Annotated in this window: 54 protein-coding genes (1 of these 54 only partly in view); 32 read left to right on the top strand and 22 right to left on the bottom strand. The window is 60.8% G+C overall.

From position 1 onward, the window contains the following. Window positions 1-115 precede the first annotated feature (115 nt). From ACJ8HN_RS23735 to ACJ8HN_RS23725, 3 genes are all read left to right on the top strand, one after another. On the top strand, window positions 116-847 hold the full coding sequence (locus ACJ8HN_RS23735; protein WP_019452251.1) for a glutathione peroxidase: 732 nt from the start codon (window positions 116-118) through the stop codon (window positions 845-847). A 72-nt stretch (window positions 848-919) separates the two neighbouring features. Further along, window positions 920-2368 carry a dihydrolipoyl dehydrogenase gene (locus ACJ8HN_RS23730; protein ID WP_442524034.1) on the top strand — a complete coding sequence of 483 codons (1449 nt, stop codon included), beginning with the start codon at window positions 920-922 and terminating at the stop codon, window positions 2366-2368. A 182-nt stretch (window positions 2369-2550) separates the two neighbouring features. After that, the gene (locus ACJ8HN_RS23725; RefSeq protein ID WP_033654540.1) at window positions 2551-2877 is read left to right on the top strand and encodes a type II toxin-antitoxin system HicB family antitoxin; all 327 of its coding nucleotides are present in this window, start codon (window positions 2551-2553) and stop codon (window positions 2875-2877) included. Window positions 2878-2913: 36 nt separating this feature from the next. Here the strand turns inward: ACJ8HN_RS23725 and argH are convergent, their stop codons facing one another. From argH to argC, 4 genes are all read right to left on the bottom strand, one after another. Further along, window positions 2914-4287 carry an argininosuccinate lyase gene (argH, locus tag ACJ8HN_RS23720; RefSeq protein WP_033636426.1) on the bottom strand — a complete coding sequence of 458 codons (1374 nt, stop codon included), beginning with the start codon at window positions 4285-4287 and terminating at the stop codon, window positions 2914-2916. Between the two features lie 68 nt (window positions 4288-4355). Beyond that, window positions 4356-5576 carry an argininosuccinate synthase gene (locus ACJ8HN_RS23715; RefSeq protein ID WP_019452247.1) on the bottom strand — a complete coding sequence of 407 codons (1221 nt, stop codon included), beginning with the start codon at window positions 5574-5576 and terminating at the stop codon, window positions 4356-4358. Between the two features lie 25 nt (window positions 5577-5601). Next, window positions 5602-6375, bottom strand: a complete 774-nt coding sequence (argB, locus tag ACJ8HN_RS23710) for an acetylglutamate kinase (protein ID WP_033636427.1) — start codon at window positions 6373-6375, stop codon at window positions 5602-5604. Between the two features lie 20 nt (window positions 6376-6395). After that, complete coding sequence (argC, locus tag ACJ8HN_RS23705; RefSeq protein ID WP_033636428.1) at window positions 6396-7400, bottom strand: N-acetyl-gamma-glutamyl-phosphate reductase; 1005 nt, start codon at window positions 7398-7400, stop codon at window positions 6396-6398. 216 nt (window positions 7401-7616) lie between these two features. On the opposite strand from argC, the gene argE reads away from it, so the two are divergent. Both argE and ppc read left to right on the top strand, forming a co-directional pair. Further along, the gene (gene argE, locus ACJ8HN_RS23700) at window positions 7617-8762 is read left to right on the top strand and encodes an acetylornithine deacetylase (protein ID WP_033649896.1); all 1146 of its coding nucleotides are present in this window, start codon (window positions 7617-7619) and stop codon (window positions 8760-8762) included. Window positions 8763-9019: 257 nt separating this feature from the next. Next, window positions 9020-11656, top strand: a complete 2637-nt coding sequence (ppc, locus tag ACJ8HN_RS23695) for a phosphoenolpyruvate carboxylase (protein WP_033638623.1) — start codon at window positions 9020-9022, stop codon at window positions 11654-11656. A 109-nt stretch (window positions 11657-11765) separates the two neighbouring features. On the opposite strand, the gene metF is transcribed toward ppc, so the two are convergent. The 3 genes from metF to metB form a co-directional block, all read right to left on the bottom strand. Next, window positions 11766-12662, bottom strand: coding sequence for a methylenetetrahydrofolate reductase (gene metF / locus ACJ8HN_RS23690; protein ID WP_033636430.1), 897 nt, complete (start codon window positions 12660-12662; stop codon window positions 11766-11768). A gap of 226 nt (window positions 12663-12888) precedes the next feature. Next, window positions 12889-15324, bottom strand: coding sequence for a bifunctional aspartate kinase/homoserine dehydrogenase II (locus ACJ8HN_RS23685; RefSeq protein WP_033649894.1), 2436 nt, complete (start codon window positions 15322-15324; stop codon window positions 12889-12891). Between the two features lie 2 nt (window positions 15325-15326). After that, complete coding sequence (metB, locus tag ACJ8HN_RS23680) at window positions 15327-16487, bottom strand: cystathionine gamma-synthase (protein ID WP_060448501.1); 1161 nt, start codon at window positions 16485-16487, stop codon at window positions 15327-15329. Between the two features lie 304 nt (window positions 16488-16791). On the opposite strand from metB, the gene metJ reads away from it, so the two are divergent. Beyond that, complete coding sequence (gene metJ / locus ACJ8HN_RS23675) at window positions 16792-17109, top strand: met regulon transcriptional regulator MetJ (RefSeq protein WP_006317756.1); 318 nt, start codon at window positions 16792-16794, stop codon at window positions 17107-17109. A gap of 77 nt (window positions 17110-17186) precedes the next feature. Here the strand turns inward: metJ and rpmE are convergent, their stop codons facing one another. Then, window positions 17187-17402: a 50S ribosomal protein L31 gene (rpmE, locus tag ACJ8HN_RS23670; RefSeq protein WP_004931078.1), complete on the bottom strand. Its 216-nt coding sequence runs from the start codon at window positions 17400-17402 to the stop codon at window positions 17187-17189. A gap of 199 nt (window positions 17403-17601) precedes the next feature. Here rpmE and priA point away from each other — a divergent pair, with 199 nt between their 5' ends. The 7 genes from priA (at window position 17602) to rraA (ending at window position 25661) form a co-directional block, all read left to right on the top strand. After that, a complete protein-coding gene (priA, locus tag ACJ8HN_RS23665) occupies window positions 17602-19797 on the top strand; it encodes a primosomal protein N' (protein ID WP_033649904.1) in 2196 nt (731 codons plus the stop codon). Window positions 19798-20088: 291 nt separating this feature from the next. Next, window positions 20089-21117, top strand: a complete 1029-nt coding sequence (gene cytR / locus ACJ8HN_RS23660; protein WP_004931082.1) for a DNA-binding transcriptional regulator CytR — start codon at window positions 20089-20091, stop codon at window positions 21115-21117. Window positions 21118-21182: 65 nt separating this feature from the next. Then, window positions 21183-22106 (top strand): cell division protein FtsN, encoded by a 924-nt coding sequence (gene ftsN, locus ACJ8HN_RS23655; protein ID WP_442518075.1) that lies wholly within the window; start codon window positions 21183-21185, stop codon window positions 22104-22106. 102 nt (window positions 22107-22208) lie between these two features. Next, window positions 22209-22739 carry an ATP-dependent protease subunit HslV gene (hslV, locus tag ACJ8HN_RS23650; RefSeq protein ID WP_033649891.1) on the top strand — a complete coding sequence of 177 codons (531 nt, stop codon included), beginning with the start codon at window positions 22209-22211 and terminating at the stop codon, window positions 22737-22739. A gap of 12 nt (window positions 22740-22751) precedes the next feature. Beyond that, window positions 22752-24086: an HslU--HslV peptidase ATPase subunit gene (gene hslU / locus ACJ8HN_RS23645; RefSeq protein WP_060423742.1), complete on the top strand. Its 1335-nt coding sequence runs from the start codon at window positions 22752-22754 to the stop codon at window positions 24084-24086. Window positions 24087-24182: 96 nt separating this feature from the next. Further along, window positions 24183-25100, top strand: a complete 918-nt coding sequence (locus ACJ8HN_RS23640; protein WP_033636436.1) for a 1,4-dihydroxy-2-naphthoate polyprenyltransferase — start codon at window positions 24183-24185, stop codon at window positions 25098-25100. Between the two features lie 75 nt (window positions 25101-25175). Next, window positions 25176-25661 (top strand): ribonuclease E activity regulator RraA, encoded by a 486-nt coding sequence (gene rraA, locus ACJ8HN_RS23635; protein ID WP_004931090.1) that lies wholly within the window; start codon window positions 25176-25178, stop codon window positions 25659-25661. Between the two features lie 60 nt (window positions 25662-25721). Here the strand turns inward: rraA and zapB are convergent, their stop codons facing one another. Next, entirely contained in the window at window positions 25722-25961 is a 240-nt protein-coding gene (gene zapB / locus ACJ8HN_RS23630) for a septal ring assembly protein ZapB (RefSeq protein ID WP_004931092.1), read from the bottom strand. A gap of 524 nt (window positions 25962-26485) precedes the next feature. Here zapB and ACJ8HN_RS23625 point away from each other — a divergent pair. The 3 genes from ACJ8HN_RS23625 (at window position 26486) to glpX (ending at window position 30023) form a co-directional block, all read left to right on the top strand. Further along, on the top strand, window positions 26486-27331 hold the full coding sequence (locus tag ACJ8HN_RS23625; RefSeq protein WP_049195738.1) for an MIP/aquaporin family protein: 846 nt from the start codon (window positions 26486-26488) through the stop codon (window positions 27329-27331). 42 nt (window positions 27332-27373) lie between these two features. Continuing rightward, window positions 27374-28882 carry a glycerol kinase GlpK gene (glpK, locus tag ACJ8HN_RS23620; RefSeq protein ID WP_033654537.1) on the top strand — a complete coding sequence of 503 codons (1509 nt, stop codon included), beginning with the start codon at window positions 27374-27376 and terminating at the stop codon, window positions 28880-28882. Window positions 28883-29012: 130 nt separating this feature from the next. Then, window positions 29013-30023, top strand: a complete 1011-nt coding sequence (gene glpX, locus ACJ8HN_RS23615; RefSeq protein WP_033654536.1) for a class II fructose-bisphosphatase — start codon at window positions 29013-29015, stop codon at window positions 30021-30023. A gap of 192 nt (window positions 30024-30215) precedes the next feature. On the opposite strand, the gene emrD is transcribed toward glpX, so the two are convergent. After that, window positions 30216-31400 carry a multidrug efflux MFS transporter EmrD gene (gene emrD / locus ACJ8HN_RS23610; protein ID WP_033649888.1) on the bottom strand — a complete coding sequence of 395 codons (1185 nt, stop codon included), beginning with the start codon at window positions 31398-31400 and terminating at the stop codon, window positions 30216-30218. A 297-nt stretch (window positions 31401-31697) separates the two neighbouring features. Here emrD and ACJ8HN_RS23605 point away from each other — a divergent pair, with 297 nt between their 5' ends. Both ACJ8HN_RS23605 and fpr read left to right on the top strand, forming a co-directional pair. Continuing rightward, a complete protein-coding gene (locus tag ACJ8HN_RS23605; RefSeq protein ID WP_049195683.1) occupies window positions 31698-32309 on the top strand; it encodes a helix-turn-helix transcriptional regulator in 612 nt (203 codons plus the stop codon). Window positions 32310-32312: 3 nt separating this feature from the next. Further along, window positions 32313-33059, top strand: a complete 747-nt coding sequence (fpr, locus tag ACJ8HN_RS23600; protein ID WP_442524032.1) for a ferredoxin--NADP(+) reductase — start codon at window positions 32313-32315, stop codon at window positions 33057-33059. Between the two features lie 11 nt (window positions 33060-33070). On the opposite strand, the gene ACJ8HN_RS23595 is transcribed toward fpr, so the two are convergent. Next, window positions 33071-33490: a DUF805 domain-containing protein gene (locus ACJ8HN_RS23595; protein WP_033639143.1), complete on the bottom strand. Its 420-nt coding sequence runs from the start codon at window positions 33488-33490 to the stop codon at window positions 33071-33073. 199 nt (window positions 33491-33689) lie between these two features. On the opposite strand from ACJ8HN_RS23595, the gene ACJ8HN_RS23590 reads away from it, so the two are divergent. After that, the gene (locus ACJ8HN_RS23590; RefSeq protein WP_033636444.1) at window positions 33690-34274 is read left to right on the top strand and encodes a DUF1454 family protein; all 585 of its coding nucleotides are present in this window, start codon (window positions 33690-33692) and stop codon (window positions 34272-34274) included. A gap of 127 nt (window positions 34275-34401) precedes the next feature. Next, window positions 34402-35169 carry a triose-phosphate isomerase gene (gene tpiA / locus ACJ8HN_RS23585; RefSeq protein WP_004931113.1) on the top strand — a complete coding sequence of 256 codons (768 nt, stop codon included), beginning with the start codon at window positions 34402-34404 and terminating at the stop codon, window positions 35167-35169. Window positions 35170-35234: 65 nt separating this feature from the next. Here tpiA and ACJ8HN_RS23580 read toward each other — a convergent pair whose 3' ends face one another. The 4 genes from ACJ8HN_RS23580 to cpxP form a co-directional block, all read right to left on the bottom strand. Further along, on the bottom strand, window positions 35235-36224 hold the full coding sequence (locus ACJ8HN_RS23580) for a sulfate ABC transporter substrate-binding protein (protein WP_033636447.1): 990 nt from the start codon (window positions 36222-36224) through the stop codon (window positions 35235-35237). Between the two features lie 186 nt (window positions 36225-36410). Further along, window positions 36411-37373 (bottom strand): 6-phosphofructokinase, encoded by a 963-nt coding sequence (pfkA, locus tag ACJ8HN_RS23575; RefSeq protein WP_004931116.1) that lies wholly within the window; start codon window positions 37371-37373, stop codon window positions 36411-36413. Between the two features lie 231 nt (window positions 37374-37604). After that, window positions 37605-38507, bottom strand: coding sequence for a CDF family cation-efflux transporter FieF (gene fieF, locus ACJ8HN_RS23570; RefSeq protein ID WP_033654534.1), 903 nt, complete (start codon window positions 38505-38507; stop codon window positions 37605-37607). A 132-nt stretch (window positions 38508-38639) separates the two neighbouring features. Next, a complete protein-coding gene (gene cpxP, locus ACJ8HN_RS23565; RefSeq protein WP_004931122.1) occupies window positions 38640-39119 on the bottom strand; it encodes a cell-envelope stress modulator CpxP in 480 nt (159 codons plus the stop codon). Window positions 39120-39267: 148 nt separating this feature from the next. Here cpxP and cpxR point away from each other — a divergent pair, with 148 nt between their 5' ends. From cpxR to ACJ8HN_RS23540, 5 genes are all read left to right on the top strand, one after another. Beyond that, window positions 39268-39966, top strand: a complete 699-nt coding sequence (cpxR, locus tag ACJ8HN_RS23560; protein WP_004931124.1) for an envelope stress response regulator transcription factor CpxR — start codon at window positions 39268-39270, stop codon at window positions 39964-39966. Then, window positions 39963-41357 carry an envelope stress sensor histidine kinase CpxA gene (cpxA, locus tag ACJ8HN_RS23555; protein WP_033636450.1) on the top strand — a complete coding sequence of 465 codons (1395 nt, stop codon included), beginning with the start codon at window positions 39963-39965 and terminating at the stop codon, window positions 41355-41357. Before cpxR ends, cpxA begins: the two co-directional genes overlap by 4 nt. Window positions 41358-41400: 43 nt before the next feature. Continuing rightward, window positions 41401-41874, top strand: coding sequence for a tRNA (uridine(34)/cytosine(34)/5-carboxymethylaminomethyluridine(34)-2'-O)-methyltransferase TrmL (gene trmL / locus ACJ8HN_RS23550; RefSeq protein ID WP_033636451.1), 474 nt, complete (start codon window positions 41401-41403; stop codon window positions 41872-41874). 51 nt (window positions 41875-41925) lie between these two features. Next, window positions 41926-42699, top strand: coding sequence for a CHAD domain-containing protein (locus tag ACJ8HN_RS23545; protein ID WP_060423736.1), 774 nt, complete (start codon window positions 41926-41928; stop codon window positions 42697-42699). A gap of 104 nt (window positions 42700-42803) precedes the next feature. Next, the gene (locus ACJ8HN_RS23540) at window positions 42804-43475 is read left to right on the top strand and encodes a DUF3313 domain-containing protein (RefSeq protein ID WP_033654532.1); all 672 of its coding nucleotides are present in this window, start codon (window positions 42804-42806) and stop codon (window positions 43473-43475) included. A gap of 61 nt (window positions 43476-43536) precedes the next feature. On the opposite strand, the gene cysE is transcribed toward ACJ8HN_RS23540, so the two are convergent. From cysE to ACJ8HN_RS23515, 5 genes are all read right to left on the bottom strand, one after another. Beyond that, window positions 43537-44358, bottom strand: a complete 822-nt coding sequence (gene cysE / locus ACJ8HN_RS23535) for a serine O-acetyltransferase (protein WP_004931135.1) — start codon at window positions 44356-44358, stop codon at window positions 43537-43539. A gap of 103 nt (window positions 44359-44461) precedes the next feature. Beyond that, window positions 44462-45481 (bottom strand): NAD(P)H-dependent glycerol-3-phosphate dehydrogenase, encoded by a 1020-nt coding sequence (gpsA, locus tag ACJ8HN_RS23530; protein WP_033636456.1) that lies wholly within the window; start codon window positions 45479-45481, stop codon window positions 44462-44464. Then, window positions 45481-45951, bottom strand: coding sequence for a protein-export chaperone SecB (gene secB, locus ACJ8HN_RS23525; RefSeq protein ID WP_004931139.1), 471 nt, complete (start codon window positions 45949-45951; stop codon window positions 45481-45483). The genes gpsA and secB overlap by 1 nt, the downstream gene beginning before the upstream one ends. A gap of 57 nt (window positions 45952-46008) precedes the next feature. After that, entirely contained in the window at window positions 46009-46257 is a 249-nt protein-coding gene (gene grxC, locus ACJ8HN_RS23520; RefSeq protein WP_004931142.1) for a glutaredoxin 3, read from the bottom strand. 28 nt (window positions 46258-46285) lie between these two features. Next, window positions 46286-46720, bottom strand: a complete 435-nt coding sequence (locus ACJ8HN_RS23515; protein WP_033649725.1) for a rhodanese-like domain-containing protein — start codon at window positions 46718-46720, stop codon at window positions 46286-46288. A gap of 297 nt (window positions 46721-47017) precedes the next feature. On the opposite strand from ACJ8HN_RS23515, the gene gpmM reads away from it, so the two are divergent. The 3 genes from gpmM to ACJ8HN_RS23500 are packed head-to-tail and all read left to right on the top strand — an operon-like array spanning window position 47018 to window position 50859. Continuing rightward, window positions 47018-48562: a 2,3-bisphosphoglycerate-independent phosphoglycerate mutase gene (gpmM, locus tag ACJ8HN_RS23510; protein WP_047570034.1), complete on the top strand. Its 1545-nt coding sequence runs from the start codon at window positions 47018-47020 to the stop codon at window positions 48560-48562. A 9-nt stretch (window positions 48563-48571) separates the two neighbouring features. Beyond that, window positions 48572-49906: a murein hydrolase activator EnvC gene (gene envC / locus ACJ8HN_RS23505; RefSeq protein ID WP_033649727.1), complete on the top strand. Its 1335-nt coding sequence runs from the start codon at window positions 48572-48574 to the stop codon at window positions 49904-49906. Between the two features lie 2 nt (window positions 49907-49908). After that, window positions 49909-50859 carry a divergent polysaccharide deacetylase family protein gene (locus ACJ8HN_RS23500; protein ID WP_442524030.1) on the top strand — a complete coding sequence of 317 codons (951 nt, stop codon included), beginning with the start codon at window positions 49909-49911 and terminating at the stop codon, window positions 50857-50859. Between the two features lie 41 nt (window positions 50860-50900). Here ACJ8HN_RS23500 and tdh read toward each other — a convergent pair whose 3' ends face one another. Together tdh and kbl are read right to left on the bottom strand one after the other, a co-directional pair. Then, window positions 50901-51926 (bottom strand): L-threonine 3-dehydrogenase, encoded by a 1026-nt coding sequence (tdh, locus tag ACJ8HN_RS23495; RefSeq protein WP_033649729.1) that lies wholly within the window; start codon window positions 51924-51926, stop codon window positions 50901-50903. Window positions 51927-51935: 9 nt separating this feature from the next. Next, complete coding sequence (kbl, locus tag ACJ8HN_RS23490; protein WP_004931154.1) at window positions 51936-53132, bottom strand: glycine C-acetyltransferase; 1197 nt, start codon at window positions 53130-53132, stop codon at window positions 51936-51938. A 240-nt stretch (window positions 53133-53372) separates the two neighbouring features. Between kbl and rfaD the strand changes: the two genes are divergently transcribed. The 4 genes in view from rfaD to ACJ8HN_RS23470 are tightly spaced (at most 22 nt apart) and all read left to right on the top strand, a layout consistent with a single transcriptional unit that may run on beyond the window. Then, on the top strand, window positions 53373-54302 hold the full coding sequence (gene rfaD / locus ACJ8HN_RS23485) for an ADP-glyceromanno-heptose 6-epimerase (RefSeq protein WP_016929696.1): 930 nt from the start codon (window positions 53373-53375) through the stop codon (window positions 54300-54302). A gap of 22 nt (window positions 54303-54324) precedes the next feature. Beyond that, window positions 54325-55371 (top strand): ADP-heptose--LPS heptosyltransferase RfaF, encoded by a 1047-nt coding sequence (rfaF, locus tag ACJ8HN_RS23480; protein WP_033649730.1) that lies wholly within the window; start codon window positions 54325-54327, stop codon window positions 55369-55371. Window positions 55372-55373: 2 nt separating this feature from the next. After that, on the top strand, window positions 55374-56339 hold the full coding sequence (rfaC, locus tag ACJ8HN_RS23475) for a lipopolysaccharide heptosyltransferase RfaC (RefSeq protein WP_089185129.1): 966 nt from the start codon (window positions 55374-55376) through the stop codon (window positions 56337-56339). Beyond that, window positions 56336-56417 carry the start of a glycosyltransferase gene (locus ACJ8HN_RS23470; RefSeq protein ID WP_442524029.1) on the top strand. Its footprint extends 1091 nt past the window's final position, so the window shows 82 of its 1173 coding nt (coding positions 1-82); the start codon lies at window positions 56336-56338; the stop codon falls past the right edge of the window. Before rfaC ends, ACJ8HN_RS23470 begins: the two co-directional genes overlap by 4 nt.

Raw genomic sequence — 56417 nt, 5'->3', positions numbered from 1 at the left:
ATAAGATAGCAATGAGCGATTAGATCTATCAACCCCCAGCGACAATAATGTGTCCCAACGAAGCGATATCGCGCTAAATGCTAAAAATTAATTTTGCTAATTAAGGGGTTAATCAATGTTTACCAGTCAAGAAGGCAAGAAAGTTCCTCAGGTTACTTTCCACACCCGTCAGGGCGACCAATGGATTGATGTGACCACTGATGACCTGTTCAAAAACAAAACCGTTATCGTGTTCTCGCTGCCGGGCGCATTTACGCCAACCTGTTCTTCGAGCCATCTGCCGCGCTACAACGAACTGTCCAGCGTATTCAAGCAGCACGGCGTCGACGGCATTCTGTGCGTCTCGGTGAACGATACCTTCGTGATGAACGCCTGGAAAGCCGATCAGCATGCGGAAAACATCACCTTCGTGCCGGACGGCAACGGTGAATTCACCAAAGGCATGAACATGCTGGTCGAGAAAGCGGATCTGGGCTTTGGCCCGCGTTCATGGCGCTACTCGATGCTGGTGCGCGACGGCGTGGTCGAGAAAATGTTCGTCGAACCGAACAAGCCGGGCGACCCGTTTGAAGTGTCCGACGCCGACACCATGCTGAAATACCTGGCGCCGGAATTCAAAGTGCAGGAGTCGGTCTCCCTGTTCACCAAGCCGGGCTGCCCATTCTGCGCCAAAGCCAAGCAAATGTTGCAAGAGCGCGGCATTCAGTATGAAGAGATCGTGCTGGGCAAAGACGCCACCACCGTTAGCCTGCGCGCCGTCAGCGGCCGCGCCACGGTGCCGCAAGTGTTCATCGGCGGCCGTCACATCGGCGGCAGCGACGATCTGGAAACTTTCCTGTCAGCTTAATAAGTAATAACAAAGCCAACGTGAACTTTGGCGGGCTACGGCCCGCCCTTTTTTTACCTTTCAGGAGCGGATATGAAACTGTTGAACGTTGATGTTGCGGTCATCGGCGGCGGCACCGCAGGGCTCGGCGCCTATCGCGCGGCCAAACGGTCTACCCCCAGCGTGGTGATGATCGAAGGCGGGCCTTACGGCACCACCTGCGCGCGCGTTGGCTGCATGCCATCCAAGTTGCTGATCGCCGCCGCCGAAGCGGTGCATCAAATCGAACGCGCGCCGGGCTTTGGCGTGCACCCAACCGGTACAACCCGCATCGACGGGCGCGAAGTGATGGCGCGCGTCAAACGCGAACGCGATCGTTTCGTCGGTTTCGTGCTGGAAGGCGTGGACGAGATCCCGGCCGGCGATAAAATTCAGGGCTATGCCCGCTTTATCGACGACAACACGCTGCAGGTCGACGAGCATACGCGCATCGTGGCGCAGCGCATCGTGATCGCCACCGGTTCCCGCCCCAGCTGGCCGGCGCCGTGGAACGAACTGGGCGATCGTCTGATCGTCAACGACGATCTGTTCAACTGGGATGATTTGCCGCAGTCCGTAGCGGTATTCGGCCCTGGCGTCATCGGGCTCGAGCTGGGGCAAGCGCTGCACCGCCTCGGTGTCGACACCAAGGTCTTCGGCATCGGCGGCGCCGTCGGGCCGCTGACCGACAGCGCCGTGCGCGACTACGCCGCCAACGCGCTGGGGGAAGAGTTCTATCTCGACGCCGACGTGAAGGTAGAGATGATGCAGCGCGAAGGCGACCGCGTATTTATCCGCTATCGGGATCTGCAGGGCCAACCGCAGGAGATCCTGGTGGACTACGTGCTGGCCGCCACCGGCCGCCGCCCCAACGTCGATCGGCTGGGCCTCGAAAACACCGGCTTACAGCTCGACGCCCGAGGCGTGCCGTTGGCCGACCGCCTGACGATGCAAACCAGCGTGCCGCATATTTTCATCGCCGGCGACGCCAGCAACCAGCTGCCGCTGCTGCATGAGGCCAGCGATCAGGCGCGCATCGCCGGCGCCAACGCCGGCAGCTTCCCGGAGATCAATCCGGGCCTGCGCCGCAGCGCGATTTCAGTGGTGTTCTCCGATCCACAGATCGCCATGGTCGGCTCAACCTTCCGCGAGCTGAGCGAGAAGTTCAGCGCCTGCGGCTGCTTTGAAGTGGGCAAGGTCTCGTTTGAGAATCAGGGCCGCTCGCGGGTGATGCTGCGCAACAAAGGCATTCTGCACGTCTACGGCGAGCAAGGCACCGGCCGTTTCCTCGGCGCGGAAATGATCGGCCCGGACGCCGAACACATCGCGCACCTGTTGGCCTGGGCGCATCAGCAACAGATGACCGTCGATCAGATGCTGGACATGCCGTTCTATCACCCGGTGATCGAGGAAGGCTTGCGCACCGCACTGCGTGACCTGCAGGCGAAGCTCAAACTCGGCACGGCCGAAATCGAGCGCTGCCAGCGCTGCCCGGGCGAATAACCTCTCATTCTCCGCTCATCCCCACCGGGCCTTCAGGCCCGGTTTTTTTGCGCAGCACTTTCCACATTTTCCTCCCTCCTCTTGCCTCACGGCCCTTCTGCGCTCATTTTTTATGCTTCGACATTGAAGTGATACCAATAACGATACTAGAATAAAGAAGGGAGCCAGAATGGAGGAAGAACATGGAAAAGCATGAACACTATACCTATCGCATCACCTGGTCAGCGGATGATCGTGAATATGTCGGGCTGTGCGCCGAATTCCCCTCGCTGTCCTGGCTGGCGGCCACGCGTAGCGGCGCGCTGGAGGGTATCGAAAAAGTGGTGAGCGAAACGATCGCCGATATGTTGGCGCAAGGCGAAACGCCGCCGCAGGCGCTGGCGGAAAAGAACTTCAGCGGAAAACTGGTGTTGCGCATGACGCCGGAACAGCATCGGCGGCTGGCGATCGGCGCGATGGAGGAAGGCGTGAGCCTGAACCGTTATCTGTGCGCACGCCTGGCGGGGTAGAGGTTCAAGGGCGGCACCGGGCCGCCCTTGTCGTCGTCAAGCCAAACGCTGTTTCGCGGCGGCGATTGCCGCGGCCACCTGCTGCGGCGCGACGCCGCCTTTGGCCGCACGCTTGTCCAGGCAGGATTGCAAGGCCAGGATCGGGTAAACGTCATCGCCGATCGTCGCGCTGAACTGCTGCAAGTCCGCCAGCGGCAACGCTTCCAGCGGTTTGCCCTGGCGAATCGCTTCTACCACCGCCTCGCCGACGATATGGTGCGCTTCGCGGAACGGCACGCCCTTGGCGACCAGGTAATCCGCCAGTTCGGTGGCATTGGCATAGCCCTGCTCCGCCGCTTCCTGGCAGCGCGGGCGTTTCACCTGGATGCCGTCCAGCACCAGCGCCGCCATCTGCAGGCAGTCCATCCAGGTGTCGAGCGCGTCGAACAGCCCTTCTTTGTCTTCCTGCATGTCTTTGTTGTACGCCAGCGGCAGGCCTTTCAGCGTCATCATCATGCCGGTCAGCGCGCCCTGTACGCGGCCGCACTTACCGCGGATCAGCTCCAGCGCGTCCGGGTTTTTCTTCTGCGGCATCAGCGAAGAGCCGGAGGTCACGCGGTCGGACAGCTCGACAAACGCCGCTTCACCGCTGTTGAAGAAGATCAGATCTTCGGCGAAGCGCGACAAATGCACCATGCTGATGGCGGCGTTGGACAGCAGCTCCAGCACGTGATCGCGATCGGATACGCTGTCCAGGCTGTTGCGGGTCGCCGAGGCGAAGCCCAGCCAGCCGGCCAGCTGCTCGCGATCGATAGGATAAGCGGTGCCGGCCAGCGCGCCGCTGCCCAGCGGGCTGACGTCCAGCCGTTTCAGGGTATCCTGCAGGCGGCTCTCATCGCGCGCCAGCATCTCGACATAGGCCAGGCACCAGTGCGCGAAAGTCACCGGCTGCGCGCGTTGCAGATGGGTATACCCCGGCATCACCGCATCCTGGTTGGCTTCGGCGGTTTCCACCAGCGCCTGCTGCAGCTGGACGATCGCCTGATGCAGGTCGCCGACTTGCTGTTTGCACCACAGCTTCAGATCGGTCGCGACCTGATCGTTGCGGCTGCGGCCGGTGTGCAGCTTCTTGCCCAAATCGCCGACCTTCTCGATCAGCTTCTGCTCCACCCAGCTGTGGATGTCTTCGGCATCGCTTTGGACGATCGCCAAAGGATCGGCCTGGACCTCCGTCAGTAGCGCATTCAGCGCCTGCTCCAGCTGCTGTTGCTCCGTTGCCGTCAACACGTTAACGGTCACCAGCGCCTTCGACCAGGCCACCGAGCCCACGATATCCTGCTCCGCCAGGCGATAATCGAACCGCAGCGAATCGTTGAGTTGCTTGAACCGCTGATCCGCCGCCTGAGTGAACCGTCCGCCCCAAAGTGCCATATCTTACTCCTGAATTTTTATGCGAAAGGGCGCAGCATGCTGCGCCCTTGCAGAGTCACGCCAATCGATTATTTATTCTTTTTCTCGTTCAACGCGCGGATGCGTGAAGACAGAGAGAACAGGCGGATAAAGCCGCCCGCGTGGCTGTGATCATAAACTTCGTCTTCACCGAAGGTGGCGAACTCTTCGGAGTACAGGCTGTTGGCGGATTTTTTCTGGGTCGCCGTCACCTGACCTTTGTACAGCTGCAGCACCACTTCACCGTTCACCTCTTCAGCCAATGCTTCGGCAGAGGCCTGCAGCGAGCGGCGCAGCGGCGCAAACCAGCGGCCGTCGTACACCACATAAGACATCTCCAGGCCCAGCTGCTCGCGCCATTTGAAGCTGTCGCGGTCCAGCACCAGCTGCTCGACGGCGCGCAGCGCCGCCACCATGATGGTGCCCCCCGGGGTTTCATAGCAACCGCGGGATTTGATGCCCACCAGGCGGTTTTCCACGATGTCGATACGGCCGACGCCGTGCTTGGCACCCAGCGCGTTCAGGGTTTCCAGGCACTGGTACGGCGACAGCGCTTTACCGTTAACCGCCACAACGCGGCCTTTCTCAACGGTCACGGTCACCTGCTCAGGCTGGTCCGGCGCTTCCTGCGGATCGACGGTCCACACCCAGCAATCTTTGTTCGGCGCATTCCACGGGCTTTCCAGCACGCCGCCTTCGGTGGAGATGTGCCAGGCGTTTTCATCGCGGCTGTAGATCTTCTCCAGCGACGCGGTAGTCGGGATATTGCGCTCTTTCAGGTAATCCAGCAGCGCTTCACGGGAACGCAGGTTCCACTCACGCCACGGCGCCACCACTTTCAGCTGCGGCGCCAGCGCGGTGTAGGTGGTCTCGAAACGCACCTGATCGTTGCCTTTGCCGGTCGCACCGTGGCACAGCGCGTCGGCGCCCACTTTCAGCGCCAGCTCGACCTGCGCCTTGGCGATGATCGGCCGCGCCATCGAGGTGCCCAGCAGGTAGCTGCCTTCGTACAGGGCGCCGGTCTGCAGCACCGGATAAACGTAATCGCGGATAAATTCTTCACGCAGATCGACCACGTGACATTCAGAGGCACCGGACTGCAGGGCTTTTTGCTCCACGCCTTCCAGATCGCTGCGCTCCTGACCGATGTCCGCCACGAACGCCACCACTTCACAGCCGCCGTAGTTCTCTTTCAGCCATGGAATGATGGCCGAGGTATCCAGGCCGCCGGAGTACGCCAGAACGATTTTTTTGATGCCTTGGTTTTGCATGATCTATTCCTTTCTAATTCTAAAATTAAGCGAGGATCCGGGTGCCAATCGACACGCCGTTAAACAAAGCGGGAAGCTGATCGGCATGGCGCCAGCTGGCGATATCCACCGGGCGGCCGAGGGTGCGGGCAGCGTCAAGCGCCGCATTCACCTTCACCACCATACCATCGGTGATAATGCCTTGCGCGATCAGTTGTTCCGCTTTTTGCGCCGTCATTTCCGCAATGCGTTGCCCCTTGCCGTCGAGGATGCCGCTGACGTCCGACAGCAGGATCAGATCCGCCCCCAGCGTCGCCGCCAGCGCCGTCGCCGCCTGATCGGCGTTCACGTTCATTAACTGCCCATCGGCGGTGATGCCGATGGAGCTGACAACCGGCAGGTAGCCGGCGCTCAGCAGGGTATTGAGCAGCGCGGGCGAACCGGGCTGCGCGTTGCCGACGTGGCCCAATGCCGGATCGAGTGGGGTCACGACTGCGCTGCCGCCGTCCGCCAGGCTCAGGCCGACGGCGTTGATTTGGTGTTTAATCGCCCACGCCAGCAGCGTTTTGTTGGCGGTGCCGGCCAGCGCGCCAGTGATGATGTCGATCTGATCGGCCGGCGTGACCCGCAGGCCGTTCTTTTTCACCACCGGCAAAGAGAGCTGCTTCATCAGTTCGTCCACCACGCAGCCGCCGCCGTGCACGATCACCAGCGGGCGCTGATGCTGCTGCCGGTAGCTGTCCAGCGCGGTAAACAGACGCTCCAGCGCTTCTTCACTGTCTAATAACACGCCACCTAACTTGATAATTAACGGGTTCATTGCTGTTTACTCACGCTGGTTTAAAGGAGTGACTGGGTTTCCGGGAAGCCGAAACGGATATTCAGGCATTGCACCGCCTGTGCCGCCGCGCCTTTCAGCAGGTTGTCTTCCACCGCCACGGCGATCAGATGCTCGCCCTGCACCGCAAAGCCGATGTCGCAGAACGGCAGCCCTACCACCGCTTTCAGCGCCGGCACGCCCTGGTCGTACAGCCGCACCAGCGGCTTGTCGTCATAGGCGGCGTGATAGGCGGCGGCCACGTCCTGCGCGGTCACGCCGGCCTTCAGGCGGCAGGTGATGGTTTCAAGGATGCCGCGCGGGAAGTTGCCCAGGTGCGGCGTAAAGATGACCGGCACGCCCAGGTGCGCGGCGATCTCCGGCTGGTGCCGGTGGGTGAAAATACCGTACGGCTGCAGGCTCACTTCGCAGAAGCTGGTGGTCATGCTGGCCTTGCGCCCGGCGCCGCTGACGCCGCTGGTGGCGTTGATCACCGGCCACTGGTCGAGGTTCAGCAGCTGTTTTTCGATCAACGGTTTCAGCGCCAGCTGCGCCGCCGTCGGGTAACAGCCCGGCACGGCAATCAGCTGCGCCTGTTTAATCTTGTCGCTCTGCCATTCCGCCAGGCCGTACACCGCCTGCTCCAGCAGGGCGCCATGCTGATGCTCGAAACCGTAGTACTGGCTATAAAAATCGGCGTCCTGCACGCGGAAGGCGCCCGACAGATCGAACACCACGCAACCCGCCGCCAGGAAGGCCGGTGCGATATCGTGGCTGACTTCATGAGCGGTGGCGAGGAACACCACGTCGATGCCCTGCGCCGCCTTGGCGACGTCGGTCAACGGCTGCAGCGGCAGATCGACGATGCCTTTCAACTGGGGATGGAGATCGGAAAGCAACTTTCCTGCATCTGCACTTTGCGCTGAAACCGCTAAAGCGGTTATGTTCATGTGTGGGTGGCGATTCAGGTAAGCCGTGAGCTCCGCTCCGGCGTAACCGCTGGCACCAACGATCAGCGTATTCAACATGTGGCCTTTCACCTTCTAAACTGACGTGCGGTCGCTTGCGACCCAGGTAACAGGGCTAGCCAGCGTTGTTGCGCCGTTCACCCACGGAGCCTGGCGTTGATGCTTTTATAAACATCCGGGTATCGGGTTCCCTTACGCGTCGGCTTACTGTATTTTTATTCAAAATAAATGCATGAATATTGATACTATCCTAACCAAAGGCTGTCAACAGTGAAGATGAAATTACCTCCATTTATTGAGCTGTACCGGGCGTTGATCGCAACGAAGTCGATCAGCGCCACCGATGCCGGCCTCGATCAGAGCAATGAGGCGTTAATCAACTTGCTGGCCGGCTGGTTTGCCGACCTGGGCTTTCGCGTCGACGTGCAGCCGGTGCCGGAATCGCGCCACAAATTCAACCTGCTGGCCAGCATCGGCGAAGGCAGCGGCGGCCTGCTGCTGGCCGGCCATACCGATACGGTGCCTTACGACGAAGGCCGCTGGACGCGCGATCCCTTCACCCTGACCGAGCACGACAACAAGCTCTACGGCCTGGGCACCGCCGACATGAAAGGCTTCTTCGCCTTTATTCTGGATGCGGTGCGCGACATCGACGCGAGCAAATTGACCAAGCCGCTGTACATTCTGGCGACCGCAGATGAAGAAACGACGATGGCCGGCGCACGTTATTTCGCCGCCTCCACCGCCATTCGTCCGGATTTCGCCATCATCGGCGAACCGACCTCGCTGCAGCCGGTGCGCGCACACAAGGGCCACATGGCCAACGCCATTCGCATCGTCGGCCAGTCCGGCCACTCCAGCGATCCGGCGCGCGGCGTCAACGCCATCGATCTGATGCACGAATCCATCGGCCGCCTGATGGAGCTGCGCAAAACCCTGCAGGAGCGCTACAACAATCCGGCGTTCGCCGTGCCTTATCCCACCATGAACTTCGGCCATATCAGCGGCGGCGACGCGGCCAACCGCATCTGCGCCTGCTGCGAGCTGCACCTGGATATCCGCCCGCTGCCTGGCATGACGCTCGACAACATCAACGAGCTGATGCATCAGGCATTGGAACCGGTGAGCCAACGCTGGCCGGGCCGCCTGACCATCGAAGAGCTGCACGCGTCGGTGCCGGGTTACGAATGCCCGACCGACCACCGCATGGTGGCGGTGATCGAGGAGCTGCTGGGCACCCGCACGCAGGTGGTCAACTACTGCACCGAAGCGCCGTTCGTGCAGCAGGTCTGCCCGACGTTGGTGCTCGGGCCCGGTTCCATCGATCAGGCCCACCAGCCGGACGAATACATCGACACCGCGTTTATCGAACCGACGCGCAAACTGCTGGGCCAGCTGGTCAATCACTTTTGCCGGCAGTAAACCCGACATTTAACAGGGGAAACGCGCTATGCTTCCCCTAACTCAAAATAAGTAGAAAACGGCGAAATAAGCCACGCTGATAACCGATACGGCGTAATTAAATTTCAGAAAATGCGCCGATTTTGATGTTTTTTTGCTAAAAATAGTGTCAATTGACGATTGGACAGGAACGCGATGTGATCAGGCAGGCGGTCTGCGCCTGACGCGTGAAATTTATTTACAAGATAAAAATCATACAGAACTGGGTCAGGGGTTATATGAACGAACAATATTCGGCAATGCGCAGTAATGTCAGTATGCTCGGCAAATTGCTCGGCGATACCATCAAAGAAGCGCTGGGCGAGCATATTCTCGATCGCGTTGAGACCATCCGTAAGCTTTCCAAATCCTCACGCGCCGGCAACGAAGCGCATCGCCAGGAGCTGCTCTCCACCCTGCAGAACCTGTCCAACGACGAGCTGCTGCCGGTGGCGCGCGCCTTCAGCCAGTTCCTCAACCTGACCAACGTCGCCGAGCAGTACCACAGCATTTCGCCCAACGGCGAGGCCGCCAGCAACCCGGAAGCGCTGGCACAGCTGTTCAGCCGCCTCAAAGACAAAAAGCTCAGCGACAAAGAGCTGCAGCACGCGGTGTCGCAACTTTCCATCGAGCTGGTACTGACGGCGCACCCGACGGAGATCACCCGCCGCACCCTGATCCACAAGCTGGTGGAGGTCAACACCTGTCTCAGCCAGCTCGATCACAACGATCTGGCCGACTACGAGCGCAACAAGATCATGCGCCGCCTGCGCCAGCTGGTGGCCCAGTCGTGGCACACCGATGAAATTCGCAAACATCGCCCTTCCCCGATCGACGAAGCCAAATGGGGCTTCGCGGTAGTGGAAAACAGCCTGTGGGAAGGCGTGCCGGCGTTCCTGCGCGAGTTCAACGAGCAGTTGGAAAACTCCATCGATTACAGCCTGCCGGCGGAAGCTGTGCCGGTGCGCTTCACCTCCTGGATGGGCGGCGACCGCGACGGCAACCCGAACGTGACAGCCGAAATCACCCGCCATGTGCTGTTGCTCAGCCGCTGGAAAGCCTGCGACCTGTTCACCCGCGATATTCAGGTGCTGGTCTCCGAGTTGTCGATGACCGAATGCACCCCGGAGCTGCGCGCCCGCGCCGGCGGTGACGAGGTGCAGGAACCGTACCGCGAAATCATGAAGCAGCTGCGCAGCCAGCTGATGAGCTCCCAGGCCTATCTGGAAGGCCGCCTGAAAGGCGAACGCGTGCTGAAGCCGCACGACCTGCTGGTGAACAACGAGCAGCTGTGGGAGCCGCTGTATGCCTGCTACCAATCGCTGCAGGCCTGCGGCATGGGCATCATCGCCAACGGTCAGCTGCTGGATACCCTGCGCCGCGTGCGCTGCTTCGGCGTGCCGCTGGTGCGCATCGACGTGCGCCAGGAAAGCACCCGCCATACCGAGGCCATCGCCGAGCTGACCCGCTACCTGGGGCTGGGCGACTATGAAAGCTGGTCGGAAGCCGATAAACAGGCGTTCCTGATCCGCGAACTGAACTCCAAACGCCCGCTGGTGCCGCTGAAATGGCAACCGAGCGCCGACACGCAGGAAGTGCTGGAAACCTGCCGGGTGATCGCCGAAGCGCCGCAGGGCTCGATCGCCGCCTACGTGATTTCGATGGCGCGCACGCCTTCCGACGTGCTGGCGGTGCACCTGCTGCTGAAAGAGGCCGGCTGCCCGTTCGCGCTGCCGGTCGCCCCGCTGTTCGAAACTCTCGACGATCTGAACAACGCCGACGACGTGATGACTCAGCTGCTGAATATCGACTGGTATCGCGGCTTTATTCAGGGCAAACAGATGGTAATGATCGGCTACTCCGACTCGGCGAAAGACGCCGGCGTGATGGCCGCTTCCTGGGCGCAGTACCGCGCGCAGGACGCGCTGATCAAAACCTGTGAAAAAGCCGGCGTGGCGCTGACGTTGTTCCATGGGCGCGGCGGTTCCATCGGCCGCGGCGGCGCACCGGCGCATGCGGCGCTGCTGTCGCAGCCGCCGGGCAGCCTCAAGGGCGGCCTGCGCGTCACCGAACAGGGAGAGATGATCCGCTTCAAGTTCGGCCTGCCGGAAGTCACCATCAGCAGCCTGGCGCTGTATGCTGGCGCGATCCTCGAGGCCAACCTGCTGCCGCCGCCGGAACCGAAGAAAGAATGGCGGGCGCTGATGGACGATCTGTCAGACACCTCATGCCGGATGTATCGCGGCTACGTGCGTGAAAACCCGGACTTCGTGCCTTACTTCCGCGCGGCCACGCCGGAGCTGGAGCTGGGTAAACTGCCGCTGGGCTCACGCCCGGCCAAACGCAAGCCGAACGGCGGCGTAGAGAGCCTGCGCGCCATTCCGTGGATCTTCGCCTGGACGCAGAACCGCCTGATGCTGCCGGCCTGGCTCGGCGCCGGCGCCGGATTGCAGGAGGCGGTGAAAGCCGGCAAACAGGCGGAACTGGAGGCGATGTGTCGCGACTGGCCGTTCTTCTCCACCCGCATCGCCATGCTGGAAATGGTGTTCGCCAAGGCCGACCTTTGGCTGGCGGAATACTACGATCAGCGCCTGGTGGATAAATCGCTGTGGCCGCTGGGCCAACAGCTGCGCGATCAGCTGGAAAGCGACATCAAGGTGGTGCTGACCATCGCCAACGATGCGCACCTGATGGAAGACCTGCCGTGGATTGCCGAATCCATCGCGCTGCGCAACGTTTATACCGACCCGCTGAACGTCTTGCAGGCCGAACTGCTGCACCGTTCGCGCCAGCAGGAGCAGCCGGACGCCCGCGTCGAGCAGGCGCTGATGGTCACCATCGCCGGCGTCGCCGCCGGGATGCGCAACACCGGCTAGCGAGCCTCATCGCGGCCCCGTTTATCGGGGCCTTTTTTTTATGTCTTGTCTTCCCCACAAAAAAAGGGCGCCGCGGTAAGCGACGCCCTTTTTCAATGGAACAGGCCTGTCAGGCGGCGGCCACCGGGCGCACGCCCAGCGTGTGGCAGATGGCGTAGCTCATCTCGGCGCGGTTCAGCGTATAGAAGTGGAAATCTTTCACGCCTTCGCGGCTGAGGATCTTCACCATGTCCATGGCGATGTTGGCGCCGACCATTTTGCGGGTCTCCGCATCGTCGTCCAGCCCTTCGAACATGCTGGTCATCCAGCTTGGCACCCGCACGTTGGTCATGGTGGCGAAGCGCTGCAGCTGCTTGAAGTTGGATACCGGCAGAATGCCCGGCACGATTTCCACGTCGATACCGGCGGCGACGCAGCGGTCGCGGAAGCGCAGGTAGCTCTCAACGTCGAAGAAGAACTGGGTGATGGCGCGGCTGGCGCCGGCGTCGATCTTGCGCTTCAGGTTGATTAAATCGGCCTGGGCGCTCTTCGCCTCCGGGTGCACTTCCGGGTAGGCGGCGACGGAAATGTCGAAGTCGCCCACGTCTTTCAGCAGCGCCACCAGATCGGTCGCGTACATGTCCGGCTTGCCGCCGCCCGGCGGCAGATCGCCGCGCAGCGCCACGATATGGCGAATGCCGCTGTTCCAATAATCGGCCGCGATGTCGCGCAGCTGCGCCGGGCTGGCGTCGATGCAGGTCAGGTGCGGCGCCGCCTCCAGGCCGGTGCGCTCCTTGATCCCCTTGATGATGCTGTGGGTGCGATCGCGCTCGCCGGAGTTGGCGCCGTAGGTGACGGAAACGAATTTGGGTTTGAGGATGCTCAGACGATCGATCGACTGCCACAGGGTCTCTTCCATCTCGCTGGTGCGCGGCGGGAAGAACTCGAATGATACGTTAATCTGGCCGTTCAACTCCGCCAGACTCTGATTCAGCGCTTCCCGCTGGTTTGCGTGGAAAAAGCTCATACCCTGCTCACCTCTTATCAATCACTGTTTTTTTCATCTTGATGAGCGTCTATACGTTTAGACGTCTAGATAGAAAATGCCGCATGTTGGCTAAAGAGTCAACAGGAAAATGAGGGGAATAAGATGATTAATCTTCACCCGCTCAACGAGGGAATTTCATGACGGCGGCAGGGATAAGTATGGCAGGAAAAGCAAAGGGGCGCGGTGAACCCGCGCCCGCAGAGGATTAAAGCAGCTGCGCCAACCGGTTAAGGTCTGACTGGATCGCTCCGGCGGTCACGTCGCGGCCGGCGCCCGGCCCGCGGATCACCAGCGGATTATCGCGATACCAGCGGCTTTCGATGGCGAACACGTTGTCGCACGGCAGCAACGAGGCCAGCGGATGCTCAGGACGCACCGCCTCCACGCCGACCCGCGCCTTGCCGTTGGCGTCGAAACGCGCCACGTGACGCAGCACCAGGCCCATTTCGCTGGCGGCCTCAAAACGCTGCTGCATCTGCTGGTTCAGCGCCTCGCCGTTCTCGAAGAACTGATCGACGGAGCCCTGCTCGCAGCCCGCCGGCACCAGCGACTCGACCCGCACCTGGTTAGGTTCGATGTCGTAGCCCGCTTCGCGCGCCAGGATCACCAACTTGCGCATCACGTCCTGGCCGGAGAGATCGACCCGCGGATCCGGTTCGGTCAGCCCCTGCTGCCAGGCCTGATCCACCAGCTCGGTGAACGGCACCGTGCCGTCATACTGCAGGAACAGCCAGGAAAGCGTGCCGGAGAAGATGCCGCTGATCGCCAAAATGCTGTCGCCGCTGTCGCGCAGATCGCGCACCGTGTGGTTGACCGGCAGACCGGCGCCGACGGTGGCGTTGTACAGCCAGTGGCGGCCGGTTTTGGCGAAGGCGTCGCGAATTTGGCGATAGGTATCGCTGCACGAGGCTCCCGCCAGCTTGTTGGCGCTAATCACGTGGAAACCGTAGCTGGCGAAATCCAGATACTGCCCGGCCAGCTCTTCGCTGGCGGTCACGTCGAGCACCACCAGATCGTCGAACGGGTGCGCGCGCATCCACAGGAACAGCGACTCTTCGTCGAGCGCCTGCGCCTCGTCCTCAAAGAACGCCAATGCGCGGCTGGCGTCCAGCCCTTCGTAGTTCAGCAGGCTGCGGCGGCTGTCCACCACCCCCGCCAGGATAAATTCGAAGCCGCTGCGCGCGGAAATATTGGTCTGCTCGCGGGCAAACAGCTCCAGCCAGCGCGACCCAATGTTACCCTTGCCGAACAGCACCAGACCGATGCGCTTCTCGGCGCGGAACAAGCTTTGGTGCAGCCCCTGGATCAGCAGCGCGGTCGGCCCCTGGCGCAATACCGCCACCAGGCTGATGCCATCTTCCGCCTGCCAGATAAATTCGACCGGCTGATCTTTCAGCTGCTGATAGAAACGGTGGCTGTGCAGCGGGTTCTTGCACACCCCGGCGCCGACCATCGCCACCAGCGCCAACCCTTCGCGCAGGTGCAGTTCACCCGGCAGCGCCGAGGCCTGCAGGATCGCCAGCGCGCTGTTGACCACCTCGGAGGTGTAGCACAGCTGCACCCGATTGCGATCAGGATGGATGCCCACCGCCAGCGGTTTGATCTGCGCGCGCTTGAGCACCAGATCCAACTCTTTCTGCGCCAGTTTGAAGTCATGCTGAGCGGCGACGTGCAGCTCAATCAGACACACGTCATCGTGGCTGGTGACAATCTTGGCGCCGGTGCCGGACGCCAATACGCGCTCGATGCGCGTCGAGCCCTGCTCCGGCTGGTAGCTGCAGCGCAGCTGAAGATCGATATCGCTGCCGGAGACCGGCTGCAGGGTGCGGGTATGCAACACCGGCGCCGCCAGGCGCGCCAGCTCGCTGGCTTCGTCCAGGCGCAGCAGCGGCAGCAGGCAGGCGTCTTTCACCTTGCGCGGGTCGGCGCTGTACACCCCGGCCACGTCGCTCCAGATGGTGACGCGCGCCGCGCCGGCCAACGCGCCGACCTGAGTGGCGGAGTAGTCGCTGCCGTTACGCCCCAACAGCACGGTTTCCCCGGCGTCGTTGCGCGAAATGAAGCCGGTCACCACCAGGCGCTTGCCCGGATGTTGAGCCAACAATTGCTGCAGCAGCGGATAAGAACGGCCTTCATCCACCTGCGGCTGCGCGGCGCGCTCGGCGCGCAGGAAATCACGCGCATCCAGCCAGGCCGCCTGCATATCCAGGTGGTTGAGCACCGCCGCCATCAGGCGCGCCGACCAGATCTCGCCGTGCCCGACCACTTCGGCATAGCACACCTCGTCGACTTTGCCGTCCAGCAGCACCGCCAGACGTTCCAGATCCTGAATGAACTCGGCGATCAGCGGCTCGGCGCTTTCCGGCGGCAGCAGGCCGCTGATAAGATCGCTGTGATAACGACGCAACGTCTGCTGCACCTGGTGCGCAGACAGGCGATCGCTCTGGCTGAGCTTCAGCCAGTTGATCAACTGGTTGGTGGTACTGCCGGCGGCCGATACCACCATCATGTCGCCCGGCTGGCTGTATTCCGCCATAATCCCGGCCACACGCAGATAACACTTCACATCCGCCAGACTGCTGCCGCCAAACTTGTGCAGTTGACGCCCACTCACCGGCCCTGCTACAGCAATTGCATTCATGCTTACCTCGTTGCCGCCGCCTGGAAAGCGCGTTCCAGATCGGCAATCAAATCTTCACTGTCTTCAATACCCACGGAAATGCGCAGCAGGCTCTCGGAGATGCCGGCCGCTGCCCTCGCCTCCGCCGCCATGCCGGCGTGGGTCATGGTCGCTGCATGCGAGATCAGGCTTTCTACGCCGCCCAGCGATTCTGCCAGAGTAAACAGCTCAAGGGCAGAGAGAAAACGGCGCAGCACCGCTTCATCGCCGTCCAGTTCAAAGCTCAGCATCGCGCCGAAACCGCGCTGCTGCCGGCGGGCGATCTCATGCCCCGGATTTTCCGGCAGGGAGGGATGATACAGCTTTTTCACCAGCGGTTGCTGCTGTAAATAGCCGACAATCGCTTCGGCGTTTTGCTGCGCCGCCTTGATGCGCGGCGACAGCGTGCGCATGCCGCGCAGCAGCAGATAGCTGTCGAACGCGCCGCCGGTCACGCCGATATTGTTCGCCCACCAGGCCAATTCGACCGCCAGCTCGGGATCTTTGGCAATCACCGCGCCGGCCACCACGTCCGAATGCCCGTTCAGGTATTTGGTGCAAGAATGGACCACCAGATCGGCGCCGAGTTCGATCGGTTGTTGCAGGGCCGGGCTGAGGAAAGTGTTGTCCACCACCGTCAACGCGCCCGCCGCGTGCGCGGCAGCGCAGATCGCCGCAATGTCCACCACCCGCAGCAGCGGATTGCTGGGGCTTTCAATCAACACCAGCTTCGGTTTTTGCGCCAGCGCCTGCTGCAGGGCTTCTTCATTACCCTGATCGACGAACAGCACGCGATAGGCGCCGCGCTTGCTCAGGCTGTCGAACAGCCGATAGCTGCCGCCGTAGCAGTCGTGCGGCGCCACCAGCAGATCGCCGGGCTTCAGCAGCACGGTGGTCACCAAATGGATCGCCGACATCCCGCTGCCGGTCATCACCGCGCCGGCGCCGCCCTCCAGCTCCGCCAACGCGCGTTGCACCACGTCGCGCGTCGGGTTGCCGCGGCGCGAGTAATCATGGGCTCGGGGTTGATTGAAGTCGGTAAAGTTATAGGTGCTGGACAGATGAATCGGCGGGACGACGCAGCCGTACTGTTCGTCGTCGTTCAGGCCGCTGCGTACGGCAATCGTGGCTGGTTTACGCGTCATGGGCTCGCTCGGCTCTCGGTTCGGTGAATGAGGCCTAAAGAGTAATCGCAGGATTGATAGACGTCAATACATCTGGACATCTAAACTTCTTTGCGTATAGATTGAGCAATGACACAATACCCGCTAAAATTATGCCGATATGACATGACGATAAGATGTTAAGCCACAATGCCCGGCCGAAGCGGGGCATTCAGTGACCCTGGTCGCGTAAAATTGACATTTATTTAGTGAGAACAGTGAAGATCGGGCATAATTGGCCGGTTTTTAGAATTTTGTAATTTTTCTGACAAAGTTAAGGTGTCCCATGGCTGAGTGGAACGGCGAGTATGTCAGCCCTTACGCTGAACACGGTAAAAAAAGCGAGCAAGTCAAAAAGATCACGGTATCCATTCCGCTGAAGGTCCTGAAAATCCTCACCGACGAACGGACCCGTCGCCAGGTGAACAACCTGCGCCACGCCACCAACAGCGAACTGCTGTGCGAAGCGTTTCTGCATGCCTTTACCGGCCAGCCGCTGCCGAACGATGAAGACCTGCGCAAAGAGCGCAGCGATGAAATCCCGGAAGCCGCAAAAGTGTTGATGCGCGAACTGGGTGTCGATCCCGATACCTGGGAATATTGAGAACCGCCCGGCGAACGCCGGCGGCAGAAACGAAAAAAGGCGCCAAAGGCGCCTTTTTCATCGGACGATAAGAAATCTTATTTCTTAGCGCCTGGTACGCTGAAACGCTTGTTGAAGCGGTCAACGCGGCCACCGGTAGCCACGTCACGCTGCTTGCCAGTGTAGAACGGGTGGCATGCGCCACAAACGTCCAGGTTCAGATCGTGGCCCACGGTGGAGCGGATCTTCATCACGTTACCGCAAGAGCAGTTAGCAGTAACTTCTTCGTATTTTGGGTGGATACCTTGTTTCATGGGAAACCTCAGTTAAGGCCGTGTCGCTATCCAGCCCTGTTTCGCCAGACACCACACGTGGTTGATAATAGAATTTTGGTATCGAATTATACCAAAGGCGGCAAATTATACAGCATTAGCCGGCGCGCGCAATCGGAACCGTACATTTGCCGATGCGCCGTGTAAACTGATGCCCACTTTTTTCAATTTGGATGAGATCATGCCCGTCGTACACGTTGCCTTGCCGGTTCCCCTCGCCCGCACCTTCGACTATCTGCTGCCGCCCGGCATGCAGCCGGTGGCCGGCGCGCGCGTGGGCGTGCCCTGGGGCAGGCAGCATGCGATCGGCATCGTCACCGGCTGCAGCGACACCAGTGAACTGCCGCTGGACAAGCTCAAACCGATCGACAGCGTGATCGACGCCGAATCGCTGTTCTCCCCCAGCCTGTGGCGCATCCTGCGCTGGGCCAGCGATTACTATCACTACCCCATCGGCGAAGTGCTGTTCCATGCGCTGCCGATCCTGCTGCGGCAAGGCAAACCGGCCGAGGCCGCGCCGCTGTGGCAATGGTTCGCCACCGAAGAGGGGCGCGCCACCCCGCCCGAAAGCCTGAAACGCGCGCCGAAACAGCAGCAGGCGCTGGCGGCGCTGCTGCAACGCCCGGTCTATCGCCATCAGGTCAGCCAGCTTGAGTTGACGGAAAGCGCCCTGCAGGCGCTGCGCGCCAAAGGGCTGATCGATCTGCGCGCTCAGGTCGCGGATACGCACGACTGGCGCCCCAACTTCGCAGTGCTCGGCGAGCGGCTGCGGCTGAACACCGAGCAGGCTACCGCCGTCGGGGCGATCAGAAGCGAGGATGAGCAGTTCGCCGCCTGGCTGTTGGCGGGGGTAACCGGCTCCGGCAAGACCGAAGTCTACCTCAGCGTGCTGGAAAACGTGCTGGCCAAAGGCCGACAGGCGCTGGTGCTGGTGCCGGAAATCGGCCTGACGCCGCAAACCATCGCCCGCTTTCGCGAGCGCTTCAACGCGCCGGTAGACGTGCTGCACTCCGGGCTGAACGACAGCGAACGGCTGGCGGTTTGGCTGCGCGCGCGCAGCGGCGAAGCCGCCATCGTCATCGGCACCCGTTCGGCGCTGTTCACGCCGTTCCGTCAGTTGGGCGTAATCATCATCGACGAAGAGCATGACAGCTCTTATAAACAGCAGGAAGGCTGGCGCTACCACGCCCGCGATCTGGCGGTGTTCCGCGCCCGGGAAGAGGACATCCCGATGGTAATGGGCTCCGCGACCCCGGCATTGGAAACGCTGCACAACGTGCAACTGGGTAAATATCGCCAGCTGAAGCTCACCCAGCGCGCGGGCAACGCCAAACCGGCAACGCAGCACCTGATCGATCTAAAGGGGCTGCCGCTGAAGGTCGGCCTGTCGCAACCGCTTTTGAAAAGCATGCAGCACCATTTAAAAGCCGGCAATCAGGTGATGCTGTTCCTCAACCGCCGCGGTTATGCCCCGGCGCTGCTTTGCCACGAGTGCGGCTGGATCGCCGAATGCCAGCGCTGCGATCACTACTACACCTTCCACCAGCACCAGCGCCAGCTGCGCTGCCACCACTGCGACAGCCAGCGGCCGGTGCCGCACCAGTGCCCACAGTGCGGCTCCACTCACCTGGTGTCGGTCGGCGTCGGCACCGAACAGCTGGAGCAGGAGCTGGCGCCGCTGTTCCCCGACACGCCGATCACCCGCATCGATCGCGACACCACCAGCCGCAAAGGGGCGCTGGAGCAGCACCTGGCGGATATTCATCGCGGCGAAGCGCGCATTCTGATCGGCACGCAGATGCTGGCCAAGGGCCACCATTTTCCCGACGTCACGCTGGTGGCGTTGCTGGACGTGGACGGCGCGCTGTTCTCCGCCGACTTCCGCTCCGCCGAGCGTTTCGCTCAGCTGTATACCCAGGTCTCCGGGCGGGCCGGCCGCGCGGGCAAACAGGGTGACGTGCTGCTGCAAACCCACCATCCGGAGCACCCGCTGCTGCAGGTACTGCTGCAACAGGGTTACGACGCCTTCGCCAAACAGACGCTGGCGGAGCGCAACAGCGTGTTTCTGCCGCCTTACACCAGCCACATCATCGTGCGCGCCGAAGATCACGACAACCAGCAGGCCCCGCTGTTCCTGCAGCAGCTGCGCAACCTGCTGGAAGCCAGCCCGCTGAAGGACGATTCGCTGTGGGTGATGGGCCCGGTGCCGGCGCTGCAGTCCAAACGCGGCGGCCGTTTCCGCTGGCAGCTGCTGCTGCAGCACCCGACGCGGCGCGTCCTGCAACAGCTGATGAAAAGCTCGCTGCCGCTGATCGGCACCCTGCCGCAAACGCGCAAGGTGAAATGGACGCTGGATGTCGATCCGATCGACAGCTGATCCCGGAAAAGTCCGATTTAGCTGCCGCAGTGCAAACGTTTACCCTTGAAATTGCGAGCGAACGCTAAAAAACCTTCTCAGGTCACATTTTTTATGCAAATTAGGTAACAAAGGCGGGGCGTATTCTGTTTAGAATGTCTGCGAGGGCAAATTTTGTCGCCACATCGCAGCGCGACGGAGTGCCCGAACGCGAGTGGCGCTCAATGACAACAATTTCGCCACCGCATGCCGGACATTGTGAGCAAACAGCAGTAGTGGCGTCGGCATGGGGCTGACGCAAGGAGAAAGGCGTTGGAACACAAGAAAGAGTTATCCATGGCGACCATGAAAGACGTCGCCGAAATGGCGGGCGTTTCAACGGCTACCGTATCGCGTGCGCTGATGAACCCGGAAAAGGTGTCAACGCCGACGCGCCAGAAAGTGGAACAGGCCGTCCTGGCCGTGGGTTATTCTCCTCATGCTCTGTCACGCAATATCAAGCGCAACGAATCCCGCACCATCCTGGTGATCGTGCCCGACATCTGCGATCCGTTTTTCGCCGATGTGATCCAGGGGATCGAACAGACCGCCGCCCAACAAGGCTATCTGGTGCTGATCGGCGACTGCGCGCAGCAAAACCAGCAGGAGCGCACCTTCGTCAATCTGATCATCACCAAACAGATCGACGGCATGCTGCTGCTGGGCTCCAACCTGCCGTTCGACGCCAGCAAGGAAGAGCAGCGCAACCTGCCTCCGATGGTGATGGCCAACGAGTTCGCTCCCGAGCTGGAACTGCCGACGGTGCACATCGACAACCTGACCGCCGCCTTTGAAGCCGTGCATTATTTGCATCAATTGGGCCACCGGCAGATCGCCTGCGTCGCCGGGCCGGAACAGATGCCGCTGAGCCATTATCGGCTGCAGGGTTACGTTCAAGCACTACGTCGTAATGGCATTACCGTCGAAAGCAGCTATATTACCCGGGGTGATTTTACCTACGAAGCCGGCGCGCAAGCGCTGACGGCGCTGATGGCACAGCCGAAACCGCCGACGGCGGTATTCTGCCACAGCGACGTCATGGCGATCGGCGTGCTGTCCCAGGCGAAGAAAATGGGGCTGCGGGTGCCGCAGGATCTGTCGATCGTCGGCTTTGACGACCTCAAGCTGGCGCAGTATTGCGATCCGCCGCTGACCACGGTGGCGCAGCCGCGCTTCCAGATCGGCCAGCAGGCGATGTTGTTGCTGTTGGAGCAGTTGAACGGCCAGACGGTGGCCAGCGGCTCCCGGCTGTTGGACAGTGAATTGATTATCAGAGGCAGCACCGCTGCCCCGAAACGCTAGTCAAATATTTTAGGGTTCAGTAACATGACGGACTTATCCTTTCATCAGGACACAGCGGAATAATAGTGGCACAAAAAGACTATGTAAGCCGTGGGCGCGCAGCAGGAGCTAAGCGTAAAACCCCCAGCCGTAAAAAACGCAGTTCTCCGAAGGTTTCCAAAACCGTGCTGGCGTTAGCCGCCGCGTTGCTGGTTGTCTTTGTCGGTGGCCTCTATTTCATTACGCACAACAAGCCGGAAGACGCGCCGTTGTTGCCTGCGCATACCACGCGCCCCGGCAACGGCCTGCCGCCGAAGCCGGAAGAACGCTGGCGCTACATCAAAGAGCTGGAAAACCGGCAGATCGGCGTGCAAACCCCGACCGAACCGACGGCCGGCGGCGAGCTCAATTCCAAAACTCAGCTGACCGCCGAACAGCGGCAACTGCTGGAACAGATGCAGGCCGACATGCAGCAGCGCCCGACGCAGCTGAACGAAGTGCCGTATAACGATCCGGGCCAGGCCAACGCGCGCAGCGCTCGCCAGCAGCAGCAGATGCAACAACAGCAAATGCAGCAGCAGCCGGTGCAGCAACAGCAGCAGGTCAGCCAGCCGCCGCGCAACCCGTTCAACAACGGGGCCACCACCGCGCCGGTGCAGCCGCACCCGCAGCCAAAACCGACTACCCAGCAACCGGTGCAGGTGAAACAGCCTGAGCCGAAGCCGCAACCGAAGCCGGAAGTGAAACAGGAAACGGCCAAGCAGGAAACCAAACCGGAATCAAAACAGAAGTGGATGGTGCAATGCGGTTCGTTCCGCGCCACCGATCAGGCTGAATCCGTGCGTGCGCGCCTGGCGTTCGAAGGCATCGAGAGCCGCATCACCGCCGGCGGCGGTTGGAATCGCGTGGTGCTCGGCCCGTACAGCAGCCGCGCCGCCGCGGACAAAACCCTTTCGCGCCTGAAGGGCGTCGGCATGTCGAGTTGCATTCCCCTCTCCGTTGGGGGTTGAAAAGCGTCAATCCCCCCCCATCTATACTCTCAATATGCCTCGTAGCGTCTGCGAAAGCAGGCGCTGCGGGGGCTTCTTTCCGTCTTTAACGAGGGTCTGCTCGTGACAACAATTGTAAGCGTACGCCGCAACGGCCAGGTCGTCATCGGTGGTGATGGCCAGGCAACCCTGGGTAATACGGTGATGAAGGGTAACGTCAAGAAAGTGCGTCGCCTGTATAACGACAAAGTGATCGCCGGTTTCGCCGGTGGCACCGCTGACGCCTTCACGCTGTTTGAACTGTTTGAACGCAAACTGGAAATGCATCAGGGCCACCTGGTGAAAGCCGCCGTCGAGCTGGCGAAAGACTGGCGCACCGACCGCATGCTGCGCAAGCTCGAAGCGCTGCTGGCGGTCGCCGATGAAAACGCTTCGTTGATCATCACCGGCAACGGCGATGTGGTGCAGCCGGAAAACGATCTGATCGCCATCGGCTCCGGCGGCCCTTACGCTCAGGCCGCAGCCCGCGCCATGTTGGAAAATACCGAGCTGAGCGCCCGCGACATCGTTGAGAAATCCCTCAACATCGCCGGCGACATCTGTATTTACACCAACCATTTCCACACCATTGAAGAATTGCCTTCCAAAGCGTAAGGATCGAATACCATGTCTGAAATGACCCCGCGCGAGATCGTCAGCGAACTGGACAGCTATATCATTGGCCAAAACAAGGCCAAACGCGCTGTCGCCATTGCCCTGCGCAACCGCTGGCGCCGGATGCAGCTCAACGAGATGCTGCGTCACGAAGTGACCCCGAAAAACATTCTGATGATCGGCCCGACCGGCGTCGGTAAAACCGAAATCGCCCGCCGTCTGGCGAAGCTGGCCAACGCGCCGTTCATCAAGGTTGAAGCCACCAAGTTCACCGAAGTGGGCTATGTGGGCAAAGAAGTGGACTCCATCATCCGCGATCTGACCGATGCCGCCATCAAAATGGTGCGCATGCAGTCGATCGAGAAAAACCGCACCCGTGCCGAAGAGTTGGCCGAAGAGCGCATTCTCGACGTGCTGATCCCGCCGGCCAAAAACAACTGGGGCCAGCCGGAAGAAAATCAGGAACCGTCCGCCGCCCGCCAGGCATTCCGCAAGAAACTGCGCGAAGGCCAGCTGGATGACAAAGAGATCGAAATCGATCTGGCCGCCGCGCCGATGGGCGTGGAAATCATGGCGCCTCCGGGCATGGAAGAGATGACCAACCAGCTGCAGTCGATGTTCCAGAACCTCGGCGGCCAGAAGCAAAAGCCGCGCAAGCTGAAGATCAAAGAAGCCTTCAAGCTGCTGGTGGAAGAAGAAGCCGCCAAGCTGGTGAACCCGGAAGAGCTGAAAGAGCAGGCGATCGAAGCGGTTGAACAGCACGGCATCGTGTTTATCGACGAGATCGACAAAATCTGTAAGCGCGGCGGCCAAAGCTCCGGCCCGGACGTCTCGCGCGAAGGCGTGCAGCGCGATCTGCTGCCGCTGGTGGAAGGCTGCACCGTGTCCACCAAGCACGGTATGGTGAAGACCGACCACATCCTGTTCATCGCTTCCGGCGCGTTCCAGACCGCAAATCCGTCGGATCTGATCCCGGAACTGCAGGGCCGTCTGCCGATCCGCGTTGAGCTGCAGGCGCTGACCACCGAAGACTTCGAGCGCATCCTGACCGAGCCGAGCGCGTCGCTGACCGAGCAGTACAAAGCGCTGATGGGCACCGAAGGCGTCAACATCGAGTTCACCGCCGACGGCATCCGCCGCATCGCCGAAGCCGCGTGGCAGGTCAACGAAAGCACCGAGAACATCGGCGCGCGTCGTCTGCACACCGTGCTTGAGCGTCTGATGGAAGATATTTCCTACGAGGCGAGTGAAATTAATGGCCAATCCATTACAATTGATGCGGATTACGTGCGCAGTCATCTGGATGAACTGGTGGCGGATGAAGATTTGAGTCGTTTTATCCTATAATCGCTCAATCATTGTCTTGTCAGTCATCTGTGTGGGAGGCATTGCCTCCCACAATTATTTCTAACGGACACCGCAACTTACTGACAGAAGCGAAACATGAGCTCATCGACCCCCACCACCCCGATCTCCGCCTGGCTGGAAAGTCTACGCCCCCGCACCCTGCCGTTGGCCTTTGCCTCCATCGTGGTCGGTTCGGCAATCGCCGCCTGGCACGGCAGCCTGAAACCCGAAGTGGCGCTGCTGGCGCTGTTGACTGCCGGCCTGCTGCAGATCCTCTCCAATCTGGCGAACGACTACGGCGATGCCGTCAAAGGCAGCGACAAAGAAGATCGCATCGGGCCCTTGCGCGGCATGCAAAAAGGCATGATCACCCAGGCGCAGATGAAACGGGCGCTGGTGGTGACGGTGGTGCTGATCGCCCTCGCCGGCTGTTCGCTGATCGCCGTCGCCTGCGAGCAACCCAGCGACGTGGTCGGCTTCCTGGTGCTGGGCGGGCTGTCTATCGTGGCGGCCATCACCTATACCGTCGGCAACAAGCCCTACGGGTATTTGGGGCTGGGCGACATCTCGGTGCTGGTATTCTTCGGCTGGCTGAGCGTAGCCGGCACCTACTATCTGCAAACGCACACCTTCGACAGCGTCGTGATGCTGCCGGCCACCGCCTGCGGCCTGCTGGCGACGGCGGTGCTCAACATCAACAATCTGCGCGATATCGAGAGCGATCGCGAAAACGGCAAGAATACGCTGGCGGTGCGTCTCGGCCCGCACAAGGCGCGCATTTACCATGCCCTGCTGCTCGGCGGCGCGGTGCTGTGTTTCGCGCTGTTTACGCTGTTCAATCTCCACAGCCCATGGGGCTGGCTGTTCGTGCTGGCGATCCCGCTGCTGGTGCGCCACGGCCTGCGCGTACTGCGCGATCCGACGCCGGTCGGCATGCGGCCGATGCTGGAGCACATGGTCAAGGCGGCGTTGCTGGCCAACCTGCTGTTCGCTATCGGCGTGGCGCTCAGTTAAAAACTGATGATTTTGCCAACAGGGCGAATAAAGGGATATACTGAACATTCCAGCGGCAAACAGACGTAAAATCCTATGAAATACGATACTTCCGAACTTTGCGACATCTATCATGAAGAGGTGAACGTTGTTGAACCTCTGTTCTCCAATTTTGGCGGGCGTACTTCATTTGGCGGGCAGATCACCACGGTGAAATGCTTTGAGGATAACGGCCTGTTGTTCGATCTGCTTGAAGAAAACGGCCGCGGCCGCGTGCTGTTGGTCGACGGCGGCGGTTCGGTACGCCGGGCGCTGATCAACGCCGAACTGGCGCGCCTGGCCGCCCAGAACGAATGGGAAGGCATTGTGGTGTACGGCGCGGTGCGTCAGGTGGACGATCTGGAAGAGCTCGACATCGGCATTCAGGCGATGGCGGCGATCCCGGCGGGCGCGGTAAGCGAAGGCGTGGGGGAAAGCGATATCCGCGTCAACTTCGGTGGCGTCACCTTCTTCTCCGGCGATCACCTGTATGCCGACAACACCGGCATCATCCTCTCCGAAGACCCGCTCGACATCGAGTGATTTTCGGTCATGAAAAAGGGCGCCGCAGGCGCCCTTTTCGTTGCTGCCTGGCGTGAGGAATCAGACCTCTTCCATTTTGCCCAGCAGAGCGCGCAGGCGATCTTGCCATACGTGCTGTTCTTCTTTCAGCTGTTGGTTTTCGCGCACCAGCGCTTCGTGGTTGCCGGAGGCAGCCTGAACTTCCTGCGACAGAGAGTTGTTTTTGTCTTTCAGCTCTTCAATTTCCATCTGCAACAAGGTGATGGTATCAATCGCCTGCTGTACTTTTGCTTCCAGTTTCTCAAATACTTCAAATGACATGCTTCAGTCCCCTCATGATAGCAAGGCGTACATCTATAAGTAGCGGCCGCAACGTCGGCTGCAGCTACTGCGAATATTGCATCGCGCTCAGTGACGCGCGCCGTTATGGAAGGCGCGCCAGTCTCGATTCGTTAAAAACGATTGTAAGTAGCCAGTCTCCGCCTGTCTAGCAACATACCGGATCATCGCGCAGTCTGTTGCAATTTTCCTGCCTCCGCCATCAGCAAAAACTGAAAATCCCCGCCGCCGCCGCCGCGAGTTGTTAACGCCCCTCGCCAAACCACTGGTCAGATCACACTTTTATGGCTCAGAAAGAACACTAAACGACGCGAAATCGCTCAATTTTATGACGAGCTACACACATTTTGATTTCGCTATTTCTCGTTTATGTTCGTTAACGATAAATTTACATCACGTCCTCATTCAATAATTGGACGAGATGAAAAAAACTGTGCCCATAGGTCAGATGTATACCTAACTGAGCCTATAAACCAACAACCGCCGTTTTGCAGGACAACAACATTATGAGCCAAACCACCAGTCCGACATTAAAAGGCCAGTGCATCGCCGAGTTCCTCGGCACGGCGCTGCTGATCTTCTTTGGCGTAGGCTGCGTTGCCGCGCTGAAACTGGCGGGCGCCAGCTTCGGCCAGTGGGAAATCAGCATCATTTGGGGCCTGGGCGTCGCCATGGCCATCTATCTGACCGCCGCCATTTCCGGCGCGCATCTCAACCCCGCGGTCACCCTCGCTCTGTGGCTGTTCGCCTGCTTCGACGGGCGCAAAGTGGTGCCTTACATCATTGCGCAGATCGCCGGTGCCTTCTGCGCCGCCGCCCTGGTCTATGGGCTGTACTACAACCTGTTCTTCGACTTCGAAGCGGCTCACCACATGGTGCGCGGCAGCAACGAAAGCCTCGAGCTGGCCAGCATCTTCTCGACTTACCCTAACGCGCATATCTCCGTCGGCCAGGCCTTCCTGGTAGAAATGGTGATCGCCGCCATTCTGATGTGCCTGATCCTGGCGCTGACCGACGACGGCAACGGCATTCCGCGCGGCCCGCTGGCGCCGCTGCTGATCGGTATTCTGATTGCCGTGATCGGCGCCTCCATGGGACCATTGACCGGCTTTGCGTTGAACCCGGCGCGTGACTTCGGGCCGAAACTGTTCGCCTACCTGGCCGGCTGGGGCAAAGTCGCCTTCACCGGCGCACGCGACATCCCGTACTTCCTGGTGCCGATCTTCGCCCCTATCGTCGGCTGTGGCCTGGGCGCTTTCGGTTACCGCGCGCTGATTGGCCGCCACCTGCCGTGCGATGTCTGCGTGACGGAAGAAGAGCCCGACGCCAAGACCCAGCAGCGCAAAGCATGATGGGTGCAGTTTTACACGGTTAACAACAGCAGGATAATTACCATGACTGTAGAAAAAAAATACATTGTCGCACTCGACCAAGGGACCACCAGCTCACGCGCCGTCGTGCTCGATCACGACGCCAACATCGTTGCGGTATCGCAGCGCGAATTCCCGCAGATCTATCCCAAGGCCGGCTGGGTTGAGCACGACCCGATGGAAATCTGGGCGTCGCAAAGCTCGACGCTGGTAGAAGTGCTGGCGAAAGCCGACATCAGTTCCGATCAGATCGCCGGCATCGGCATCACCAACCAGCGCGAAACCACCATCGTCTGGGAAAAAGAGACCGGCAAGCCGATTTACAACGCCATCGTCTGGCAGTGCCGCCGCACCGCCGACATCTGCGAGAAGCTCAAGCGCGACGGCCTGGAAGAGTACATCCGTCACAATACCGGCCTGGTGGTTGACCCGTACTTCTCCGGCACCAAGGTGAAGTGGATCCTGGACAACGTCGAAGGCGCCCGCGAGCGCGCCAAGCGCGGCGAACTGCTGTTCGGCACCGTCGATACCTGGCTGGTGTGGAAAATGACCCAGGGGCGCGTACACGTTACCGATTACACCAACGCCTCACGCACCATGATGTTCAACATCCACGAGCTGGACTGGGATGAGCGCATGCTGGAAGTGCTGGATATCCCGCGCGCCATGCTGCCGAAAGTCCGTCCTTCCTCCGAGGTGTACGGCCAGACCAACATCGGCGGTAAGGGCGGTACGCGTATTCCTATCGCCGGTATCGCCGGTGACCAGCAGGCAGCGCTGTACGGCCAGCTGTGCGTTCAACCGGGCATGGCGAAGAACACCTACGGCACCGGCTGCTTCCTGCTGATGAACACCGGCAAAGAAGCGGTGCGTTCGAAAAACGGCCTGCTGACCACCATCGCCTGCGGCCCGCGCGGCGAAGTGAACTATGCGCTGGAAGGCGCGGTGTTCATCGGCGGTGCGTCTATCCAGTGGCTGCGCGACGAGCTGAAACTGATCAGCGACGCCGCCGACTCCGAATACTTCGCCACCAAGGTGAAAGACAGCAACGGCGTCTATGTGGTGCCGGCCTTCACCGGCCTGGGCGCCCCTTACTGGGATCCGTACGCCCGCGGTGCCATCTTCGGGCTGACCCGTGGCGCCAACAGCAACCACATCATCCGCGCCACGCTGGAATCCATCGCTTTCCAGACCCGTGACGTGCTGGACGCCATGCAGGCCGACGCCAACACTCGCCTGCAATCGCTGCGCGTGGACGGCGGCGCGGTCGCCAACAACTTCCTGATGCAGTTCCAGTCCGATATTCTCGGCACTCGCGTAGAACGCCCTGAAGTGCGTGAATCGACGGCGCTGGGCGCCGCGTTCCTGGCGGGCCTGGCCATCGGCTACTGGAACGATCTGGATGAAGTGAAGAGCAAAGCGGTGATTGAACGCGAATTCCGCCCAAGCATCGAAACCACCGAACGCAACTACCGCTACGGCGGCTGGAAAAAAGCGGTGGCTCGCGCTCAGGCGTGGGAAGAGCACGACTAAACCCAGCCTTGTCGTTACCCCCCAAATTGCGCTGCCTGCGGGCGGCGCTTTTTTTTGCCCCGCCCCGCCGGTGCCGCGCTGTGATAGACTTTGCCGATATTTTCTTCTCTTTCTCACAGACAGGTTTGCCATGAAACGTGAATTAGCCATCGAATTTTCCCGCGTTACCGAAGCCGCCGCGCTGGCGGGCTACAAATGGCTGGGACGCGGCGACAAGAACGCCGCCGACGGCGCGGCGGTCCACGCCATGCGCATCATGCTTAACAACGTGGATATCGATGGGCGCATCGTGATCGGCGAAGGCGAGATCGACGAAGCGCCGATGCTGTATATCGGCGAACAGGTCGGCACCGGCCAGGGCGACGCGGTCGACATCGCGGTCGATCCGATCGAAGGCACCCGCATGACCGCCATGGGCCAGTCCAATGCGCTGGCGGTATTGGCGGTGGGCGATCGCGGCACCTTCCTGCACGCGCCGGACATGTACATGGAGAAGCTGGTGGTCGGCCCGGCGGCGCGCGGCGCCATCGATCTCAACCTGCCGCTGGCGGAGAATCTGCAGAACGTCGCCGCCCGGCTGGGCAAACCGCTGTCGCAGCTGACGGTGATTGTCTTGGCCAAACCGCGCCACGACGGCGTCATCGCGCAGATGCAGCAGCTCGGCGTGCGGGTGTTCGCCATTCCTGACGGCGACGTGGCGGCCTCCATTCTCACCTGCATGCCGGAAAGCGAGGTCGATGTGATGTATGGCATCGGCGGCGCGCCGGAAGGGGTGATCTCAGCCGCGGTGATCCGCGCGCTGGACGGCGACATGCAGGCGCGTTTGCTGCCACGCCATGAGGTGAAAGGCGACAGCGCCGAGAACCGCCGCATCGGCGAACAGGAGCTGGCGCGCTGCCGGGAGATGGGTATCGAAGCCGGTCAGGCGCTGCGTCTGGATCAGATGGCGCACAACGACAACGTGATCTTCTCCGCCACCGGCATCACCAAGGGCGATCTGCTGGAGGGCATCAGCCGCCAGGGCAATATGGCCACGACCGAAACGTTGCTGATCCGCGGCAAGTCGCGCACCATCCGCCGCATCCGTTCAACCCACTATCTGGATCGTAAAGACCCGGCGCTGCACGAGTTTTTGCTGTAACGAAACAGGGCGCCGAATGGCGCCCTGATGATTGATGACAAACCTCATGACCTTGCCTGGTTGGCAGAGAGCAACGAATAGAAAACCAGGAAAATCAATTTATTGATTTTCGGCTGATAACCACAAAGGGGGAAAAATCACGCTTTTTCCCCCTTTGTCAACTGCATGAGGGCGCCGAATGGCGCCCTGTCGTTATGCGGTATGCCCCTGATGTTGCATCCGGTTGGACAGCGGCCACCAGCACAGCAAGATCAACAGCGCCATCGCGAACATCAGCAATCCGAGGCTGAACTGCCCGGTTTGCGGCAGCATGGCGGAAAGCCAGGTCGCAAGCCCCGATCCCATATTCTGCATGCCGCCCACCAATGCGCCCGCCGCGCCGGCCAGGTAAGGGAACGGCTCCATCGCCCCCGTGGTCGCCAGCGGGAACAGCATGCCGGCGCCGAAGAAGAACAGCGCGGCCGGCACGATCAGCGTCCAGATGTTCATCACGCCGAACCAGCCCGGGATCCACATCATCGCCCCCGCCAACAGGCAGCTAATCACCGAATGCCACATCAGCGTGTGGAAGGTCTTGCCGTCGCGCCCGGCGTACCAGGCACCGAAAAACGCCGCCGGGATCGGCAGAATGAACAGGATGCTGACGGTCAGGCCACTCAGCCCCAACACGCCGCCCATCAACACGCCGCAGCTGGCCTCGAATACCGCAATGCCCGCCAGCGCGCCGATCAGCATCACCAGATAGCAGCTGAAGGTGCTGTCAGCCAGCAGCTGGCGGAAACTGGCCAGCATGCGGCGTTTTTCCGTTTGCACCGGGCGGGTTTCCGGCAGCCAGCGGAACATGGCGAAAGCGACGCAGGCGCACAGCGCCAGCAGGAAGGCGTAGCTGGCACGCCAGCCGAACACCATCGCCAATGCGCCGCCGATCACCGGCGCCAGCAGCGGGCTGACCAAAATCCCCATATTCAGCAGGCTGTTGGCATAGCGCAGCGCGGTGCCGGCATACAGATCGCGCGGCATGGTGCGCGCCATCACGCCCGCCACGCCGGTGCCCATGCCCTGAATCGCGCTGGCGGCGACCAGCATCGTCAGGTTAGTGGACAGCAGCGCGCCCAGCGCGCCGATCAGGAAGATCATCATGCCGGTCAGGATCACCGGACGACGCCCGATACGATCCGATATCGGCCCGTAAATCAGCTGGGAGAAACCGTAGGTCAGCAGATACGCCGCCATCACCCGTTGCACGGCGCCGGTGCGAACCGACAGATCGTGGGCGATATCAGCAATAACGGGAACATAAATGGTTTGCGCCATCTGGCCGACGGCGACCAACAGGATAAGCATCACCAGCAGGTGAAAATTCTCTAGTTTTCTCATTATCTTCGTTAACGTTTCAACTCGTCACAGCGTCCCGGAATGGCCGTTGCAGCAGCCAGAACGGCGAGCAGCCCTCTATGGCGGCATAAACTAATCAAATCTGATTTTTTTAGCGAGTTTCAGGCAGATATTGATCCAGGTCACACTGGCAGCAAACCCGACCAGGCTCGTAAATTAAACTGTACGTCTAACGCTTTGGAGTTAAAAACAGCGCCCTTGCAGTAGCCGCGCTTTAGCATTTAATCGATAATCCTTTTCATCAACTTGAAATAAAATAACACCATAGGGATTTGGTTCATGAAAACACCTGAGCTGATTTTATTGCAGTTAAAGGCTCTCGGCCCGCACTCGGCCAAAATGCTGGCGGAGCGTCTGGACATCACGCCGATGGGCATCCGACAACATCTGCAATCCCTGGAAAAACGTGAGTTGGTTTGTTACGAAGAAGCGCGCAGCAAGGTCGGCCGCCCGACGCGCTACTGGTCGCTGACCGAGCGAGGGCATGCCTTTACGGCCGCCGACCAGGAGCGGTTGCGGGCATCCGCGCTGCAGCTGTTTGGCGGCGCCGGGGTGGAACCGTTGCTCAGCGCGCGCGAAGAGCAGCTTTATCTGCGTTATGCCGAAGAGCTGTCCGCCGAGCGCAGCCATCAGGACCGGTTAGCCCGCCTGGTGCGCCTGCGGCAACATGACGGTTACATGGCTGAATTGCTCGACCACCCGCACGGCGCGCTGCTGGTGGAAAACCACTGCCCGATCGGCGTGGCCGGCTCCAGCTGCAGTAGCCTGTGCAATTCCGAGCTGCAGCTGTTTCACCGCCTGTTCGGCAACGACTACCGGGTAGAGCGCACCGCGCACGCCATTTCCGGCTCACGACATTGTGCTTATTTGATTCGACCACGGGAGCTTTAGAGTATGGCTGAATGGGTAAACGGCAAGGTTACGCAGGTAAAACAATGGACCGACGGGCTGTTCAGCCTGGTGGTCCATGCCCCTATCGATCCTTTCACCGCCGGGCAATTCACCAAGCTGGCGCTGGAGATCGACGGCGAACGGGTGCAGCGCGCCTACTCCTACGTCAATGCCCCCGACGACGCCAATCTGGAGTTCTATCTGGTCACCGTGCCGGAAGGCAAACTGAGCCCGCGCCTCAATCAACTGCAGCCGGGCTCGGACGTGATGGTAACCAAAGAAGCCGCCGGCTTCTTCGTGCTGGACGAGGTGCCCGACTGCGACACGCTGTGGATGCTGGCGACCGGCACCGCCATCGGCCCCTATTTATCGATTCTGCAGCAGGGCATCGGGCTGGAGCGCTTCAACAACCTGGTGCTGGTGCACGCCGCGCGCTTTGCGCGTGACCTGAGCTACCTGCCGCTGATGCAGCAACTGCAGCAGCGCTACAACGGCAAGCTGCGCATCCAGACCGTCGTCAGCCGCGAAGAGGCGCCCGGTTCATTGACCGGCCGCGTACCGGCGCTGATCGAGGACGGCCGGCTGGAAGCGGCGATCGGCTTGACCATCGACGCCGAAACCAGCCACGTGATGCTGTGCGGCAACCCACAAATGGTGCGGGACACCCAGCAAACGCTGAAAGACCACCGCCAGATGCGCAAGCACCTGCGCCGCAAGCCGGGCCACATCACCAGCGAACACTACTGGTAACCCGGCGAGGGTCAGCGGAACTTCACCGGTTCGGCTTCCGGGCCGAACCGGTTATCTCCCGGCGTGCCGACGAAGGCCCCCAGATCGATCATCATCATCACGATAATCAGCGTCGGAATGAAACGCCCGACGCCCCATTGCCAGATCGGCGCCAGCATCTGCCAGTTCCCCGCCGCCAGCATCCACGCCAGGATCAGCAGCAGCGCCCACCAGCCGGCCTTGTTGCGATCGTGCAGGCGCTTGACCAGCACCGCCGCCGTCGGCCACAGCAACGCCACGATAAAGAAGGCGATGGATTGGATGGCGATCAGCTGATAATTGGCCAGCGTAAACGCCGCCGCCATCAGCGCCAACCACAGCCCCATCCAAATCCAGAAGTCGCGCCGCCCGATGCGGCCCTTAAAAGAAAAACACCACTGTTGTAACGTCATCGATTCCTGCGCTCTAAGCCTGCCCATATTCTGCGCCGCAGTGTAACATAGGCGCTGCCGGGCCGAGTTTTCCGCCTCGCATAACGCGGTGCGCCGCACAGCTTTCTCGTCAGCGAACCGATAATGGCGTGGGATCTTTGACAAGCCCCGCGGGTTATCGCTTTAATCGGAGCCATCTTTGTCCTTGATGCCATACGCCATGCTGAGAAAAACCCTCGTCATCGCCTGCCTGCTGCAGGCGGCCGCCAGCGCCTGGGCCGATCCGCCGCCCACCGAAGCGACGCCCGCCGCACCTTACCTGCTGGCCGGGGCGCCGACGTTCGATCTGACGGTGGTCAAATTCCGCGAAAAATACAACCGCGACAACCCGAAGCTGCCGATTGGCGAATTCCGCGCCATTCCCGCCGCCGAAGACGATTCGCCGCTGCTGACGCGCGCCGCCAGCAAACTCAACGAAAACCTGTACGCCTCCACCGCGCTGGAGAAAGGCACTGGTAAAATCAAAACGTTGCAGATCACTCACCTGCCGCTACAGCAGGCCAATGAAGAAAAAGCCGCGCGCGCCATCGCCATCAGCTACATGGCGGCGCTGATGCGCCAGTTCGAACCGGCGTTGACGGTGGAACAGAGCCAGAACAAGGTGAACAGCCTGCTGGAAAAAGGCAAAGGATCGCGCTTTTACCAACAGCAGGTCGGCGCCATTCGCTATGTCGTTTCGGACAACGGCGATAAAGGCGTAACCTTCGCGGTTGAACCGATTAAGCTGGCGCTTTCCGAGCCGTAACGGCGCGGCATTTAATGACGAAAAGCAAAGCCTTCGCGCTTAATGATCTCTATACTGTTGGGCAGGTAAACTGCCGGTCCGGCAGTTGTCATTTCGACTCTCGCGTTCCCTAGTTGGAGGAAAAAACATGCGTCATCCATTAGTTATGGGTAACTGGAAGCTTAACGGCAGCACCCACATGGTCAACGAACTGATCGCCGGCCTGCGCAATGAGCTGAGCAGCGTTGACGGCTGTGGCGTCGCCATCGCCCCGCCGGTGATGTATCTGGATCAGGCCAAGCACGCGCTGGCCGGCAGCCGCATCGCGCTGGGCGCGCAGAACGTGGACGTTAACCTGTCCGGCGCCTTCACCGGTGAAGTTTCCGCCAACATGCTGAAAGACGTCGGTGCCCAGTACATCATCATCGGCCACTCCGAGCGCCGCACCTACCACAAAGAAAGCGACGAAGTCATCGCCGAGAAATTCGCCGTGCTGAAAGAAGCCGGCCTGATCCCGGTGCTGTGCATCGGTGAAACCGAAGCGGAAAACGCCGCGGGCAAAACCGAAGAAGTGTGCGCGCGCCAGATCGACGCCGTGCTGAAAACGCTGGGCGCACCGGCGATGAAAGGCACCGTGATCGCCTATGAGCCGGTCTGGGCCATCGGCACCGGCAAATCCGCTACCCCTGCGCAGGCGCAGGCCGTGCACAAATTTATCCGTGACCACATCGCCAAGCACGATGCCGCGGTTGCCGCTGAAATCATCATCCAGTACGGCGGTTCGGTGAACGACAAGAACGCCGCGGAGCTGTTCTCTCAGCCGGACATCGACGGCGCGCTGGTTGGCGGCGCCTCGCTGAAAGCCGACGCTTTCGCCGTGATCGTCAAAGCCGCTGCCGCAGCGAAAAAAGCCTGATTCCCTTAGGCCTGCCATAAAAAAACCCCGGCTTGCCGGGGTTTTTTATTGCCGCTCAACCGGCATCAGCGTTTGCTGATCTCATCGAACACGCCGCCGGTGGCGAAGTGCACCTTCTGCGCTTCGGTCCAGCCGCCGAAGGTGTCATCCACGGTGAACAGCTTCAGCTGCGGGAACTGCCCGGCAAACTTGGCCGCCACCGCCGCATCGCGCGGACGGTAATAGTGCTGCGCCGCGATGGTCTGCCCTTCCGGCGAATACAGATACTTCAGGTAGGCGGTCGCCACGTCGCGGGTACCGCGTTTATCGACCACCTTATCCACCACCGACACCGTCGGTTCGGCCAGGATCGATTCGCTCGGCGTAATAATCTCGAACTTGTCTTTGCCGAGCTCTTTCTCCGCCAGCAGCGCTTCGTTTTCCCAGGCGATCAGCACATCGCCGATGCCGCGCTCAACGAAGGTGTTGGTCGCGCCGCGCGCGCCGGAATCCAGCACTTCGACGTTCTTGTACAAGTTTTTGACGAAGTCCTGCGCCTTGGCCTTATCGTTGTTGTTGTGGTGCAACGCGTAGCCCCAGGCGGCCAGGTAGTTCCAGCGGGCGCCGCCGGAGGTTTTCGGGTTCGGGGTGATCACCGACACGCCCGGCTTGATCAAATCGGGCCAGTCGTGAATTTGTTTCGGGTTGCCTTTGCGCACCAGGAAGACGATGGTCGAGGTGTAAGGCGCCGAGTTGTCCGGCAGGCGCTTGATCCAGTCTTTCTCGATGCGCCCGCGTTCGGCGATGGCATCGACGTCATAAGCTAACGCCAGCGTCACCACGTCGGCCTCGATGCCGTTGATCACCGAGGTCGCCTGTTTGCCGGATCCGCCATGCGACTGGCGCACCGTCACCTTGTCGCCGGTTTCCGCCTGATAGTGCTTGCTGAATGCCGTGTTGTAAGCCTGATAGAACTCACGCGTCGGATCGTATGACACGTTCAGCAACTGAATATCCTTCGCCATGGCACCGGACGCCAACAGCACCAATGTCAGACCTACACCCCATTTACGCATCGACAGGCTCTCCCAGAAAATTAAGCGCAACCTCAATCGGTTGGTTTAGCATCAGAGCCTGCCAGAAACTTTCCCGGCAATTAAAGAATAAAAAATTTGGGGATAGATGATTACGGAATATATCGCCGGCGGGCATCAAAAAGCCCCCGCAAGCGGAGGCTCTTTTGTCGTGCGGTGAGCGGCGTATCAGTACAGTTTTTTCGCCGTTTCCAGCCAGTCGCCCTTGAACGGACGCTTCATGTTTTCGATCGCGTCGATGATGTCGTGGTGCACCATTTTTTCGTTCTGGATACCGACGCAGCGGCCGCCGTAGCCCTGCAGCAGCAGCTCGATGGCGTAGGCGCCCATGCGCGAGGCCAGGATGCGGTCGTAGGCAACCGGTGAACCGCCGCGTTGAATGTGGCCCAGCACGGTGGCGCGGGTTTCACGCTTGGTTTCCTGCTCGATGTGGCGCGCCAGCTCATCGATGTCGCAGATGTGCTCGGTGATCGCCACGATGGCGTGTTTCTTACCCTTGGCGATACCGGCCTTGATTTCGCACACCAGGTCTTCGCGGTTGAATTCGATTTCAGGCAGCACGATGAATTCGCAACCGCCGGCAATCGCCGCCGCCAGCGTCAGATCGCCGCAGTAACGGCCCATCACTTCCACGATGGAGATACGCTGGTGCGAAGAGGAGGTATCGCGCAGGCGGTCAATTGCTTCCACCACGGTTTCCAGCGCGGTGAAGTAACCGATGGTGTAGTCGGTGCCGGCAACGTCGTTATCGATGGTGCCCGGCAGACCGATGCACGGGAAGCCTTCTTCCGTCAGGCGTTTGGCGCCCATGTAGGAACCGTCGCCGCCGATCACCACCAGCGCGTCGATGCCGCGATTCTTCAGGTTTTCAATCGCCTTGGCGCGCACGTTTTCATCCCTGAACTCCGGGAAGCGGGCAGAGCCGAGGAAGGTGCCGCCGCGGTTGATCATGTCGGACACGCTATAGCGGTCCAGCTGCTCCATGCGATCTTCGTACAAGCCAAGGTAGCCATCGTAAATACCAAAAACTTCCAGACCTTCTGAAAGCGCAGAACGCACAACGCCGCGGATTGCAGCGTTCATACCCGGCGAATCACCGCCGCTCGTCAGTACACCGATTTTCTTGATCATGACTACCTCTGAACTGTGTAGATGCAATTTCTTAAGAATTCTGTCTCCGCCGATCGTCTTGAAACCTCTCCGGCTGCAGAAAACCAGCTTTACGGCTTATTGCTGGATATTATATCAAAAACACCCAGCTGAATTGATTCAAGTCACGCAATATAACGGTAAAAATACCGCATGGCACGCTGAGCTAACTCAGATATTCATGATAATACTTCGATCTGTGCCTCTATCTGATTATAGCTCCCAATGCCCCTGCCTACCCGGCGGCACCACGGAGCACGGATCCAGGTGAATGATGACGTCCGCCCCCGCAAAACGGTGCCGCAGCGCCTGTTCCACCTGATCGGCTAACCGATGCGCCTCGCGCAGCGGCAGCGTGTCTTCCATCTCCAGATGCAGCTGGATGAAACGCGTCGGCCCCGACTGCCGCGTGCGCAGATCGTGCGCGCCTTTCACCCCGGGCCACGAGGAAACCACCTCGATAATTGCCTGGCGTTCGTCATCCGGCAACGCCCGATCCAGCAGCGACTGCACCGCCTCGTAGCCCATGCGCAGCGCGCTATACAGGATGTAAACGCCGATGCCCAGCGCGAACAGCGCGTCTGCCCTCTGGAAGCCGTACCAGCTTAGCCCAAGAGCGATAAGAATAGCACCATTCATCATGACATCTGACTGATAATGCAGCATATCTGCGCGCACCGCCTGGCTGCGCGTTTTTCTGACCACCCAACGTTGATAGGTGACCAGAATCAGGGTGCTGATCAACGCGATCACCGTCACGACCACCCCGACGCCGGGATCGCGCAGCGTTTGCGGCGCATACAAATGCTGGAAGCCGGTGAGGAACAGAAACAGGGCGGAGCCGGAAATAAACATGCTTTGCGCCAGCGCCGCCAGCGATTCCGCTTTGCCGTGGCCAAAGGTGTGCTCGGCATCGGCCGGCTGCAGCGAATAACGCACCACCAGAAGGTTGGTCAGCGAGGCGGCAATATCGACCAGCGAATCTACCAGCGCCGCCAGCAGGCTGACCGAACCGGTGTGATACCAGGCAACGATTTTGATCAACAGCAGTGACGACGCCAGCGCGGTAGCGGCCAACGCAGCGGACTTTACCAGGCGTGCATAGCGCTGTTCCATCAAGGGATCCCGGTCAAAAGGTGTGGCGCTCAATATAGCGAAATGTCGGATAAAAAAAACCCCGCCATCATGGCGGGGAAGACAGGGATGGTGTCTATGGCAAGGAAAAACAGGGGACTACTCAGTCGTACTTCACTTCTGGGCAGAAGCTTGCTGCAAACCAGAAATTTGTTGCTCCATCTGCTGCATACGCTGCTGATGTTTCTGGTCTAAAACACTTTTTTGCTCTGGCGTCAGCAGGTTATACATTTGGTTACGCACCCGGGCCATCTCGACCTGGCGCTTGACCTGCTGTTGGGCCATCTTTTCCGCCTGGGCATACACGGCGGCTTCGTCAAATTTCTCTGCGGTCACCAGTTTATGCATGGCTTCCATTTCAGCTACATTGACACCAGGCAGATCGTGCCGGGCCTGGCGCATCAAATCGCGCATTTGCTGGCGCTGCTGTTCGCTGAGGCTGACACCGTCGAACATATGGTGTTGGCCGGGTATTCGGGTCATCGCGTCGTTGCCGGGAGGTTGGGCTGTGTCCGGTATAGTGTCGGCAGCGAAGGCAGCGGTCGAACCAATTGCCAGCAGTGATGCCATAACTAATGCGGTCACCTTACGCATTTCAACTCCTCAAGCTTTCTCACTTTGCGAATCAACGAGGAGCAGTGTACCGCTACACCTGAAAACCTGCGTCAGTGCATGTAAAACTACGTAAAGTCATGGAATGGCAACAGTTGATGACGTATTTTGCGTCTGGAGGTAAATCATAATGAACAAGATTCTGTTAGTTGACGACGACCGCGAGTTGACCTCGCTGTTAAAAGAACTGCTTGAAATGGAAGGTTTTAATATCGTCGTCGCGCACGATGGCGAGCAGGCGTTGTCGCTGCTGGACAGCTCCGTCGATCTGCTGCTGCTCGACATCATGATGCCGAAGAAAAACGGCATCGATACGCTGAAAGAACTGCGCCAACATCACCAGACGCCGGTCATCATGCTGACCGCGCGCGGCAGCGAACTGGACCGCGTGCTGGGCCTGGAGCTGGGTGCCGATGATTACCTGCCGAAACCCTTTAACGATCGCGAGCTGGTCGCGCGCATTCGCGCCATTCTGCGCCGTTCCAACTGGAGCGAACAGCAGCAGCAGGTCGACAGCGGCGCCCCGACGCTGGATGTCGATGGCCTGCAGCTGAACCCCGGTCGCCAGGAGGCCAGCTTCGACGGCCAAGTGCTGGATCTGACCGGCACCGAATTCACCCTGCTTTACCTGCTGGCGCAGCATCTCGGCCAGGTGGTGTCGCGCGAACTGCTGAGCCAAGAAGTGCTGGGCAAACGCCTGACACCGTTCGATCGCGCCATCGACATGCACATCTCCAACCTGCGGCGTAAGCTGCCGGATCGCAAAGACGGGCATCCGTGGTTCAAAACCCTGCGCGGGCGTGGTTATTTGATGGTATCTGCAACATGATCAACAGTTTGACGGCACGCATCTTCGCCATTTTCTGGTTCACGTTAGCCCTGGTGCTAATGTTGGTGCTGATGGTGCCTAAGCTCGACTCCCGCCAAATGACTTCGCTGCTCGACAGCGAACAGCGGCAGGGGTTGATGCTGGAACAGCACGTCGAGGCCGAGTTGCAAAACGATCCGGCCAACGATTTGATGTGGTGGCGCCGCCTGTTCCGCGCCATCGACAAATGGGCGCCGCCGGGCCAACGCCTGCTGCTGGTCACCAGCGAAGGCCGGGTGATCGGCGCGCAGCGCAATGAAATGCAGATCGTCCGCAACTTCATCGGCCAATCCGACAACTCGGATCATCCGAAGAAGAAAAAGTACGGCCGCGTCGAGCTGGTAGGGCCGTTCGCGGTGCGCGACGGCGAAGACAACTACCAGCTGTACCTGATCCGTCCCGCCAACAGCCCGCAATCCGATTTCATCAACCTGATGTTCGACCGGCCGCTGCTGCTGCTGATCGTCACCATGCTGATCAGCGCCCCGCTGCTGCTGTGGCTGGCCTGGAGCCTGGCGAAACCGGCGCGCAAACTGAAAAACGCCGCCGATGAAGTAGCGCGCGGCAACCTGAAGCAGCATCCGGAACTGGAGGCCGGCCCGCAGGAATTCCTGGCCACCGGCGCCAGCTTCAACCAGATGGTCAGCGCGCTGGAACGCATGATGAATGCTCAGCAACGCCTGATATCGGACATCTCGCACGAGCTGCGCACGCCGCTGACGCGCCTGCAGCTGGCCACCGCGCTGATGCGCCGCCGCCACGGCGAAGGCCACGAACTGGCGCGCATCGAAACCGAAGCGCAGCGGCTGGATTCGATGATCAACGATCTGCTGGCGCTGTCGCGCGGTCAGCAGAAGAGCGAGCTGGCGCGCGAGCAGCTGAAGGCCAACGAACTGTGGGCCGACGTGCTGGACAACGCCCGTTTCGAAGCGGAACAGATGGGCAAGCAGTTGGAGATCACCGCGCCGCCCGGCCCATGGACGCTGTTCGGCAACGCGAGCGCGCTGGACAGCGCGTTGGAAAACATCGTGCGCAACGCCCTGCGTTATTCGCACACCCGCATCGCCGTGGCGTTCAGCGCCGACAATCAGGGCGTGACCATCCAGGTTGACGACGACGGCCCCGGCGTCAGCGCCGAAGACCGCGAGCAGATCTTCCGTCCGTTCTATCGCACCGACGAGGCGCGCGACCGCGAATCCGGCGGCACCGGCCTCGGCCTGGCAATAGTCGAGGCGGCTATCAACCAGCATCGCGGCTGGGTGAAGGCCGAAGACAGTCCGCTTGGCGGCCTGCGGTTGGTGCTGTGGCTGCCTCTGCATCATCAACGTCTGTCGACTAAGACAGAACAGTAAGAGTTTGCTATCCTGCGCCCCTCGTTCACGAGGGGCCTGCAACATGCTGAACATCGTTTTATTTGAACCCGAAATTCCACCCAACACCGGCAATATCATCCGCCTGTGCGCCAATACCGGCTTTAACCTGCACCTGATCGAACCGCTGGGTTTCCCGTGGGACGACAAGCGCCTGCGCCGCGCCGGGCTGGACTACCATGAGTTCACCCGCGTCAGCCGTCATGCCGATTACGCCGCCTTTCTCGCCGCCGAAAAGCCGCAACGGCTGTTTGCCCTCACCACCAAAGGCACGCCGGCGCACAGCGCCGTCAGCTATCAGGCCGGCGACTACCTGCTGTTCGGCCCGGAAACGCGCGGGTTACCCGCCGATATCCTCGATGCGCTGCCTGCGCAGCAAAAAATCCGCATCCCGATGCAGGCGCAAAGCCGCAGCATGAACCTGTCGAATGCCGTCTCGGTGGTCGTGTATGAGGCCTGGCGGCAGCTGGACTATGCCGGCGCGCTGATCAAGGCGTAATCCGCGACGACGCGCCATACTGAAAGGGTCATCCTCTCCAGAGCACGGCACATGGCTTTCGTCGCAGATATTGTCACCCAGCTTCGCCGGCTTGAGCCGGCGCTGAACGAGGCGCTGTTGCGGCTGCAACAGGCGCAAGACACCGAAGCGCTGCACGACTTGCGCGTCTGTCTGCGCCGCATTCGCAGCCTGCTGCGCCCGTTGCGCGGCTGCCCCGGCGCAACGCGGCTCGATCGGGCCGCCGCCGAGTTGGGCAGGCTCACGACGCCGCTGCGCGATCTCGAGGTGCTGATCGCCGAACTGGCGCGCCATCGCCTGGATTGGCAGGCCAACGTGCGCCAGAGCGATCTTCAGGCCCGCTACCGTCAACTGCTCGCCCATCCGCAGATCATCGACTTTCCCTCGCTGTTGCACGCCTGGCCGCGCCGCTTCCGCCGCACCGCGCGACGCACCGCCAAACACCGCCTGAACCGACGCCTGCAGCGCCAGCAACAGCAATTGCGCCGGGCATTGGCCGATACCGGCTACGATCGCCACCGCCTGCGGCTGCTGATAAAGCGCCTGCGCTACGCGGCCGAAGCCTATCCGCAACGCCTCCCCCTCTCTCCCGCCGCGATGGCGGGCCTCAAGGCGGCGCAAAGCGCCCTCGGCGACTGGCACGATCGTGAGGTCTGGTGCCTGCAGGCAGAACATCAGGCGGATCTCTGGCCCTTGTTGCCCCGGTGGCAAGCTGAGCAACGCCAGACGCTGGCCAAGGCGGACGACTTGCTCGCCGCCTTATCATCGGCGCTGGCGGCGAAAACCGGCGGTGCATCACGATCCTGAAAAAAGGCCGCGGCAGGGCACGCCCGGCCCCGAAAATGCCCGATGAGGCGTAGATAATGCGCTATGTTTTGTAAGGGTAATCACCACTCATCATAGGAAACCATATGAAGAAACAACGCTTGAGCGTTGCCATGGCGGTTCTGGCAGCGGGCCTGTTGCTGGCGGGTTGTTCGTCCAAAGTCACCCAAACGTCGCAGTATTCGGGCTTCTTGTCCGATTACAGCAAACTGCAGGAAACCACCTCGCCAAGCGGCCATAAAACGCTGCGCTGGATAGATCCAAGCTACAAGGAATCCAACTATCGCGGCCTCTATTTCCAACCGGTGGTCTATTTCCCGGCGGAGAAACCCACGGCGCGCGTCAGCCAGGACACGCTGAACAAGATTAAGACCTACGCGACCCAGCGGATCAAAACCGCGCTGCAGAACCGCTTCACCATTCTGCCAAGCCCGACGGGCTCGCGCGTGCTGGTGGCCAAGCTCGCCATCACCGCCGTTTCCGCCGAAAATGAAGACATGAAATTCTATGAGGTGGTGCCGGTCGCCGCCGTGGTCGCCAGCACCATGGCTGCTACCGGGCACCGGACGCAAAATACCGCGCTGTATATCGAAGGCGAGCTGATCGACCAAGATACCGGTAAAACGGTGATGGAAGTGGTACGCAAGGCCTACGGCAAAACCGTCAACAACGACAGCACGCCGGTCACGGCGGATGACGTCAAGGCGGCGATCGACGACATCGTCACCGATATCACCAACTTCCCGAAACAAGGCTGACCGCCGCCTGAAAAACACAGGGGGAGCCGAAGCTCCCCCTGAATGGCTGCACAGACGGCGCTCAAATGCCGTCGCCGTACTCGAAGCCGTGATTGGTGCCGTTAAAGTATTGGTCCATATCCATCGACGGCGTATCGCTCTCCGGCCGCCCGACGATGCGCGCCGGCACGCCGGCGGCGGTGGTGTGCGGCGGTATCGCCTGCAAGACCACCGAGCCCGCGCCGATCTTCGCGCCCTTGCCCACTTCGATATTGCCGAGAATTTTGGCGCCGGCGCCAATCATCACCCCTTCGCGGATTTTCGGGTGACGGTCGCCGCTGGTTTTACCGGTACCGCCCAGGGTGACCGACTGCAGGATAGAGACATTGTTCTCCACCACCGCCGTTTCACCGATCACGATACCGGTGGCGTGGTCGAGCATGATGCCGCAGCCGATGGTCGCCGCCGGGTGGATGTCCACGCCGAAGGCGACGGAAATTTGATTTTGCAGGTAGATAGCCAGCGCTTGCCGCCCTTGCTGCCACAGCCAGTGACCGATGCGGTAAGCCTGCAGCGCATGGAACCCTTTCAGGTAAAGCAGCGGCGTGGAGTATTTATCGACCGCCGGGTCGCGCAGCCGTACCGCGAGGATATCGCGCGCCGCCGACACGATCATCTGGTTGTCGGACTTGTAGGCCTCTTCCACCACCTCGCGCACCGCGATGGCGGGCATGATCGGCGTCGCCAGCTTGTTGGCCAGCATATAGCTGAGCGCGCTGCCCAGGTTCTCGTGCTTGAGCAACGTCGCATGGAAAAAGCTGGCCAGCATCGGTTCACAATCAGCCAGTGCTCGCGCTTCTGATTTAATGCTGTTCCAGACCTGTTCCAACTCTTCTGACGACATCACATTCCCCTCTGCCTTGCCAAACGGGCCGCTTCACACGGTAGCGCGAAGCGGCCCAGGTCATTAGCGGGGTCAGCATGCTGCCCCGACATATCGTTTTATGTCACGCGCTGGGTTTTTCGTCCTTTCGGGCTCGCCCCAGCAGGCTCAGCGCCGCTTCGCGGGCGTCTTTATGGCAGTAAAGCACCTGATAAATCTGTTCGGTGATCGGCATTTCCACACCGTGCCGCTGCGCCAGCGCCAACACCTCTTTGGTATTGCGATAGCCCTCGACCACCTGACCGATGCTGTCCTGCGCTTCCTGCACGCCTTTGCCCTGCCCCAGCATAATGCCGAAGCGGCGGTTGCGCGATTGGTTGTCTGTGCAGGTTAGCACCAGATCCCCCAGCCCCGCCATGCCCATGAACGTCGAAGGATCGGCGCCGAGCGCAGAACCCAGACGGCTCATTTCCGCCAGCCCGCGTGTAATCAACGCGGTGCGGGCGTTGGCGCCAAAACCGATGCCGTCGGACATGCCGGCGCCGATGGCGATCACGTTCTTCACCGCGCCGCCAAGCTGCACGCCGATGAAATCGGGATTGCTGTAGACGCGGAAGCTCTTGCCGCAGTGCAACAGCTGTTGCAGATCGTCGGCGAACTGCGCATCGGTCGCCGCCAGCGCGATCGCCGTCGGCAGGCCGGCGGCCAGCTCTTTGGCGAACGTCGGCCCGGAGAGCACCGCCAGCGGGATCGCCTCGCCCAGCGCCTCACGCGCTACGTCCTGCAGCAACCGGCCGGTTTCCGCTTCCAGCCCCTTGGTGGCCCACACGATGCGGGCGTCCGGGCGCAGATGCGGCTTCAGCTGGCGCAGCACGTCACCGAACACGTGGCTCGGCACCACCACCAGCACGTCGCGGCTGGCCGCCAGCGCCCGCGCCAAATCGGCTTCAAGCAGCAGAGTATCGGGGAAGGGAACGTCGGGCAGAAACGCCTGATTGCAGCGATCTTGCTGCAACGTTTGAACTTGCGCGGGGTTATGCCCCCACAGCACCACGGTGTGGCCGTTACGCGCCAGCGTAATGGCCAATGCGGTGCCGTACGAGCCGGCACCGATGACAGTCATTGAAGCATTGACGGTGTTCATCAGGCATCCTGATGTGGTGCGGCACCTTCGCCTTCCGCCTGCTGCTGCAGATAGTTCATGAACAGCGCGTCAAAGTTGACCGGTGCCAGGTTCAGCTGCGGGAACGTACCGCGGGAAACCAGGCTGGTGATGCACTCGCGCGCATACGGGAACAGGATGTTCGGGCAGTATGCGCCCAGGCAATGCGCCAGCTGCGTGCCTTCGATGCCTGCTACCGAGAAGATGCCCGCCTGTTGCACTTCGCACAGGAACGCGGTCTCTTCGCCCAGGGTCGCCGTCACGGTTACGCGCAGTACCACTTCATACACTTCGTCAGCCAGCTGGCTGGACGCGGTATCCAGATCAAGTTTAACTTCCGGCTGCCATTCCTGCTGGAAAACCTGCGGCGCATTCGGCGCTTCGAAAGAGATGTCCTTGGTATAAATACGTTGGATCTGGAAAGCCATTTCGGTGCTGTTTTGTTCTGACATGTGAGTAATACCCTTGGTTAAACGTCCTTATTGACACTCGATGAACCGGCAAGCTGCTTAAAGCAGTGGATCCAGGCCGCCGCGAGCATCGAGTTCATATAAATCATCGCAGCCGCCGATATGCCGGCCATCGATGAAAATCTGCGGCACGGTGGTGCGCCCGCTGCGCTCGATCATCACTTCGCGCTTGGCGTTATCGCCGTCGATGGCGATCTCGTTAAACGCCGCGCCCTTGCTGTTCAACAGCGCCTTGGCGCGATGGCAGAACGGACAGGTCGCTTTGGTGTAGATATCAATGTTAGCCATGGATTGCCACCTCAAATAGGTTAAACGGTTACTTACCGCGCACCAGCGGCAGGTTTTCTCCGCTCCAGCCGGAAATGCCGTCTTTCAGCATAGTCACCTTTTCAAAACCGGCCTTGCTCAGGTTCTCCGCCGGCTCGCGGGAGGCGGTGCCGTTGGCGCACACGACGATGATCGGCTGCGCTTTGTGTTTTTCCAGCTCGCCCAGGCTGCCGCTTTTGATTTCGCTGGCGGTCAGGTTGATGGCGTTGGCCAGGTGACCACGGCGAAAATCGTCGCGGCTGCGGGTGTCGACCACCACGGCTTCTTCTTTGTTGATCAGACGAATAGCTTCACCGCGGGCGATCTCTTTGACCTTGGAGAAACGGCTTTTGAAGGTCATGACGATCACGGCGACCAGCAGAGCGATCCAAGCCAGGCTCAGAATAGGGTGTCTGCTTACGAATGGCATAATTTCTTGCAGCATGGGGTGTAACAACTCCCGTCAGTTAAGGGATAAATAAGTCAAGGTTCCAGAGTATACCTGCCGAGTGCGGCAAATACAGCCAATAAGCAAGCGCGATTGCAGAAACTGCGGGCTGCGCTGAGAAATTCCCGACGTCAGAGCATAAAAGCCCGCGCGATTCGCCGCAACCTTGATCTCTTTGGGCTATTTATCGCCGGCGGCGATGTAAAATCAGCCGGTTTTTCGAGGGTGAATAGCCATGCTTGCGGCGGGCGCATGGCTATTCGCAGCTTAAAAAGTTCATAAGAGGTCAATGCAATGTCGAGCAACAAAAAACCGATGGTTCTGGTGATCCTGGACGGTTACGGCCACCGTGAAGAGCGGCAGGACAACGCGATCCTGAACGCCGGCACTCCGGTGATGGATCGCCTGTGGCGGGAGCAGCCGCATACGCTGATCGCCGCCTCCGGGCTGGATGTCGGCCTGCCCGATGGGCAAATGGGCAACTCCGAAGTCGGCCACGTCAACCTGGGCGCCGGGCGCATCGTGTACCAGGATCTGACCCGGCTGGACAAAGCGATCGCCGACGGCGACTTCTTCGCCAACCCGGTGCTGACCGCCGCGGTCGATAAGGCCGTAGCGGCCGGCAAGGCGGTGCACATCATGGGCCTGCTGTCGCCGGGCGGCGTGCACAGCCATGACGAGCACATTCTGGCCATGATCAAGCTGGCCGCCCAACGCGGCGCCAAAGCCGTTTATCTGCACGCCTTCCTCGACGGGCGCGACACGCCGCCGCGCAGCGCCGAAGCCCCGCTGCAACGCTGCCGCGACGCCTTCGCCGCGTTGGGCGTCGGGCGCATCGCCTCGCTGATCGGCCGCTACTACGCGATGGACCGCGACAACCGCTGGGATCGCGTGCAGCTGGCCTATGACCTGCTGACGGCGGCCAAAGGCGACGCCGTGGCCGAGGATGCGATCGCCGGGCTGCAGGCCGCTTATCAGCGCGGTGAAAACGACGAGTTCGTCAGACCGACCGTGATCCGCGCCGCCGGTGAGGCCGATGCCGCGATGCAGGACGGCGACGCGTTGATCTTCATGAACTTCCGCGCCGACCGCGCGCGCCAGATCACCCGCGCCTTCGTGAACGCGGATTTCGACGGTTTCCCGCGCGCCAAACAGGTGCAGTTCGGCGATTTCGTGATGCTGACCGAATACGCCGCCGACATCGCGACCGCCTGCGCCTATCCGCCGGCGTCGCTGGCCAACACCTTCGGCGAATGGCTGATGAAGCACGACAAAACCCAGCTGCGCATCTCGGAAACCGAAAAATACGCCCACGTCACCTTCTTCTATAACGGCGGCGTGGAAGCGCCGTTCAAGGGCGAAGACCGCGTGCTGGTCAACTCGCCGAAGGTCGCCACCTACGATCTGCAGCCGGAGATGAGCGCCGCCGAGCTGACCGACAAGCTGCTGAGCGCCATCCGCAGCGGCAAATACGACGCCATTATCTGCAACTACCCGAACGGCGACATGGTGGGGCATACCGGCGTGTATGAAGCGGCGGTCAAAGCGGTGGAAACGCTGGACGCCTGCATCGCCCAGGTGGTTGATGCGGTGCGCGACGTCGACGGTCAGCTGCTGATCACCGCCGATCACGGCAACGCCGAGCAGATGCGCGATCCGGCCACCGGCCAGGCGCACACCGCCCACACCAGCCTGCCGGTGCCGCTGATTTACGTCGGTAAACCGGCGCGGGCGGTCGAAGGCGGCAAGCTTTCGGACATCGCGCCAACCCTGTTAACGCTGATGGGAATGGAAATCCCGCAAGAGATGACTGGTAAGCCGCTGTTCATCGTGGAATAATCCTTCTCCATGAGGGAGAAGGCGTTTTTTGCACTATCAAGGGTAACCCGAAGCGCAAACGCAGGCAGCCGGCCGCTGCCTGAACGCACCGCGCCAAGGACGTTCACCGCCATGTGCGCCAGCGTATTTTGCGCTGGCGTCTTGCTGTTGCCGCTCGCCGGCCAGGCGGCGGAGGACAATAAATCCCAGCTGAAAGATATCCAGCAGAGCATCGCCGAGAAAGAAAAGGCGGTGAAGCAGCAGCAACAGCAGCGCAGCTCGCTGCAGGATCAGCTGCGTCAGCAGGAAAAAACCATCGCCCAGGCCAGCCGCCAGCTGCGCGACACCCAGAGCACGCTCACCCAGTTGGGCAAGGACATTGCCGGCCTGAACGCCTCGATAGCCAAACTGCAAAAGCAGCAATCAACCCAACAAAACCTCCTCGCCAAACAGCTCGACGCCGCCTTCCGGCAAGGGCAGCACAGCGCCGTGCAGCTGATCCTCAGCGGTGAAGAAAGCCAGCGCAGCGAACGTATTCTGGCCTATTTCGGCTATCTGAACGAAGCGCGTCAGAAAACCATCGAAGAGCTGAAGCAGACCCGCGCCGAGCTGGCGAAGCAAAAAACCACGCTGGTGGCCAAACAGGGCCAGCAAAAATCCTTACTGGGCGAGCAACAGACGCAGCAGCAGAAGCTGGAGCAGGCGCGCGGCGCCCGCAAGAAAACGCTGACCGCGCTGGAAGCCTCGCTGGAAAAAGACCAACAACGCCTGGTGGAACTGCGCCAGAACGAAGCCCGCATGCGCGACAAGATCGCCCGGGCGGAGCGCGAAGCCCGTGCGCGCGCCGAACGCGAAGCGCGTGAAGCGGCCAAGGTGCGCGAACAGGTGCGCATCAAGGAGCAGCAGGCGAAGAAAACCGGCACTACCTACAAACCTAGCGAAGCCGATCGCTCGCTGATGGCGCGAACCGGCGGCCTCGGTCGTCCGGCCGGCCAGCTGATGTGGCCGGTGCGCGGGCGCACGCTGCACGGCTTTGGCGAACAGCAGCAGGGCGAGCTACGCTGGAAAGGCATGGTGATCGAAGCCCGCGAAGGCAGCGAAGTGAAAGCCGTCGCCGATGGCCGCGTGCTGCTGGCCGACTGGCTGCAAGGCTATGGCCTGATGGTGGTGGTCGAACACGGTAAAGGCGACATGAGCGTGTACGGCTACAACCAGAGCGCGTTGGTCAACGTCGGGGCGCAGGTGCGCGCCGGCCAGCCGATCGCTCTGGTCGGCACCAGCGGCGGCCAGGGAACGCCGTCGCTCTATTTCGAAATCCGTCGTCAGGGACAGGCGGTTAACCCACTGCCGTGGTTGGGAAGATAGATTTGCGCTATGTCAAAACCCGTACAGCTCTGTTAATAGGCTGTCTGCTGCAGGTTTACGCTGCGCAGGCAGGAAAACTCTCCATCGTCATCGATGACGTGGGCTACCGCCCTCACGAAGAAAACGCGGTGCTGCAAATGCCGACGGCGATCTCGGTCGCGGTGTTGCCCAACGCGCCGCATGCCCGCCTGATGGCCACCCGCGCCCACAGCCAGGGCCGCGAAGTCTTGATCCACATGCCGATGGCGCCGCTCAGCAAGCAGCCGCTGGAACGCGATACCCTGCAGCCCTCCATGAGCAGCGAAGAGATCCAGCGCATCATCCGCAACGCGGTGAACAACGTGCCCTACGCGGTCGGCATGAACAACCACATGGGCAGCGCCATGACCTCCAGCCTGCCGGGCATGCAGAAAGTGATGCAGGCGCTCGAAAGCTACCGACTGTATTTCCTCGACAGCATGACCATCGGCAGCAGCCAGGCGACCCGCGCCGCGGCCGGCACCGGCGTGAAGGTGATCAAACGCAAGGTGTTCCTCGACGATACCGCGAACGAAGCCGACATCCGCCGCCAGTTCAACCGCGCGGTCGAATTGGCGCGGCGCAACGGCTCCGCCATCGCCATCGGCCACCCGCGCCCGGCGACGGTGAAGGTGCTGCAGCAGATGCTGCCGTCGCTGCCCGCCGATATCGTGCTGGTCAAGCCGAGCGCGCTGCTGAACGAACCGCAGGGCAACGGCGGCGGCTACGTCCCACCGCCGGTCAAACCGCAAAAACCGCAGCCGAAGAACCCGTTCAGCGGCGGCATCAAGCAGTGCAAAGTCAAACCGCCGAAGGAAAAAACCAACGCCGGCACCGCGCTGGGCGTCATCGCCGACAGCATCGCCACCTCGCCGCCGGTGACCTTCATCAAGCGTCATTGGCAGCACTGGACGCAAGCCAAACCGCAAGCGTAAAAAAAGGGCCGGAATTCCGGCCCTTGTCACGTCTGCCGAGATTAATCCCAGCTCAGCACCACTTTACCCGACTTGCCGGAGCGCATGGCGTCGAAGCCCTGCTGGAACTCGTCGATCGAGAAACGGTGGGTGATGATCGGGCTCAAATCCAGACCGGACTGGATCAGCGCCGCCATCTTGTACCAGGTTTCGAACATTTCGCGGCCGTAAATCCCTTTGATAAACAGCCCTTTGAAGATGACCTGGTTCCAGTCGATCGACATATCCGAAGGCGGAATGCCCAGCATGGCGATGCGCCCGCCGTGGTTCATCGCATTGAGCAGCGTGCGGAACGCCGGCGGCGCGCCGGACATTTCCAGACCGACGTCGAACCCTTCGGTCATGCCCAGCTCGGCCATCACGTCGCTGAGGTTTTCCTTGCTGACGTTCACCGCGCGGGTCACACCCATCTTGCGCGCCAGTTCCAGGCGGTATTCGTTAACGTCGGTGATCACCACATGGCGAGCGCCGACGTGTTTGCACACCGCCGCCGCCATGATGCCGATCGGGCCGGCGCCGGACACCAGCACGTCTTCCCCAACCAGATCGAACGACAGCGCGGTGTGCACCGCGTTGCCGAACGGATCGAAGATCGAAGCCAGTTCGTCGGAGATGTTATCCGGGATCTTGAAGGCGTTGAACGCCGGGATCACCAGGTATTCCGCAAAGCTGCCCGGACGGTTCACGCCCACGCCGACGGTATTGCGGCACAGGTGCGTGCGGCCGCCGCGGCAGTTGCGGCAATGGCCGCAGGTGATGTGGCCTTCGCCGGACACGCGATCGCCGATGCTGAAGCCTTTGACTTCCTGACCGATCGCCACCACTTCGCCGACGTATTCATGGCCGACCACCATCGGAACCGGAATGGTTTTTTGCGACCACTCGTCCCAGTTGTAGATATGCACATCGGTGCCGCAGATCGCGGTTTTGCGGATTTTGATCATGATGTCATTGTGGCCCAGCTCCGGCTGAGGCACGTCGGTCATCCAAATCCCTTCTTCCGCTTTCAGTTTTGACAGTGCTTTCATGGTTTTACCTTATGCAATAACGCCAAGATCCTTACCGATACGTGTAAACGCCGCCACTGCGCGTTCGATTTGCTCCGGGGTGTGGTCGGCAGACATCTGGGTACGGATGCGCGCCTGGCCTTTCGGCACCACCGGATAGAAGAAACCGGTCACATAGATGCCTTCCTTGAGCAACGCATTGGCGAATTCCTGCGCCAGCTTCGCCTCACCCAGCATCACCGGGATGATGGCGTGATCGGCGCCGGCCAACGTGAAGCCGGCGGCGGTCATTTTTTCGCGGAACAGACGCGCGTTGGCCCACAGGCGATCGCGCAGGGCATCGCCCTCTTCCAGCAGTTCCAGCACTTTGATCGACGCGGCGACGATCGCCGGCGCCAGCGAGTTGGAGAACAGGTACGGGCGCGAACGCTGGCGCAGCCACTCCACCACTTCTTTCTTGGCGGCGGTGTAGCCGCCGGACGCGCCGCCCAGCGCTTTGCCTAACGTACCGGTGATGATATCGACGCGGCCCATCACTTCGCAGTATTCATGGGTGCCGCGCCCGTTGGCGCCGACAAAGCCCACCGCGTGAGAGTCATCCACCATCACCAGCGCCTGGTATTCGTCCGCCAGATCGCAAACCCCTTTCAGGTTGGCGATCACGCCGTCCATCGAGAAGACGCCGTCGGTGGCGATCAGAATGTGACGCGCGCCGTCGGCTTTGGCCTGCTTCAGCTGCGCGGCCAGCTCGGTCATGTCGTTATTGGCATAGCGATAGCGCTTGGCCTTGCACAGGCGCACGCCGTCGATGATCGACGCGTGGTTCAGCGCATCGGAGATAATGGCGTCTTCCGGGCCGAGCAGGGTTTCGAACAGCCCGCCGTTGGCGTCGAAGCAAGAGGAGTACAGGATCGCGTCTTCCATGCCCAAAAAGGCCGCCAGTTTCTGTTCCAGCTGCTTGTGGCTGTCCTGGGTGCCGCAGATGAAACGCACCGACGCCATGCCGAAACCGTGGCTGTCCATGCCAGACTTGGCGGCGGCGATCAGCGCCGGGTGGTTGGCCAGGCCCAGGTAGTTATTGGCGCAGAAGTTGATCACATGGCTGCCGTCGGCGACGGCGATATCCGCCTGTTGCGCGGAGGTGATGATGCGTTCTTCCTTGAACAGCCCTTCACTGCGCGTGGCGGCAAGCTGTTGTTCCAACTGCTGATAAAAAGACGCTGACATTCGGTTATCTCCAGGATTGGGCTATTTGCGGCATATTTTACTGATTTGTAACCAAACTGACGAGAATGCGCGGGAGAGAATATTAAAATTGCAGCAGATATCACGGCAAACGGCGGACTTCAATGGCAATGCGGGATATTCGGAGCCCTTCCGCTGTTTGCCGCGGCATGAAATGCTATTATAACCGCCATTGAGCGTGGGGCATTGTGCCCCGCCAGGCAGCTTAGCAGGGGTAACCCAATGATTATCGTCACAGGCGGCGCCGGCATGATCGGCAGCAACATCATTAAGGCACTGAACGACAAGGGATATCGCGATATCCTGGTGGTGGATAACCTGAAAGACGGCACCAAGTTCGTCAACCTGGTCGATCTGGACATCGCCGACTATATCGATAAAGAAGACTTTATCGCCAGCATCGTGGCCGGCGACGATCTGGGCGATATCGAAGCGGTCTTCCACGAAGGCGCCTGCTCCGCGACCACCGAGTGGGACGGCAAGTACATGATGGACAATAACTATCAGTACTCCAAAGACCTGCTGCACTACTGCCTGGATCGCGAAATCCCGTTCCTGTACGCCTCCTCCGCCGCCACTTACGGCGGCCGCGAAGAGTTCATCGAAGAGCGTGAGTATGAAGCGCCGCTCAACGTGTACGGCTACTCCAAATTCCTGTTCGATCAGTACGTGCGCGAGATCCTGCCGGAAGCGGACTCGCAGATCTGCGGCTTCCGCTACTTCAACGTTTACGGCCCGCGCGAAGGCCACAAAGGCAGCATGGCCAGCGTCGCCTTCCACCTGAATACCCAGATCAACCGCGGCGAAAACCCGAAACTGTTCGCCGGCAGCGAAAACTTCAAGCGTGACTTCATTTACGTCGGCGACGTGGCGGCGGTTAACCTGTGGTTCTGGGAAACCGGCAAATCCGGCATCTTCAACTGCGGCACCGGCCGGGCGGAAACCTTCCAGGCGGTGGCCGACGCGGTGGTGGACTTCCACCAGAAGGGCGCGGTGGAATACATCGAGTTCCCGGAGAAGCTGAAGGGCCGCTATCAGGCGTACACCCAGGCCGATCTGACCAAGCTGCGCGCCGCCGGCTACGACGCACCGTTCAAAACGGTCGCCGAAGGGGTGAAAGAGTATATGGCCTGGTTGAACCGCACCGCATAAGCTGAAGGAATTAACGCTGGGTATGAAAATACTGGTTATCGGCCCTTCTTGGGTTGGCGACATGATGATGTCGCAAAGTCTCTATCGCACCCTGAAGGCCGAATACCCGTCGGCGGAGATCGATGTGATGGCGCCGGCCTGGTGCCGCCCGCTGCTGGCGCGCATGCCGGAAGTCAATCAGGCGCTGGCGATGCCGCTGGGCCACGGCGCGCTGGGGCTCGGTGAACGCCGCCGCCTGGGGCGCGCCCTGCGCGCCAACCGTTACGATCGCGCTTACGTTCTACCCAACTCGTTCAAATCCGCGCTGGTGCCCTTCTTCGCCGATATCCCGCAGCGCACCGGCTGGCGGGGCGAAATGCGTTACGGCCTGCTGAACGACGTCCGCGTGCTCGACAAGGCGGCCTTCCCGCTGATGGTGCAACGCTACGTGGCGCTGGCCTATGACAAAGGCCGCATTCAGCGCGCCGACGATCTGCCGCAGCCGCTGCTGTGGCCACAGCTGCAGGTGAGCGACGAAGAGATCGCCGACACCACCGCAGCCTTCAACCTGACCGACAGCCGGCCGATCGTCGGCTTCTGCCCGGGCGCGGAGTTCGGCCCCGCCAAACGCTGGCCGCACTATCACTACGCGACGCTGGCTCAGCGGCTGATCGAGAACGGCTATCAGATCGCGCTGTTCGGCTCGGCGAAAGATCACGAAGCCGGCGAACAGATCCGCGCCGCGCTGCAGGAAGACGCCCGCGATTTCTGCCTTAACCTGGCCGGAAAAACCCAGCTGGAGCAGGCGGTGATCCTGATCGCGGCCTGCCGGGCGGTGGTCAGCAACGACTCCGGTTTAATGCACGTTGCCGCAGCGTTGAACAAACCGCTGATAGCCTTGTACGGCCCAAGCAGCCCCGACTTCACGCCGCCGCTCTCCGACAAGGCGCGGGTAATTCGCCTGATCAGCGGCTACCACAAGGTGCGTAAGGGCGATGCCGAGCAGGGATACCACCAAAGTTTGATCGATATTCAGCCGCAGCAAGTGTTGGACGCGCTGACGCCGTTACTTGTCGCCAGCGAGGAATAATCATGCAGGTGTTAATTGTAAAAACCTCCTCGATGGGGGACGTGCTGCATACACTGCCCGCCCTGACCGACGCGCTGCAGGCCATTCCCGATATCCGCTTCGACTGGGTGGTGGAAGAAGGCTTCAGCCAAATCCCCACCTGGCACCCGGCGGTAGATCGCGTGATCCCGGTGGCCATTCGCCGCTGGCGAAAAAATTGGTTCGGCAACGACACTCGGCAACAGCGCTGCGACTTCAAACGCGCGCTGCAAGAACGCCGTTACGACGTGGTGATCGACGCGCAGGGCCTGATCAAAAGCGCCGCGCTAATCACGCGCATCGCCAAAGGCGACAAACATGGCCCGGACTGCAAGAGCGCGCGCGAACCGTTCGCCAGCTGGTTCTACAATGTGCGCCATGAGATAGACAAGCAGCAGCACGCGGTGGAGCGCACGCGCGAACTGTTCGCCAAAAGCCTTGGCTACGACAAGCCAGGCAGCTACGGCGATTACGCCATCGCCGCACGCTTTCTCAGCCGCCCGCCGGCCGATGCCGGGCAGTATTTGGTGTTTTTGCACGCGACAACCCGTGACGATAAGCATTGGCCGGAGCAAAACTGGCGTGAGCTGATCTCACTGACGGCGGACAGCGGGCTGAAGATCAAACTGCCGTGGGGCGCAGAGCATGAACATCAGCGCGCGTTGCGCTTGGCGGAAGGTTTTTCACATGTCGAAGTGCTGCCGAAGCTCAGCCTGCAGCAGGTGGCCGAGGTGCTGGCCGGCGCCAGGGGCGTGGTCTCGGTCGACACCGGGCTCAGCCATTTGACCGCCGCGCTCGACAAACCGAACATCACGCTGTTCGGGCCGACCGATCCCGGCCTGATCGGCGGCTACGGGCAAAATCAGCACTCGTTGATTTCGCCGGAAAAAAGCATGGCGACAATCGACGCCGATACGGCATGGCAGGCGTTGCAAAAGGTTATAGCATGAAAAAACTGCACATTATCAACCTGGGTAAAATGGGCGGCGTCGAACGCCTGTTCCTGCAGTACATCAACGATACCACCG

It is taken from the genome of Serratia sp. CY29653 (assembly GCF_052169255.1).
Lineage (GTDB): Bacteria > Pseudomonadota > Gammaproteobacteria > Enterobacterales > Enterobacteriaceae > Serratia > Serratia sarumanii.
This window is presented reverse-complemented; position numbering and strand designations above follow the sequence as displayed.

Bases quoted from the DNA above. Each gene is read 5' to 3' on its own strand.
- ACJ8HN_RS23735 (WP_019452251.1), top strand. From the start codon at position 116: ATGTTTACCAGTCAAGAAGGCAAGAAAGTTCCTCAGGTTACTTTCCAC.
- ACJ8HN_RS23730 (WP_442524034.1), top strand. From the start codon at position 920: ATGAAACTGTTGAACGTTGATGTTGCGGTCATCGGCGGCGGCACCGCA.
- ACJ8HN_RS23725 (WP_033654540.1), top strand. From the start codon at position 2,551: ATGGAAAAGCATGAACACTATACCTATCGCATCACCTGGTCAGCGGAT.
- argH (WP_033636426.1), bottom strand. From the start codon at position 4,287: ATGGCACTTTGGGGCGGACGGTTCACTCAGGCGGCGGATCAGCGGTTC.
- ACJ8HN_RS23715 (WP_019452247.1), bottom strand. From the start codon at position 5,576: ATGCAAAACCAAGGCATCAAAAAAATCGTTCTGGCGTACTCCGGCGGC.
- argB (WP_033636427.1), bottom strand. From the start codon at position 6,375: ATGAACCCGTTAATTATCAAGTTAGGTGGCGTGTTATTAGACAGTGAA.
- argC (WP_033636428.1), bottom strand. From the start codon at position 7,400: ATGTTGAATACGCTGATCGTTGGTGCCAGCGGTTACGCCGGAGCGGAG.
- argE (WP_033649896.1), top strand. From the start codon at position 7,617: ATGAAATTACCTCCATTTATTGAGCTGTACCGGGCGTTGATCGCAACG.
- ppc (WP_033638623.1), top strand. From the start codon at position 9,020: ATGAACGAACAATATTCGGCAATGCGCAGTAATGTCAGTATGCTCGGC.
- metF (WP_033636430.1), bottom strand. From the start codon at position 12,662: ATGAGCTTTTTCCACGCAAACCAGCGGGAAGCGCTGAATCAGAGTCTG.
- ACJ8HN_RS23685 (WP_033649894.1), bottom strand. From the start codon at position 15,324: ATGAATGCAATTGCTGTAGCAGGGCCGGTGAGTGGGCGTCAACTGCAC.
- metB (WP_060448501.1), bottom strand. From the start codon at position 16,487: ATGACGCGTAAACCAGCCACGATTGCCGTACGCAGCGGCCTGAACGAC.
- metJ (WP_006317756.1), top strand. From the start codon at position 16,792: ATGGCTGAGTGGAACGGCGAGTATGTCAGCCCTTACGCTGAACACGGT.
- rpmE (WP_004931078.1), bottom strand. From the start codon at position 17,402: ATGAAACAAGGTATCCACCCAAAATACGAAGAAGTTACTGCTAACTGC.
- priA (WP_033649904.1), top strand. From the start codon at position 17,602: ATGCCCGTCGTACACGTTGCCTTGCCGGTTCCCCTCGCCCGCACCTTC.
- hslU (WP_060423742.1), top strand. From the start codon at position 22,752: ATGTCTGAAATGACCCCGCGCGAGATCGTCAGCGAACTGGACAGCTAT.
- ACJ8HN_RS23640 (WP_033636436.1), top strand. From the start codon at position 24,183: ATGAGCTCATCGACCCCCACCACCCCGATCTCCGCCTGGCTGGAAAGT.
- rraA (WP_004931090.1), top strand. From the start codon at position 25,176: ATGAAATACGATACTTCCGAACTTTGCGACATCTATCATGAAGAGGTG.
- zapB (WP_004931092.1), bottom strand. From the start codon at position 25,961: ATGTCATTTGAAGTATTTGAGAAACTGGAAGCAAAAGTACAGCAGGCG.
- ACJ8HN_RS23625 (WP_049195738.1), top strand. From the start codon at position 26,486: ATGAGCCAAACCACCAGTCCGACATTAAAAGGCCAGTGCATCGCCGAG.
- glpK (WP_033654537.1), top strand. From the start codon at position 27,374: ATGACTGTAGAAAAAAAATACATTGTCGCACTCGACCAAGGGACCACC.
- glpX (WP_033654536.1), top strand. From the start codon at position 29,013: ATGAAACGTGAATTAGCCATCGAATTTTCCCGCGTTACCGAAGCCGCC.
- emrD (WP_033649888.1), bottom strand. From the start codon at position 31,400: ATGAGAAAACTAGAGAATTTTCACCTGCTGGTGATGCTTATCCTGTTG.
- ACJ8HN_RS23605 (WP_049195683.1), top strand. From the start codon at position 31,698: ATGAAAACACCTGAGCTGATTTTATTGCAGTTAAAGGCTCTCGGCCCG.
- fpr (WP_442524032.1), top strand. From the start codon at position 32,313: ATGGCTGAATGGGTAAACGGCAAGGTTACGCAGGTAAAACAATGGACC.
- ACJ8HN_RS23595 (WP_033639143.1), bottom strand. From the start codon at position 33,490: ATGACGTTACAACAGTGGTGTTTTTCTTTTAAGGGCCGCATCGGGCGG.
- ACJ8HN_RS23590 (WP_033636444.1), top strand. From the start codon at position 33,690: ATGCTGAGAAAAACCCTCGTCATCGCCTGCCTGCTGCAGGCGGCCGCC.
- tpiA (WP_004931113.1), top strand. From the start codon at position 34,402: ATGCGTCATCCATTAGTTATGGGTAACTGGAAGCTTAACGGCAGCACC.
- ACJ8HN_RS23580 (WP_033636447.1), bottom strand. From the start codon at position 36,224: ATGCGTAAATGGGGTGTAGGTCTGACATTGGTGCTGTTGGCGTCCGGT.
- pfkA (WP_004931116.1), bottom strand. From the start codon at position 37,373: ATGATCAAGAAAATCGGTGTACTGACGAGCGGCGGTGATTCGCCGGGT.
- fieF (WP_033654534.1), bottom strand. From the start codon at position 38,507: ATGGAACAGCGCTATGCACGCCTGGTAAAGTCCGCTGCGTTGGCCGCT.
- cpxP (WP_004931122.1), bottom strand. From the start codon at position 39,119: ATGCGTAAGGTGACCGCATTAGTTATGGCATCACTGCTGGCAATTGGT.
- cpxR (WP_004931124.1), top strand. From the start codon at position 39,268: ATGAACAAGATTCTGTTAGTTGACGACGACCGCGAGTTGACCTCGCTG.
- cpxA (WP_033636450.1), top strand. From the start codon at position 39,963: ATGATCAACAGTTTGACGGCACGCATCTTCGCCATTTTCTGGTTCACG.
- trmL (WP_033636451.1), top strand. From the start codon at position 41,401: ATGCTGAACATCGTTTTATTTGAACCCGAAATTCCACCCAACACCGGC.
- ACJ8HN_RS23545 (WP_060423736.1), top strand. From the start codon at position 41,926: ATGGCTTTCGTCGCAGATATTGTCACCCAGCTTCGCCGGCTTGAGCCG.
- ACJ8HN_RS23540 (WP_033654532.1), top strand. From the start codon at position 42,804: ATGAAGAAACAACGCTTGAGCGTTGCCATGGCGGTTCTGGCAGCGGGC.
- cysE (WP_004931135.1), bottom strand. From the start codon at position 44,358: ATGTCGTCAGAAGAGTTGGAACAGGTCTGGAACAGCATTAAATCAGAA.
- gpsA (WP_033636456.1), bottom strand. From the start codon at position 45,481: ATGAACACCGTCAATGCTTCAATGACTGTCATCGGTGCCGGCTCGTAC.
- secB (WP_004931139.1), bottom strand. From the start codon at position 45,951: ATGTCAGAACAAAACAGCACCGAAATGGCTTTCCAGATCCAACGTATT.
- grxC (WP_004931142.1), bottom strand. From the start codon at position 46,257: ATGGCTAACATTGATATCTACACCAAAGCGACCTGTCCGTTCTGCCAT.
- ACJ8HN_RS23515 (WP_033649725.1), bottom strand. From the start codon at position 46,720: ATGCTGCAAGAAATTATGCCATTCGTAAGCAGACACCCTATTCTGAGC.
- gpmM (WP_047570034.1), top strand. From the start codon at position 47,018: ATGTCGAGCAACAAAAAACCGATGGTTCTGGTGATCCTGGACGGTTAC.
- envC (WP_033649727.1), top strand. From the start codon at position 48,572: ATGAGGGAGAAGGCGTTTTTTGCACTATCAAGGGTAACCCGAAGCGCA.
- tdh (WP_033649729.1), bottom strand. From the start codon at position 51,926: ATGAAAGCACTGTCAAAACTGAAAGCGGAAGAAGGGATTTGGATGACC.
- kbl (WP_004931154.1), bottom strand. From the start codon at position 53,132: ATGTCAGCGTCTTTTTATCAGCAGTTGGAACAACAGCTTGCCGCCACG.
- rfaD (WP_016929696.1), top strand. From the start codon at position 53,373: ATGATTATCGTCACAGGCGGCGCCGGCATGATCGGCAGCAACATCATT.
- rfaF (WP_033649730.1), top strand. From the start codon at position 54,325: ATGAAAATACTGGTTATCGGCCCTTCTTGGGTTGGCGACATGATGATG.
- rfaC (WP_089185129.1), top strand. From the start codon at position 55,374: ATGCAGGTGTTAATTGTAAAAACCTCCTCGATGGGGGACGTGCTGCAT.